Source organism: Bradyrhizobium sp. Arg237L (assembly GCF_029990105.1).
In the GTDB taxonomy this organism is placed as follows: Bacteria; Pseudomonadota; Alphaproteobacteria; order Rhizobiales; family Xanthobacteraceae; genus Bradyrhizobium.
In genome coordinates, this window is the sequence record NZ_JAQMIL010000023.1 from 1 (window position 1) to 56,081 (window position 56,081).

At 64.1% G+C, this 56,081-nt stretch carries 57 protein-coding genes (1 of these 57 running past the window's edge); 29 read left to right on the forward strand and 28 right to left on the reverse strand.

Translation table 11 applies throughout. The annotated features are described in order from the left end of the window. Positions 1–296: 296 nt before the first annotated feature. On the reverse strand, positions 297–1,487 hold the full coding sequence (locus OZ411_RS16040; RefSeq protein WP_282528755.1) for a YbfB/YjiJ family MFS transporter: 1,191 nt from the start codon (positions 1,485–1,487) through the stop codon (positions 297–299). A 140-nt stretch (positions 1,488–1,627) separates the two neighbouring features. On the opposite strand from OZ411_RS16040, the gene leuB reads away from it, so the two are divergent. Further along, positions 1,628–2,737: a 3-isopropylmalate dehydrogenase gene (leuB, locus tag OZ411_RS16045; protein WP_282528756.1), complete on the forward strand. Its 1,110-nt coding sequence runs from the start codon at positions 1,628–1,630 to the stop codon at positions 2,735–2,737. 103 nt (positions 2,738–2,840) lie between these two features. Here leuB and OZ411_RS16050 read toward each other — a convergent pair whose 3' ends face one another. Further along, positions 2,841–3,236, reverse strand: coding sequence for a hypothetical protein (locus tag OZ411_RS16050; protein WP_282528757.1), 396 nt, complete (start codon positions 3,234–3,236; stop codon positions 2,841–2,843). A gap of 366 nt (positions 3,237–3,602) precedes the next feature. Here OZ411_RS16050 and OZ411_RS16055 point away from each other — a divergent pair, with 366 nt between their 5' ends. Both OZ411_RS16055 and OZ411_RS16060 read left to right on the forward strand, forming a co-directional pair. Next, positions 3,603–4,637, forward strand: coding sequence for an aspartate-semialdehyde dehydrogenase (locus OZ411_RS16055; RefSeq protein WP_282528758.1), 1,035 nt, complete (start codon positions 3,603–3,605; stop codon positions 4,635–4,637). 37 nt (positions 4,638–4,674) lie between these two features. Continuing rightward, positions 4,675–5,226, forward strand: a complete 552-nt coding sequence (locus OZ411_RS16060) for a TIGR00645 family protein (protein WP_282528759.1) — start codon at positions 4,675–4,677, stop codon at positions 5,224–5,226. 39 nt (positions 5,227–5,265) lie between these two features. On the opposite strand, the gene OZ411_RS16065 is transcribed toward OZ411_RS16060, so the two are convergent. Further along, on the reverse strand, positions 5,266–5,916 hold the full coding sequence (locus OZ411_RS16065) for a carbonic anhydrase (RefSeq protein WP_282528760.1): 651 nt from the start codon (positions 5,914–5,916) through the stop codon (positions 5,266–5,268). 95 nt (positions 5,917–6,011) lie between these two features. On the opposite strand from OZ411_RS16065, the gene OZ411_RS16070 reads away from it, so the two are divergent. Then, complete coding sequence (locus OZ411_RS16070) at positions 6,012–6,890, forward strand: CoA ester lyase (RefSeq protein WP_282528761.1); 879 nt, start codon at positions 6,012–6,014, stop codon at positions 6,888–6,890. Positions 6,891–6,892: 2 nt separating this feature from the next. Here OZ411_RS16070 and OZ411_RS16075 read toward each other — a convergent pair whose 3' ends face one another. The 3 genes from OZ411_RS16075 to OZ411_RS16085 all read right to left on the reverse strand — a co-directional run bounded on the left by OZ411_RS16075 (position 6,893) and on the right by OZ411_RS16085 (position 8,886). After that, entirely contained in the window at positions 6,893–7,678 is a 786-nt protein-coding gene (locus OZ411_RS16075; protein WP_282528762.1) for a hypothetical protein, read from the reverse strand. A 37-nt stretch (positions 7,679–7,715) separates the two neighbouring features. After that, positions 7,716–8,321, reverse strand: a complete 606-nt coding sequence (leuD, locus tag OZ411_RS16080; RefSeq protein ID WP_028165134.1) for a 3-isopropylmalate dehydratase small subunit — start codon at positions 8,319–8,321, stop codon at positions 7,716–7,718. A gap of 166 nt (positions 8,322–8,487) precedes the next feature. After that, a complete protein-coding gene (locus OZ411_RS16085) occupies positions 8,488–8,886 on the reverse strand; it encodes a metallopeptidase family protein (protein ID WP_130581212.1) in 399 nt (132 codons plus the stop codon). Between the two features lie 118 nt (positions 8,887–9,004). On the opposite strand from OZ411_RS16085, the gene OZ411_RS16090 reads away from it, so the two are divergent. From OZ411_RS16090 to OZ411_RS16105, 4 genes are all read left to right on the forward strand, one after another. Then, entirely contained in the window at positions 9,005–9,316 is a 312-nt protein-coding gene (locus OZ411_RS16090) for a hypothetical protein (protein ID WP_282528763.1), read from the forward strand. Between the two features lie 303 nt (positions 9,317–9,619). Next, positions 9,620–9,841 (forward strand): hypothetical protein, encoded by a 222-nt coding sequence (locus OZ411_RS16095; protein WP_282528764.1) that lies wholly within the window; start codon positions 9,620–9,622, stop codon positions 9,839–9,841. 147 nt (positions 9,842–9,988) lie between these two features. Next, a complete protein-coding gene (locus OZ411_RS16100; protein ID WP_130581209.1) occupies positions 9,989–10,300 on the forward strand; it encodes a hypothetical protein in 312 nt (103 codons plus the stop codon). 182 nt (positions 10,301–10,482) lie between these two features. After that, positions 10,483–11,016 carry a hypothetical protein gene (locus tag OZ411_RS16105; RefSeq protein ID WP_282528765.1) on the forward strand — a complete coding sequence of 178 codons (534 nt, stop codon included), beginning with the start codon at positions 10,483–10,485 and terminating at the stop codon, positions 11,014–11,016. Between the two features lie 117 nt (positions 11,017–11,133). On the opposite strand, the gene OZ411_RS16110 is transcribed toward OZ411_RS16105, so the two are convergent. From OZ411_RS16110 to ffh, 8 genes are all read right to left on the reverse strand, one after another. After that, positions 11,134–11,343, reverse strand: a complete 210-nt coding sequence (locus OZ411_RS16110) for a hypothetical protein (protein WP_130581207.1) — start codon at positions 11,341–11,343, stop codon at positions 11,134–11,136. A 101-nt stretch (positions 11,344–11,444) separates the two neighbouring features. Continuing rightward, the gene (gene leuC, locus OZ411_RS16115) at positions 11,445–12,851 is read right to left on the reverse strand and encodes a 3-isopropylmalate dehydratase large subunit (RefSeq protein ID WP_282528766.1); all 1,407 of its coding nucleotides are present in this window, start codon (positions 12,849–12,851) and stop codon (positions 11,445–11,447) included. A gap of 503 nt (positions 12,852–13,354) precedes the next feature. Beyond that, positions 13,355–13,744: a 50S ribosomal protein L19 gene (gene rplS, locus OZ411_RS16120; RefSeq protein ID WP_027580760.1), complete on the reverse strand. Its 390-nt coding sequence runs from the start codon at positions 13,742–13,744 to the stop codon at positions 13,355–13,357. Between the two features lie 107 nt (positions 13,745–13,851). Next, positions 13,852–14,574, reverse strand: a complete 723-nt coding sequence (trmD, locus tag OZ411_RS16125; protein WP_282528767.1) for a tRNA (guanosine(37)-N1)-methyltransferase TrmD — start codon at positions 14,572–14,574, stop codon at positions 13,852–13,854. Positions 14,575–14,583: 9 nt separating this feature from the next. Then, a complete protein-coding gene (locus OZ411_RS16130; protein WP_282528768.1) occupies positions 14,584–15,663 on the reverse strand; it encodes a zinc-binding dehydrogenase in 1,080 nt (359 codons plus the stop codon). A 121-nt stretch (positions 15,664–15,784) separates the two neighbouring features. Further along, positions 15,785–16,327, reverse strand: coding sequence for a ribosome maturation factor RimM (gene rimM / locus OZ411_RS16135; protein ID WP_282528769.1), 543 nt, complete (start codon positions 16,325–16,327; stop codon positions 15,785–15,787). A gap of 18 nt (positions 16,328–16,345) precedes the next feature. Then, a complete protein-coding gene (gene rpsP / locus OZ411_RS16140; RefSeq protein ID WP_130229090.1) occupies positions 16,346–16,678 on the reverse strand; it encodes a 30S ribosomal protein S16 in 333 nt (110 codons plus the stop codon). Positions 16,679–16,850: 172 nt separating this feature from the next. Beyond that, on the reverse strand, positions 16,851–18,398 hold the full coding sequence (ffh, locus tag OZ411_RS16145; RefSeq protein WP_130581203.1) for a signal recognition particle protein: 1,548 nt from the start codon (positions 18,396–18,398) through the stop codon (positions 16,851–16,853). A gap of 462 nt (positions 18,399–18,860) precedes the next feature. On the opposite strand from ffh, the gene OZ411_RS16150 reads away from it, so the two are divergent. Next, positions 18,861–19,925, forward strand: a complete 1,065-nt coding sequence (locus tag OZ411_RS16150; protein WP_282528770.1) for an MBL fold metallo-hydrolase — start codon at positions 18,861–18,863, stop codon at positions 19,923–19,925. A 6-nt stretch (positions 19,926–19,931) separates the two neighbouring features. Here the strand turns inward: OZ411_RS16150 and OZ411_RS16155 are convergent, their stop codons facing one another. Next, the gene (locus OZ411_RS16155) at positions 19,932–20,627 is read right to left on the reverse strand and encodes an SIMPL domain-containing protein (RefSeq protein WP_130581202.1); all 696 of its coding nucleotides are present in this window, start codon (positions 20,625–20,627) and stop codon (positions 19,932–19,934) included. Between the two features lie 10 nt (positions 20,628–20,637). Then, on the reverse strand, positions 20,638–21,351 hold the full coding sequence (locus tag OZ411_RS16160) for a GyrI-like domain-containing protein (RefSeq protein ID WP_282528771.1): 714 nt from the start codon (positions 21,349–21,351) through the stop codon (positions 20,638–20,640). 303 nt (positions 21,352–21,654) lie between these two features. On the opposite strand from OZ411_RS16160, the gene dapF reads away from it, so the two are divergent. Further along, positions 21,655–22,533, forward strand: a complete 879-nt coding sequence (dapF, locus tag OZ411_RS16165) for a diaminopimelate epimerase (protein ID WP_282528772.1) — start codon at positions 21,655–21,657, stop codon at positions 22,531–22,533. A gap of 1 nt (position 22,534) precedes the next feature. Then, the gene (gene mtaB / locus OZ411_RS16170; protein WP_282528773.1) at positions 22,535–23,800 is read left to right on the forward strand and encodes a tRNA (N(6)-L-threonylcarbamoyladenosine(37)-C(2))-methylthiotransferase MtaB; all 1,266 of its coding nucleotides are present in this window, start codon (positions 22,535–22,537) and stop codon (positions 23,798–23,800) included. A 127-nt stretch (positions 23,801–23,927) separates the two neighbouring features. Here the strand turns inward: mtaB and OZ411_RS16175 are convergent, their stop codons facing one another. Further along, complete coding sequence (locus tag OZ411_RS16175; protein WP_165421190.1) at positions 23,928–24,629, reverse strand: RNA pseudouridine synthase; 702 nt, start codon at positions 24,627–24,629, stop codon at positions 23,928–23,930. A 48-nt stretch (positions 24,630–24,677) separates the two neighbouring features. Here OZ411_RS16175 and ftsY point away from each other — a divergent pair, with 48 nt between their 5' ends. Together ftsY and OZ411_RS16185 are read left to right on the forward strand one after the other, a co-directional pair. Beyond that, positions 24,678–25,616 carry a signal recognition particle-docking protein FtsY gene (ftsY, locus tag OZ411_RS16180; RefSeq protein WP_130579835.1) on the forward strand — a complete coding sequence of 313 codons (939 nt, stop codon included), beginning with the start codon at positions 24,678–24,680 and terminating at the stop codon, positions 25,614–25,616. Positions 25,617–25,618: 2 nt separating this feature from the next. Next, positions 25,619–26,221, forward strand: a complete 603-nt coding sequence (locus tag OZ411_RS16185) for a septation protein A (RefSeq protein ID WP_130579834.1) — start codon at positions 25,619–25,621, stop codon at positions 26,219–26,221. A 122-nt stretch (positions 26,222–26,343) separates the two neighbouring features. On the opposite strand, the gene OZ411_RS16190 is transcribed toward OZ411_RS16185, so the two are convergent. From OZ411_RS16190 to ccmA, 5 genes are all read right to left on the reverse strand, one after another. Further along, on the reverse strand, positions 26,344–26,937 hold the full coding sequence (locus tag OZ411_RS16190; protein ID WP_130579833.1) for a DsbE family thiol:disulfide interchange protein: 594 nt from the start codon (positions 26,935–26,937) through the stop codon (positions 26,344–26,346). Between the two features lie 98 nt (positions 26,938–27,035). Further along, positions 27,036–27,218 carry a heme exporter protein CcmD gene (gene ccmD, locus OZ411_RS16195; RefSeq protein WP_130579841.1) on the reverse strand — a complete coding sequence of 61 codons (183 nt, stop codon included), beginning with the start codon at positions 27,216–27,218 and terminating at the stop codon, positions 27,036–27,038. After that, positions 27,218–27,949, reverse strand: a complete 732-nt coding sequence (locus OZ411_RS16200) for a heme ABC transporter permease (protein WP_282528774.1) — start codon at positions 27,947–27,949, stop codon at positions 27,218–27,220. Before OZ411_RS16200 ends, ccmD begins: the two co-directional genes overlap by 1 nt. Before the next feature lie 72 nt (positions 27,950–28,021). Beyond that, entirely contained in the window at positions 28,022–28,690 is a 669-nt protein-coding gene (gene ccmB / locus OZ411_RS16205) for a heme exporter protein CcmB (protein ID WP_282528775.1), read from the reverse strand. After that, on the reverse strand, positions 28,687–29,289 hold the full coding sequence (gene ccmA, locus OZ411_RS16210) for a heme ABC exporter ATP-binding protein CcmA (RefSeq protein ID WP_282528776.1): 603 nt from the start codon (positions 29,287–29,289) through the stop codon (positions 28,687–28,689). The genes ccmB and ccmA overlap by 4 nt, the downstream gene beginning before the upstream one ends. Before the next feature lie 311 nt (positions 29,290–29,600). On the opposite strand from ccmA, the gene acnA reads away from it, so the two are divergent. The 3 genes from acnA (at position 29,601) to OZ411_RS16225 (ending at position 34,064) form a co-directional block, all read left to right on the forward strand. Beyond that, positions 29,601–32,321, forward strand: coding sequence for an aconitate hydratase AcnA (gene acnA / locus OZ411_RS16215; protein WP_282528777.1), 2,721 nt, complete (start codon positions 29,601–29,603; stop codon positions 32,319–32,321). A 164-nt stretch (positions 32,322–32,485) separates the two neighbouring features. Then, entirely contained in the window at positions 32,486–33,244 is a 759-nt protein-coding gene (locus OZ411_RS16220) for a DUF1223 domain-containing protein (protein WP_130579829.1), read from the forward strand. Between the two features lie 448 nt (positions 33,245–33,692). Next, positions 33,693–34,064 (forward strand): DUF2794 domain-containing protein, encoded by a 372-nt coding sequence (locus tag OZ411_RS16225; protein ID WP_130579828.1) that lies wholly within the window; start codon positions 33,693–33,695, stop codon positions 34,062–34,064. A gap of 121 nt (positions 34,065–34,185) precedes the next feature. Here the strand turns inward: OZ411_RS16225 and OZ411_RS16230 are convergent, their stop codons facing one another. The 4 genes from OZ411_RS16230 to OZ411_RS16245 all read right to left on the reverse strand — a co-directional run bounded on the left by OZ411_RS16230 (position 34,186) and on the right by OZ411_RS16245 (position 39,247). Beyond that, positions 34,186–34,731, reverse strand: a complete 546-nt coding sequence (locus OZ411_RS16230) for a GNAT family N-acetyltransferase (RefSeq protein ID WP_282528778.1) — start codon at positions 34,729–34,731, stop codon at positions 34,186–34,188. A gap of 198 nt (positions 34,732–34,929) precedes the next feature. Continuing rightward, positions 34,930–35,721 carry a Bax inhibitor-1/YccA family protein gene (locus OZ411_RS16235; protein ID WP_130579827.1) on the reverse strand — a complete coding sequence of 264 codons (792 nt, stop codon included), beginning with the start codon at positions 35,719–35,721 and terminating at the stop codon, positions 34,930–34,932. Positions 35,722–35,960: 239 nt separating this feature from the next. Next, on the reverse strand, positions 35,961–38,531 hold the full coding sequence (locus tag OZ411_RS16240; protein ID WP_282528779.1) for an ABC transporter permease: 2,571 nt from the start codon (positions 38,529–38,531) through the stop codon (positions 35,961–35,963). After that, positions 38,528–39,247 carry an ABC transporter ATP-binding protein gene (locus OZ411_RS16245; protein WP_130579825.1) on the reverse strand — a complete coding sequence of 240 codons (720 nt, stop codon included), beginning with the start codon at positions 39,245–39,247 and terminating at the stop codon, positions 38,528–38,530. Before OZ411_RS16245 ends, OZ411_RS16240 begins: the two co-directional genes overlap by 4 nt. 55 nt (positions 39,248–39,302) lie before the next feature. Between OZ411_RS16245 and OZ411_RS16250 the strand changes: the two genes are divergently transcribed. The 12 genes from OZ411_RS16250 to OZ411_RS16305 all read left to right on the forward strand — a co-directional run bounded on the left by OZ411_RS16250 (position 39,303) and on the right by OZ411_RS16305 (position 53,358). After that, the gene (locus OZ411_RS16250) at positions 39,303–39,950 is read left to right on the forward strand and encodes an arylesterase (RefSeq protein WP_282528821.1); all 648 of its coding nucleotides are present in this window, start codon (positions 39,303–39,305) and stop codon (positions 39,948–39,950) included. A 174-nt stretch (positions 39,951–40,124) separates the two neighbouring features. Beyond that, entirely contained in the window at positions 40,125–40,661 is a 537-nt protein-coding gene (gene thpR / locus OZ411_RS16255) for an RNA 2',3'-cyclic phosphodiesterase (RefSeq protein WP_130579824.1), read from the forward strand. A gap of 147 nt (positions 40,662–40,808) precedes the next feature. Further along, positions 40,809–41,996 (forward strand): cell division protein ZapE, encoded by a 1,188-nt coding sequence (zapE, locus tag OZ411_RS16260; RefSeq protein WP_282528780.1) that lies wholly within the window; start codon positions 40,809–40,811, stop codon positions 41,994–41,996. Positions 41,997–42,246: 250 nt separating this feature from the next. Continuing rightward, a complete protein-coding gene (gene mdh / locus OZ411_RS16265) occupies positions 42,247–43,215 on the forward strand; it encodes a malate dehydrogenase (RefSeq protein WP_282528781.1) in 969 nt (322 codons plus the stop codon). A 128-nt stretch (positions 43,216–43,343) separates the two neighbouring features. Further along, the gene (gene sucC / locus OZ411_RS16270; RefSeq protein WP_130579821.1) at positions 43,344–44,540 is read left to right on the forward strand and encodes an ADP-forming succinate--CoA ligase subunit beta; all 1,197 of its coding nucleotides are present in this window, start codon (positions 43,344–43,346) and stop codon (positions 44,538–44,540) included. Between the two features lie 2 nt (positions 44,541–44,542). After that, a complete protein-coding gene (locus OZ411_RS16275; RefSeq protein WP_130579820.1) occupies positions 44,543–45,022 on the forward strand; it encodes a DUF1579 family protein in 480 nt (159 codons plus the stop codon). A gap of 62 nt (positions 45,023–45,084) precedes the next feature. Then, on the forward strand, positions 45,085–45,969 hold the full coding sequence (sucD, locus tag OZ411_RS16280) for a succinate--CoA ligase subunit alpha (RefSeq protein WP_282528782.1): 885 nt from the start codon (positions 45,085–45,087) through the stop codon (positions 45,967–45,969). A 135-nt stretch (positions 45,970–46,104) separates the two neighbouring features. Then, on the forward strand, positions 46,105–49,062 hold the full coding sequence (locus OZ411_RS16285) for a 2-oxoglutarate dehydrogenase E1 component (RefSeq protein ID WP_282528783.1): 2,958 nt from the start codon (positions 46,105–46,107) through the stop codon (positions 49,060–49,062). Between the two features lie 174 nt (positions 49,063–49,236). Further along, a complete protein-coding gene (gene odhB / locus OZ411_RS16290; protein ID WP_282528784.1) occupies positions 49,237–50,499 on the forward strand; it encodes a 2-oxoglutarate dehydrogenase complex dihydrolipoyllysine-residue succinyltransferase in 1,263 nt (420 codons plus the stop codon). Between the two features lie 71 nt (positions 50,500–50,570). Then, positions 50,571–51,317: an SDR family oxidoreductase gene (locus tag OZ411_RS16295; protein ID WP_282528822.1), complete on the forward strand. Its 747-nt coding sequence runs from the start codon at positions 50,571–50,573 to the stop codon at positions 51,315–51,317. A 35-nt stretch (positions 51,318–51,352) separates the two neighbouring features. Next, a complete protein-coding gene (gene lpdA, locus OZ411_RS16300; protein WP_130579670.1) occupies positions 51,353–52,753 on the forward strand; it encodes a dihydrolipoyl dehydrogenase in 1,401 nt (466 codons plus the stop codon). A 74-nt stretch (positions 52,754–52,827) separates the two neighbouring features. Beyond that, positions 52,828–53,358, forward strand: a complete 531-nt coding sequence (locus OZ411_RS16305) for a hypothetical protein (protein ID WP_130579671.1) — start codon at positions 52,828–52,830, stop codon at positions 53,356–53,358. Positions 53,359–53,451: 93 nt separating this feature from the next. Here the strand turns inward: OZ411_RS16305 and OZ411_RS16310 are convergent, their stop codons facing one another. Both OZ411_RS16310 and OZ411_RS16315 read right to left on the reverse strand, forming a co-directional pair. Next, positions 53,452–54,042, reverse strand: coding sequence for a DUF4337 domain-containing protein (locus tag OZ411_RS16310; protein WP_130579672.1), 591 nt, complete (start codon positions 54,040–54,042; stop codon positions 53,452–53,454). A gap of 144 nt (positions 54,043–54,186) precedes the next feature. Beyond that, a complete protein-coding gene (locus tag OZ411_RS16315; protein WP_282528785.1) occupies positions 54,187–55,158 on the reverse strand; it encodes a tyrosine recombinase XerC in 972 nt (323 codons plus the stop codon). A 160-nt stretch (positions 55,159–55,318) separates the two neighbouring features. Between OZ411_RS16315 and OZ411_RS16320 the strand changes: the two genes are divergently transcribed. Beyond that, positions 55,319–56,081, forward strand: partial view of a primosomal protein N' gene (locus OZ411_RS16320; protein WP_282528786.1) — the 5' portion only. The gene runs 1,445 nt beyond the window's last position; 763 of the gene's 2,208 nt are visible here — the first part of the coding sequence; its start codon is at positions 55,319–55,321; its stop codon lies beyond the right edge, outside the window.

The window sequence follows — 56,081 nt, forward strand, 5'->3', positions numbered from 1 at the left end:
CCTACCCCCGTGCTTTTTGTTGCACGGGACCCATGGGTGCAACCGGCACCCGGCTTTCCCTGCGCCCTCTACATTTTCAGAGGGTAACAGCGACGCAAACCTCGGGCGCAAAAGCGCCGCGAGAACGTGGACTCACATCCTCTCCGCTGTTTGACAACTGAATCAAAATTTGGGCACGCCGTAGGATGGGCAAAGCGAAGCGTGCCCACCATCGCGAGCGCGGTGCTGGATGGTGGGCACGGCGCGAAGCGCGCCTTTGCCCACCCAACGGCCTCTGCTGGAGAAAGCGCGACGCTCTATGTTTTCACTTCCAGCCTCCGCTGGAACGCCGAGAGCACCGCGCCGAGCGCCAGCATCGCTGCCGATATGTTCAGCGCGAACGACAGGCTGCCGGCCGCATCGGTGATCGCGCCGACCACAATCGGTCCGATGGTCTGACCGATCCCGAACGAGATCGTCAGCGCGGCGATCGCGGTTGGCCATGACGATGGCGGATAGTTGAAGCGCACGAAGGCGGTGGTCGATCCCACCACCGCGAAGAAGGCAACGCCGAACACCAGGGCGGAGACCGCGAGCAACAGCGGCGAGTGTCCGAAAATCGGCAGTCCGGCGCCGATCGCGTTGACGCCGAGGATGATCGTGGTGGCAAGCCCGCCGCGGTTGAGACCAAGCACGCCTCGCCACACCCACGGTGTCACGAAAGCGCTCAGCCCGATCAAGCTCCAGAATGCGCTTTGCGCCAGCGCGCCGCCGCCGGCGTCGCGCACATAGGCGATCATGAACGTCATGTAGGCGATATAGCCGGCGCCGAACAGGAAATAGCCGCCGAGATAGATCACAACCGGCGCAATCGCGAACTTCGCCGAGGCCTCCTGCCTGGTCATGGCATCGGACGGGAAGGATGCGAGCCACAGCGGAATGGTCATGATGGCCGCGAGCAGCGTCATCGCCCACCACACGATCCACCATGAGCCCGGGCCGCACCATTGCAGCACGAACGGCGCCACCAGCCCTGACAGCAGGATGCCGCTGCCGGGTCCGGCATAGAACAGGCTGAGCAGGAAATTGGCGCGCTCGGGCCGCGTCTGCGCGATCATCGCCGCAAGCGCGCCGCCGCCGACGAAGCCGGCCGCAGCGCCAAGGCCGGCGAGCAGCCGCGCAAAGCTCAGCACTACGAAGTTCCCGGTGATGGCGCAAAGCGCGAGCGACACCACGCAGGCCAGCGTTCCCCAGCGCACGGAGGCCACCAGCCCGAAGCGCCGGATCAGCCGCGCGGCGAGCAGCGCGCCGATCAGATAGCCGGCAGCGTTGATCGTGTTCATGAAGCCCGCCGCCGAATAGGACCACGCGAGCTGCTCGCGCATATCAGGCAGCACCAGCGAATAGGCGAAACGGCCGATGCCGAGCCCCGCAGTCGGCGCCAGCGACAGGATCAGAATCAGCCGCGCGGGGTGCGCGGAAGATGAGGGAAGGTCGGGGGCTTTCACTGAGAACTCCGGCGAGGCTCCATTGTGGCAGGCCCGGCCGTCCTTGCACAGGCCGCGCTCCGGGAATGGTGTCTTGCCAACCGCGCAACAGCGCTTTAGCACTCCGCGCGGATTTCCTTAGATCTCAAGGCGAAAACCCCATGGCGACCCACAGGCTCCTGCTCCTGCCCGGCGACGGCATCGGCCCCGAAGTGATGGCGGAGGTGAAGCGCCTGATCGGCTGGCTCAAGGCGGAAGGTATCGCTGTTTTCGAGACCGAAGAGGGGCTGGTCGGCGGCGCCGCCTATGACGCGCACAAGGTCTCGATCTCGGAAGCGGACATGGCCAAGGCGAAAGCCGCCGATGCCGTGATCTTCGGCGCGGTCGGCGGGCCGAAATGGGACAGCGTCCCCTATGACGTGCGGCCCGAGGCCGGCCTGTTGCGGCTGCGCAAGGATCTCGGCCTGTTCGCCAATCTGCGGCCCGCCGTGTGCTATCCGGCGCTCGCCGATGCCTCCAGCCTGAAGCGCGAGGCGGTCGAGGGGCTCGATATCATGATCGTGCGCGAGCTTACCGGCGGGGTCTATTTCGGCGAGCCGAAGACTATCACCGATCTCGGCAACGGCCAGAAGCGCGCCATCGACACCCAGGTCTATGACACCTACGAGATCGAACGCATCGCCCGCGTCGCCTTCGACCTTGCGAAGAAGCGCCGCAACAAGGTGACCTCGATGGAGAAGCGCAACGTCATGAAGTCTGGCGTGCTCTGGAACGAGGTCGTCACCCAGGTGCACAAGCGCGAATACCCCGAGGTGACGCTCGAGCATCAGCTCGCCGATTCCGGCGGCATGATGCTGGTGAAATGGCCGAAGCAGTTCGACGTCATCGTCACCGACAATCTGTTCGGCGACATGCTGTCCGACATCGCGGCGATGCTCACCGGCTCGCTCGGCATGCTGCCGTCGGCTTCGCTCGGCGAGACCGATGCGAAGAGCGGCAAGCGCAAGGCGCTGTATGAACCGGTCCACGGCTCGGCGCCGGATATCGCAGGCCAAGGCCTCGCCAACCCGATCGCGATGCTCGCCTCGTTCGGGATGGCGCTGCGCTATTCCTTCGACATGGGCACGCTCGCCGACAAGCTCGATGCCGCCATCGCCGCCGTGCTCGCAAGCGGATTGCGTACTGCAGACATCAAGTCCGAAGGCACGACATCAGCCTCGACCACGCAGATGGGCGAAGCAATCCTGAAAGAATTGCAGAAGCTGCACTGAGCGGGGGATGCGTAGGGTGGGCAAAGCGCAGCGTGCCCACCATCCAAGTTGGGTACAAGAAAGGTGGGCACGCTGCGCTGCGCTCCACCCGGGCTACAGGCTCTCAATACAGCGGGAACCTGGTCGGCTCGCCGCCCAGATCCGACGGCGGGTTGAGCGGCTGGCGGTCGATCGGCCGATTGAGGTTTTCCCGCGCGAAGTCCGGGTACCCGAACGGCGACGGAAAGGCGTAGTCCTGGAACTTGCGGTCGCCTGGCAGCACCTCGGTGCCGGCATCGAGCCACGAGCGCGTGGTCACGAAGACGCGCGTGCGTGGTCCCTGCTGGTAGGAACGGTTGGGCCCTTGGCCGCCGTAGGTGACCCGGCCGTCGCGGTCATACCGGAGCTGGTCCTGACGCCTGCTCTGGGCATCGGCAGGGCTGGCGAGGAGACCGACCACCGCCGCAGCGGTCGCAAAGAATACCGCGAACCTGGTCGCAGCAGGAAATCTGGCAGTCATTTCATCCTCGTCACTGTGCCCCGACCGGATGCCGGCAGGTCGCCCCATCTGATTTGGTCACATTGTAGCCCTGGCGCAACTGCCGCCACTAGGTCAAATGCGCCACACCCGCGCGCAATAATGCCGCGGCGAGCGCAAAAGTTTCATGAAAACCAGTGCCTTGCCGCGATGTCGCCATCATCGGAGGGGCGCCGCGGCCGGTGGCGTGCGGCGCCTGAGTGATTACATCATGTCACCTGAACAGGCGGCCAGACCGGCGAAGCGCTACGACTAACGTTGTCTTAACGGCGTTTCTCGCATAGAAGCGCTGCGCTTCCTTGAGCGGCCGGACGCGGCAGGCGAGCATTTTTCCTCGGAGAGTGAACGATGGGTTACAAAGTCGCGGTGGTGGGTGCGACCGGTAATGTCGGGCGGGAAATGCTCGGCATTCTGGACGAGCGCAAATTCCCGGCTGACGAGGTGGTGGCGCTGGCCTCGCGCCGCAGCGTCGGCGTCGACGTCTCCTATGGCGACCGGACCCTGAAGGTCAAAGCGCTCGAGCATTACGACTTCTCTGATGTCGACATCTGCCTGATGTCGGCGGGCGGCGCGGTGTCCAAGGAATGGTCGCCGAAGATCGGTGCCGCCGGTGTTGTCGTGATCGACAATTCGTCGGCCTGGCGCATGGATCCGGATGTGCCGCTGATCGTGCCGGAGGTGAATGCGGACGCGGCGGCGGGCTTCACTAAGAAGAACATCATCGCCAATCCGAACTGCTCGACCGCGCAGCTCGTGGTGGCGCTGAAGCCCCTGCACGACAAGGCGACGATCAAGCGCGTCGTGGTGTCGACCTATCAATCGGTCTCGGGCGCCGGCAAGGACGCGATGGACGAACTGTTCTCGCAGACCAAGGCCGTCTACACCAATGACGAGCTGGTCAACAAGAAATTCCCCAAGCGCATCGCCTTCAACGTCATCCCCCACATCGACCTCTTCATGGAGGACGGCTACACCAAGGAAGAGTGGAAGATGATGGCGGAGACCAAGAAGATCCTTGATCCCAAGATCAAACTCTCCGCGACCTGCGTGCGCGTGCCGGTCTTCGTCGGCCATTCGGAAGCGGTCAACATCGAGTTCGAGAACCCGATCTCGGCCGATGAGGCGCGCAACATTCTCCGCAACGCGCCAGGCTGTCTCGTCATCGACAAGCAGGAGCCCGGCGGCTACGTCACGCCCTATGAGGCTGCCGGCGAGGACGCCACCTATATCAGCCGCATCCGCGAGGACGCGACAGTGGAGAACGGACTCGTGCTGTGGTGCGTGTCGGACAATCTGCGCAAGGGCGCCGCGCTGAATGCGGTGCAGATCGCCGAATGCCTGATCAACCGCAAGCTGCTCACCGCCAAGAAGAAGGCGGCCTGAGAGTCGCGATTGGTGAATGACCGGGGAGCCGGAATCGATGACCGACGAGCCGGTTCCTTATCGACCTGATCCCAGGCTGAAACGCGTTGAGATCGGCTTCGAAAGCCTGATCTTCAACAGCCGCTGGCTGATGGCGCCGTTCTATTTCGGTCTCGTCGTCAGCCTCGCGGTGCTGCTCTACAAGTTCGTCGCACTGCTGTGGGAGTTCATCCTGCACGTGCCGTACGCCAAGGAATCCGACATCATCCTCGGCGTGCTCTCACTGATCGACGTGTCGCTGACCGGCAATCTGATCCTGATCGTGGTGTTCTCGGGCTATGAGAACTTCGTTTCCCGGATCGATCCCGCCGGCCATCCGGACTGGCCGGAATGGATGACCAAGGTCGATTTCGGCGGCCTGAAGCAGAAGCTGCTGTCCTCGATCGTGGCGATCTCGGCGATCCAGGTGCTGAAAGCCTTCCTGAACATCGATGCGGTCTTCGACGCGCAGAAGCTCGGATGGCTGGTTGGCATCCACCTGGTGTTCGTGATCTCGACCCTGATCCTGGCCTTATCGGACCGCTGGGGCGCCGGCCACGGGGCGGATTGATTGGCGAATAGTGAGTAGCGAATAGCGAGTGGAGTTAGCCTATTTGCTACGCGCAACTCGCGCACTCACGAATTCCTTCGTCGTCCGGTCGAGCATGAACAGCGAGCCTTCGGCGACGCCGAAATAGGCGCCGTGCAGGTTCGTCTCGCCCTTCTCCACCCGTTCGCGCACGAACGGGAACGTCATCAGGTTCTCGAGCGAGCGGAACACCGCGGCTTTCTCGATTCGGATGGTGAAATCCTGCATCGTCTCGTGCTCGCGCTGCTCGACCACCTCGCCGGGCTTGATGAACATCTGCATCCACTTGCCGATGAAATCACCGGGCGACAGCGGCTGGATCTTATCGATAAACGCGCGGATGCCGCCGCATTGGGCATGGCCAAGCACGACGATGTGCTTCACCTTGAGCACGCTGACGGCATATTCCAGCGCCGCCGAGACGCCGTGGGCGCCGCTGTCGGGCTGGTAGACCGGAACCAGGTTGGCGACGTTGCGCACCACGAACAATTCACCCGGCCCGGCGTCGAAGATCACTTCCGGCGAGACGCGGGAATCGCAGCAGCCGATCACCATCACCTCGGGTGACTGGCCGCGCACGGACAATTCGCGGTAGCGGGACTGTTCCGTGGGCAGCCGCTGCGTGGCGAAAGCCCGGTAGCCGTCGAGCAGATGTTGCGGGAAGAGCTCCATGCCCTTGCCTAACCACAAGCCGATGACCGGAACAAGGCTTTCGGACTGATGGCCGAAATGATAGGCGGGATGGAAACGACCGAAAGGAAACGACCATGACCCGTCCGCGCCGCAGCCTGTTGTTCATGCCCGGATCCAATGCGCGGGCGCTGGAGAAAGCGCGCAACCTGCCGGCCGACGGCATCATCCTCGACCTCGAGGATTCGGTGGCGCCGGACGCCAAGGGCCTGGCGCGGGACCAGATCGCGGCTGCCGTAGCGGCCAAGGGCTTCGGCAAGCGCGAGGTGCTGGTCCGGATCAACGGCCTCGACACGCCGTGGTGGGTCGACGACATCGGCATGGTCGGCAAGGCGCAGCCCGACGGCATCCTGGTTCCCAAGGTCTCCAGCGTCGACGACCTCAATGCGATTGCCGACCGCCTGAGCGACATCAGCGCCCCTGCCTCGATCCGGGTCTGGGCCATGATCGAGACCGCGCGCGCGGTGCTGCATGCCGAGGAACTCGCTGCGGCCTCAAAGGATTCAGAGACCCGGCTTGCCGGTTTCGTGTTCGGCCCGAACGACATTTCGCGGGAGACGCGGATCAAGATGCAGCCGGGTCGTGCGATCATGATCCCGATGATCACCCATTGCATCCTGGCGACGCGCGCGCACGGCTTGGAGATCCTCGACGGTCCCTATAGCGATTTCGCCAATGTCGACGGCTTTGCCGCCGAATGCGCACAAGCCCGCGATCTCGGTTTCGACGGCAAGACGCTGATCCATCCGGGCCAGATCGAAGCTTGCAACGCGATCTTTACCCCGCCGGCGGACGAAGTCGCGGAAGCCCGCAAGATCCTCGCCGCGTTCGACAAGCCGGAGAATGCCTCGCGCGGCGCGATCCAGATCGACGGCCGCATGGTGGAGCGGCTCCACGCCGAGATGGCGCGGCGCACGATCGCGATTGCAGATGCGATCGCGGCAGTGAGGAATTGACCTCAGGCGAATTTTTCGGCCGCCCACGCATAAAGACTGCCCGGGATCGGCGCCTCGCGGCCGCGGCCCTTCGGCGAGATGTGCAGGCCGATGACGTCGGGATTGCCGAGCAATTTCGAGTAGTCGCGCGGCTCGAAGAACAATTTCGGTTCGGCATGCACCGCATAGAACGACTGCTTCGGCAGGGCATATTGCAATTCCCCTGCGCGGCGGGCGAGCGCGGTGAGTGCCGGCGGGCCGTAGAGGGAGATCCGGATGTCGGAGAGACGGTTGGAAACGCCGCGCAGGCGCCGCAGCGCGAAGACAACGCGATGACGGAGCGCGAGCCACTCCGGCGTCAGCTCCTCCTGCTTCATCAATCCTTCGAAGGCGCGCACGATCGGATCGTCCGGCGGCAGATAAAGCACGGAGTTGCCGAGCTGGCGCGGCCGCTCCCACGCAAAATAGGGCTTGGCCGGATCGATCTCGATCGGCTTCAGGAGCAGCACATCGGCATCGAGCCAAACGCCCGCGCGTTCGGCCATCAGCCGTATGCGGAAAAAATCGCTGAACTGCAGGATGGTCCAGCCGCGCCAGCTCCCATCCGGTTCCGGCGGCCGCAGCTTCTCGGAGAACGCATGCGGCAGGATCGCTTCGGCCTCGGCATTGCCGATGCCGTCGGGCAGGCCGGGCAGCGGATCGAAACTGTAGACGGTGACCTTGTGGCCGGCGGTGACCTGCGAACGCAGGCAGGTCAGCCGCAGCCGGTCGAGCGGACCATGCCAGAAGGTGACGACGTCCGGACGCATGCGTCGTTCCTCTAGAGCTTGATCCGGAGCGGAAAGATCAGGCCCAGGCGCGCTCGCGGCTGGCCTTGGCCTCGTAGTCGTCGATCGACGACTTCTTCTCCATCGTCAGCCCGATATCGTCGAGGCCGTTGATCAGGCAGTGCTTGCGGAACGGGTCGATCTCGAACTTCACGGCGCCGCCGTCGGGACCGCGGATTTCCTGATTCGCCAGGTCGATCGTCAGCGTCGCATTGGCGCCGCGCTCAGCGTCGTCGAACAGCTTGTCGAGGTCTTCCTGGGCAACGCGGATCGGCAGGATGCCGTTCTTGAAGCAGTTGTTGTAGAAGATGTCGCCGAACGAGGTCGAGATCACGCAGCGGATACCGAAATCGAGCAGTGCCCAGGGCGCGTGCTCGCGGCTCGATCCGCAGCCGAAATTGTCGCCGGCGACCAAGACCTTGGCATTGCGATAGGCCGGCTTGTTGAGCACGAAATCGGGATTCTCGCTGCCATCGTCCTTGTAGCGCTGCTCCGAGAAGAGCCCCTTGCCAAGGCCGGTGCGCTTGATGGTCTTCAGGTACTGCTTGGGGATGATCATGTCGGTGTCGACATTGATGATCTTCAATGGCGCCGCGACGCCTTCCAGCTTGGTGAACTTATCCATCGATCGCACTTCCCGGTTCAAGGTGGGAGAGGGGGTTATCTATCCCGAAAAACCCCCTGGAAAAAGGCTAATTTGCGCATGGGGCCTTTGTCTGACGCGTTTTCTTCACGCGAACCGGGGGCCACCCTCGGATCAAGTCCGAGGACATGCTTCGCTCGAAAACGCTTTAGCCTGCAGCGGCCTCGATCGCCTCCATGTCGGCGTCGGAGAGGCCGAAATGGTGGCCGATCTCATGGACCAGGACGTGGCGGACGATGTGGCCCAGCGTCTCCTCGTGCTCGGCCCAATAGTCGAGGATCGGCCGGCGGTAGAGCCAGATCATGTTGGGCAAGTGCGGGACGTCGCCATGGCTCTGGTGCGGGAGACCTATGCCCTGGAACAGGCCGAGCAGGTCGAATTCGCTTTCGCAGCCCATCTCGTCCATGACTTCGTCGGTCGGGAAATCGTCGACGCGGATGATCACGCCTTCGCAAAGGCTGCGAAAGCGCTTGGGCAGGCGCTCGAAAACGTCATGCGCCATGGCCTCCATTTCGGCGAGCGATGGCGCTTTGGCTGTGGTCCACATGGCGCTTGTTTAGCGCGAGTTTCGCACAGGGCGCCAGCGCTGTTGACCTTGTCGCGGCAATCGGAGACCGTACGGCCCGCGAACTGGATTTTGGGTGGGCGTGATGCGGCGGATCGTGATGGGAATGCTACTGGCGGCTTTGGCGGGAGCCTCGCTGCCGGTTGCTAGCGCGCAGGCGCAAACGGCTCCATCGGCAACGCCGGGCGTGCAGGCGGTTGCGCCCACCATCTCTGAGTCCTCCGCACAGCGCCGGCGGCCGCTGCGGCGGATTCCGATCTACCGCCAGGATCACTGGGAACCGGATGTCATCCCGCGCTACAATCCCGGCCCGAACGCCGTGCGCGATTGCACCGCTACCTATGTGCAGGAATACCGGCCGAGCGGAACCGTGATCACGCCGCGCATGCACTGCTACTGGCGCCCCGGCTAGCTTCCCGCTTGAGCATGATCTCCGCGCAAACGCTTCGCGTTTGTCGCGAGGGAAAACCGGTCTCCACTTTTCCGGATCATGCTCTAGCAGCATCGCCAATCGCCGGTACTGCGCACGGCCAGAATTCCTGACTTTATCAAGGAACTGAAACGCGCAGTCCGGCGTTCACGTCCGCGGCGCGGATTCATTCCCTCCACATTCACGTCGTCCGCTTCTGCTTGCGACCTGCGTCGCGGCAGCCTCACTCGATTCGAATCGAAGGTTGCAGACGTGACATCCGAGGACGTTCGGGAGAACAAAAAAATGAAGATGACAAAACTTCTGGGGCTGGTTGCCGCCAGTTCCCTGCTTGCGCTTGCCGTGCCGGGCGAGCGCGCTCACGCGCTTTCGCTGAACAGCCCCGGCGCCGCTGCGGCGGTTCAGGATGCTCCGAAGCAGATGTCGGAGACGACCGAAGTGCGCTGGCACTCCCGTCGCCATCACCGCCCGCACCGTTGGCATCCTCGCCGCCACTGGCGCCGCTGACAGGCTCGCGGCATTCAACGCAGAGCGCACAGGCCCGTGAGTAACGGGCCTGTTTTTCATTTTCAGCCAAGAAAGTTTCCATTTCAGCCAAGAAACAGGCATGATTGTACCCGTTATCGCCCGCTCGATTGCTGGAGGAGTCATCTCATGAAGGGTTGGATCGGCGCCGCGCTGGTTGCAGGTGTCATGGTATTGGCATCGCCGGCGTCAGTGACGACGGCCGCGGCAGGGCCGCAGCGGACCGTCGCGCAAAAGGCTGATGCAGGAGCCACGGATTTCAGTGCGCGCCGCTACAGGCCCTACTACCGAAACGTTGATCGGTCCTACATCGACTTCTACTACCGGCCCTATCCTCCTTACTCTCGCGCTTACACGCAGCCTTACTACTTCCGACCATATCCATATGACAGGCCGGTCCCGTACGCATTCGGCTTCCGGCATGACCCGTGGTGGTGGTGAGGCGCTGAGCGCTTCCCAAACAGACGGTTGATTGCAATCCTCTTTCGCTCGTGTCGCATTCACGGCGCGTTCACGTCGCTGTCTCTAGCGTCATGATGGGAGCGACCGCACATGCACGCGATGACGACGCACGCCTTCTAGGCGGCGCGATTGCTATTGCGCGCTTCAAGGAGGTTTTCGGAATGAGGAGACGACAATTCGGGCGCGGCATGATCAGTCGCGTCGGCCTTGCGGCTGCCGCGGTGTTCGTCCTTACGACGGCAACGCAGCGCGCCGAGGCGCTCTCACTGGCCAGCCCGGGCGCCGTACCGGCGACGAAGGCGGCGACTGAAGGGCTGGCCACCGAAGTGCAGTTTCGGGGCCATGGCGGCGGTCGTGGCGGCGGTTTCCATGGCGGCGGATTCCGCGGTGGTGGTTTCCATGGTGGCGGCTTCCGTGGCGGTGGTTTCCGGGGTGGTGGTTTCAGAGGTGGGGGTGTCGCGTTCCATCGCGGCGGCGGCTTCCATCGCTACTCCGGCGGCGGCTATCGCTACGCCTACCACCGGCCCTACTTCCACCGGCGTCATTTTCACCGCCGGTTCTACTATGCAAGGCCGTACTATTATCCGCGCTACTATTACCCGCGCCGTTGTCGGATCATCTGGACCTATTACGGCCCGCGCCGGATCTGCCGCCCCTGGTGGTATCGTCACCACTATTGGCGTCCGTATTGGTGAGGCTTCGTAGCCCGGGTGAAGCGTCAGCGTAACCCGGGGCCGGTACGCAATGTTGATGCAAGTGTCCCGGGTTGCGCGTTCCGCTCCACCCGGGCTACGGGCTCGAAATGAGCCGTCTTAATCCCAGTCCCTGAACTTCCAGGACTTCAGCTTCCACGGCGTCAGGTTCTCGACCCGCCATTGCGCCCAGCGGTCCGGCGGCCAGTGGCTGAGGCGCGAGGTTTCTTTCGCCTGAGGCATTGGATCGATCACGCGCGGCATGGTTCGGCGCCGGTTCTGGCGCGTCGCCTCGCTGACCATATCGATATATTCGCGCTTGTCGGCCATGGCTCGGCTCCTTGCGAAAGGATGCATCCGCAAGGAGCAAGTCTGCGCCTCGCTGCTTAACGAGGCGTTTCCGCGATTTATCGAGCTTGAGGGAAAGGTGGTTAACGCCACTCCCTCACGTCGACAAAGTGCCCGGCGATTGCCGCAGCAGCCGCCATTGTTGGCGACACCAGATGGGTGCGGCCCTTGAAGCCCTGGCGTCCTTCGAAGTTGCGGTTCGAGGTGGAGGCGCAGCGCTCTTCCGGCTTCAGCTTGTCGGGGTTCATGGCCAGGCACATCGAGCAGCCCGGCTCGCGCCACTCAAAGCCGGCCTTGATGAAGATCTTGTCGAGACCCTCCGCCTCCGCCTGCTCCTTCACGATGCCGGAGCCTGGCACGATCATCGCATTGACGTGCGCATTCACCGTCTTGCCCTCGGCAATCTTGGCCGCGGCGCGCAAATCCTCGATGCGGCCGTTGGTGCAGGAGCCGATGAAGACGCGGTCGAGCTTGATGTCGGTGATCCTCGTGCCCGCTGTCAGGCCCATATATTTCAGCGCGCGATGCTTGGAGAGGCGCTTGGCCTCGTCCGCGATCTTGTCGGGATCCGGCACGAACCCGGTGACCGAGATGACATCCTCGGGCGAGGTGCCCCAGGTCACGATCGGCGGCAGCTTTGCTGCGTCCAGCCGGAGTTCGTGGTCGAAATGCGCGCCGTCGTCGGAACGCAGCGTCTCCCAGTAGCGCATCGCCGCATCCCAGGCCTCGGCCTTCGGCGCCTTGGGACGGCCGCGGAGGAAGTCGAACGCCTTCTCGTCGGGCGCGACCAGGCCAGCGCGCGCGCCGCCTTCGATCGACATGTTGCAGACGGTCATGCGGCCTTCCATCGACAGCGCGCGGATCGCCTCGCCGGCATATTCCAGCACGTAGCCGGTGCCGCCGGCGGTGCCGATCTCGCCGATGATGGCGAGGATGATGTCCTTGCCGGTCACGCCTTCGGGCAATTTGCCGTCGACGGTGACGCGCATGTTCTTGGCTTTCTTCTGGATCAGCGTCTGTGTCGCCAGCACATGCTCGACCTCGGAAGTGCCGATGCCGTGCGCGAGCGCGCCGAACGCGCCATGCGTCGAGGTATGGCTGTCACCGCAGACGATGGTCGTGCCGGGCAGCGTGAAACCCTGCTCGGGGCCGATGACGTGGACGATGCCCTGGCGCTTGTCGAACTCGTTGTAATATTCGATGCCGAATTCCTTGGCGTTCTCGGCGAGCGCCTTGATCTGCTCGATGCTCTCAGGATCGGGGTTGGGTTTGGTGCGATCGGTGGTCGGCACGTTGTGGTCGACGACGGCCAGCGTCTTTTGCGGCGCGTGCACCTTGCGGCCAGTGGCGCGCAGGCCTTCGAAAGCCTGCGGCGAGGTGACTTCGTGCACCAGATGGCGGTCGATATAGAGCAGGCAGGTGCCGTCTTCGGCTTCGTGCACCAGATGGTCGTTCCAGATCTTGTCATACAGGGTGGTCGGTTTGGACATGAGCATCAGCTCCAGCGATGTTGTGGTAGCGGATCGGCGCGGTTAGGTGCCGGGGCAAACGAAAGGCCGGCGCAGCATCAAGCTGCGCGCGTAAGCTCCGACGTCGCCGAGGTCGCAAAGCGCCCGAAGAACCGGCCAGGCAGCCGCGAGCGATCGTCGATCACGACGCGCTTGATGGGCTCGATGCTGGTCTGATCTGGAACCATTCTACAAATATATAGCAGGCCAATCCGGAAGCGCGAGTGCTTTCAATGCGCGTCACGGCTTCAAAGCCGCGTGCGCGTGAATTCACCCTGAGGAGTGCGCCATCGGCGCGCGTCTCGAAGGGCGAGGCCACCGGCGGGGCCTCCATCCTTCTCCCGGCGATGCATAGCATCGTCCGGAGACGCGCGTTCCGCGCTCCTCAGGATGAGGGATTGACACCGGTGTCACCGCACGAAGCAACAAAAAAGCGCGGGGACCGGCCCCGCGCTTTCAGTCACATCCGTGTTGGTCGGATGAGTTTACTCGTTGACCGCGGCGGCGCGATCCTGCTTGTCCTGCTTCTCAACGATGCGCGCCGACTTGCCGCGGAGATTGCGCAAGTAATAGAGCTTGGCGCGACGGACCTTGCCGCGGCGCACCACCTTGATCGAGTCGATCATCGGCGACATCACCGGGAAGACGCGCTCCACGCCCTCGCCATAGGAGATCTTGCGCACCGTGAAGCTCTCGTTGAGGCCGGAGCCCGAACGGCCGATGCAGACGCCTTCATAGGCCTGCACGCGGGTGCGATCGCCTTCGACCACCTTGACGTTGACGATCACGGTGTCGCCGGGCGCGAATTCCGGGATCTGCTTGGTCGCAGCGAGCTTGTCGTACTGCTCTTTTTCGAGCTGCTGGATGAGGTTCATTGAAATCTCCATCGGCGGCGCGCCCAGCACCGACGCGGGCTGCGCAAGAATTCGGTCTATCCTGATTGCGGATTTGGGCGCTCCTATAAGGCAAAGCGGAGGCTTTGTCACCCGTCTGTCGTGTTTTTTGTGCCGTGCCGCGCGATCCACAAATCCGGCCGCCTGGCCCGGGTCAGAGCCTCGGATTGGGCCCGTCGCCAAGCTGCAACCTTGGCATGATCGCCCGAAGTGAGGATTTCCGGAATCGGCCGGCCCTCGAATTCCTGCGGGCGGGTATATTGAGGGTATTCCAGTAGTCCCTCGGAGAAGGTCTCGTCCTCCCCGGAGGCCTGCTTGCCCATCACCCCCGGCAACAGCCGTACGCAGGCGTCGATCAGCACCATGGCGGCGATTTCCCCGCCCGACAGCACGTAGTCTCCGATCGAGACCTCCTGAAGACCGCGCGCCTCGATCACCCGCTCATCGACCCCCTCGAATCGGCCGCAGACGATGAGCGGACCCGGGCCGGACGCGAGTTCCGCGACGATGGGCTGGGTCAGTGGCCGACCCCGCGGGCTCATCAGCAGCCGTGGCCGGTCCGGCGCGATATCGGTCGCATCGATGGCGGCAGCCAGGATGTCGGCACGGAGCACCATGCCGGGTCCGCCGCCCGCGGGGGTATCGTCGACGCTGCGGTGCCTGTCGGTCGCGGAATCCCTGATGTCCCGCGGTTCCAGCGTCCACAGGCCGGAGGCGAGCGCCCGGCCCGCCAGGCTGACGCCAAGCGGTCCCGGAAACATCTCCGGGAACAGGGTCAGCACGGTGGCGCGCCATATGGTCTGAGCGGTCATCGGGTTCCGTTACGGCACCACGGCCGTGAGGTCGAGACCCTGCATCAGCGCGGCGGCTTCCACCGCGCGCTTGATGTCGGCAAGCGAAAACGCCGTGACGTTGATCTGGCGGAGATCGAGCAGGTTCTCGGCGGCCAGCGCCGCCAATTGGCCGGGCGCCGTCCGGTCGTACATGAATTGCCCGACCACCTCCCAGTCGTTCGCCAGCATTTCGCGGAACGAGAGCTCAAGCGGCGCCTCCGCGCTGCCCATCAGCACCAGCCGCCCGCCACGCCTCAGCGCGCGCAGGCAAGACAGCGTGGTCGAGGTGCTGCCGGCGTTGCCGAGCAGGTCGAGCGCGACCTCGGCCCCGCCGGCCGCGGCGCGGCGGATGATCGGAAGGTCCTCAGCTGCGTTGCCGCTGACGACGGCCGGAATGACGCGCGGACCGAAGGTCTCGCGCAGCAGTTCCAGTGCCGCCTGCTTGCGCCCGACGGCGACTACGCGTCCTGCGCCCATCGCGACGGCCAGCATCACCGCGCCCGAGCCGAAATAGCCCGACGCGCCATTAATGATGATGGTCTGTCCGCCACGCAGACCCGAACGCTGCAATCCGCCGAACGGCACGATCAGTTTTGCGAGCCCGATCAATTCGGTCGCGGGCCTGTCCTCGAGCCCCGAAAGCGGCGTCACGCAGGCTGCCGGCCAATGCGCGACCTCGGCAAACACGCCGTCGCGCCAGCGTGTCTGCAGGGCCAGCGCTTCCGGCGTGGTTGTCATGGCCGTAAGCCCGATCAGGATCTGCGGCGGCTCGCGGTCGGGCACATCGGCGCGCAGATGCGGGCTCAGGAAGACGCGGTCGCCAGGTTCGACATGATTGACATTGTCGCCGACCGCGACCAGACGCGCGATGGCGTTGGTCCCGGGCACGAATGGCATCGGCGGCAGGCTGTAGGGCACCGCGCCTGACAGCACCTTGCCTGTGTAGGAAAGCACCATGCCGGCTTCGATGCGTACCACGACGCCGTCGGGTGCGGGCGCTGGTGTCTCCACTTCATCGAGGCGAAGATCGTTATGCGCGTGCAGGCGCCAGGCTTTGTGGCTTGCCATCGTCGTTGCTCCGCTATCGCTATTCCCTACGTAGCCCGGATGGAGCGAAGCGCAATCCGGGGAAAGCCCGTGGGCGGCGAGCGGTCCCGGATTGCGCTTCGCTCCATCCGGGCTACGGATACTACTCCGTGTTCTCGCGGGGACGACCCTGAGAGGGTTCCTCGCCCTCAATCTCTTCAGGCAATTCGACGACGACCCGCCCGCCGGCGAGGTCGACGGTCGGCACCACCGCGTTGGTGAACGGCAGCATCATCGTTGCGCCTTGCGGCGGCGCGATCTCGATGATGTCGCCGGCGCCGAAATTATGGATCGCGAGGACCTTGCCGAGCGGTTGGTCGCCGGTCGTGACAGCGGCGAGGCCGATCAGATCGGCGTGGTAGTATTCGTCATCGTCGGTTTCGGGCAATCGTTCGCGCGGAACGTAGAGCTCGATGCCGTTCAAACGCTCGGCCTCTTCGCGCGTGGATACGCCCTTGAACGTCGCGACCAGATGGTCCTTGGCCTCGCGGACATGCGCGACCTCGAACTGGCGCGCGCCGTCCTTGGTGAACAGCGGGCCGTAATCCTTCACGGCCAGCGGGTCTTCGGTGAAGGTCCAAAGCTTAACGGCGCCGCGCACGCCATGCGCAGCGCCGATCCGAGCGACGCAAACCGGTGCGGGCACCGTCATGCGCCTGAAAGCTTACGCCTTCGCGGCGGCTTCGGCCTGGGCCTTGCGCTCCTTGCGCGGCACCGCCTTTTCCGGGTTGTTGCGCGGCGCGCGCTTCACGACGCCGGCCGCATCGAGGAAGCGGGTCACGCGGTCCGACGGCTGCGCGCCCTTGGCGAGCCAGGCCTTCACCTTGTCCATGTCGAGCTTCAGCCGCGCCTCGCTGTCCTTCGGCAGCAGCGGATTGAAATGGCCGAGCCGCTCGATGAAGCGGCCGTCGCGCGGAAAGCGCGAGTCGGCGACGACGACGTGATAGACCGGACGCTTCTTGGTGCCGGCGCGCGCAAGACGGATAACGACTGACATTTGGTTCTCCTGATAAGTGGTTTGATTTGGATGTTGATGAATTAGCCCGTTATTCCGGGGCGCGAAGCGAGCCCGGAATCCATCCGGCCACGGATGCAAGCGGTGAAATGGATTCCGGGCTCGCCGCTGCGCGGCGCCCCGGAATGACGAATGGAGAGAGGAGCGAGCTTCCTCATTTCTTCTTCCCCGGCGGGCCGCCGAGGCCCGGCAGTGTCGGCTTGCCGCTGAGGCCGGTGAGCCCCGGCAGATTGGGCAGGCCCTGGCGCAGGCCGACGGGAAGGTCTTTCGGCAGGTTTGGCAGGCCGCCACCGGGCGCGCCCTGCATCTTCTCGGCCAACGCCTTCATCTCTTCCGGCGAAGGCGGCTTCATGCCGCCGCCAAAGCCCATCGCCTGCGCGATGCCGGCGAGCGGGCCGCGCTTGCCCGAACCCATGGCCTTCATCATGTCGGACATGTTCCGATGCATCTTCAAGAGCTTGTTGACCTGCTCGACGTTCTGGCCGGCGCCGGCGGCGATGCGCTTCTTGCGGCTCGCTTTCAGGATGTCCGGGGTCTTGCGCTCCTGCCGCGTCATCGAATCGATGATCGCGACCTGGCGCTTCAGGATCTTGTCGTCGATCCCGGCGGCGGCGATCTGGTTCTTCATCTTGGCGACGCCGGGCATCATGCCCATCAGGCCGCTGATGCCGCCCATGTTCGCCATCTGCGTGAGCTGCTCGCGCATGTCGTTGAGATCGAACTGGCCCTTGCGCATCCGCTCGGCGGTGCGTGCGGCCTTTTCGGCGTCGATATTGGCCGCGGCACGCTCGACTAGCGACACTACGTCGCCCATGCCGAGGATGCGGCCGGCGATGCGGCTCGGATGGAAGTCCTCCAGCGCGTCGGTCTTCTCGCCGGTGCCGATCAGCTTGATCGGCTTGCCGGTGACCGCGCGCATCGACAGCGCGGCGCCGCCGCGGCCGTCACCATCGACGCGGGTCAGCACGATGCCGGTCAGCCCGACACGCTGGTCGAACGAGCGCGCGAGGTTGACCGCGTCCTGGCCGGTCAGGGAGTCCGCGACCAGCAGCACTTCATGCGGATTGGCGACGGCTTTGATCTCGGCCGCTTCCGTCATCATCTCTTCGTCGAGCGTGGTGCGGCCGGCGGTGTCGAGCAGCACGACGTCATAGCCGCCGAGCTTGCCCGCCTCGATCGCGCGCCGCGCGATCTGCGGCGGCTTCTGGCCGGCGACGATCGGCAGCGTCGGGATGTCGAGATCGCGGCCGAGCACGGCCAATTGCTCCATCGCCGCCGGACGATAGACGTCGAGCGAAGCCATCAGCACCTTGCGCTTGTCGCGCTGGACCATGCGGCGGGCGAGTTTCGCGGTGGTCGTGGTCTTACCGGAACCCTGCAGGCCGACCATCATGATCGGAACCGGCGGCACCGAGTTGAGGTCGATGGTCTGGCCGTCGGAGCCGAGGGTCGCGACCAGTTCGTCGTGGACGATCTTGACCACCATCTGGCCTGGGGTGACCGACTTGACGACGGTGGCGCCGACCGCCTGCTCGCGCACGCGCTCGATGAAACTCCTGACAACCTCGAGCGCGACGTCGGCCTCGAGCAGCGCGCGGCGCACTTCGCGCATCGCGGCGTCGACATCCTTTTCGGTGAGCGCACCGCGCCCCGTCAGCCGATCAAGGATGCCACCAAGCTTTTCCGACAGATTGTCGAACAATGCCGTTGTCCTTTGTTGCGCCCGCAGGCACCTCAGTCACTTGCCGTCATACCCCGCGAAAGCGGGGTATCCAGTACGCCGGGACATCGCATCAAACAGACGCCGCCGGTTACTGGATCACCCGCTTTCGCGGGTGATGACAACCTGGGTGTCCCGACGCAGAACGCCAAGATGATGTTCCAAAGCCGGTCTTCCAAACACTTTCGCGCCCGAGGGCGCACAGCGCTGTCGGGCGTTGGCCTCCGGTCTCGAGGGCCGGTCGGCGGGTCGAAAAGAACGATCTTTCCGAGAAAGTGGCGGCGTTAAACCCCCGCGGGCGCCGAAAGTCAAGGAAAAGTCGGGTGAGGTGATCCGAATTGAACCCATAACGACATGAAAATACTTATGTTTCGATTATGGGTTCCGATTTGCGCGCTCGGTGCCATATAAATTCCAACGCCCCACTACCCGTGATACAGCCCCGTGCCCATCACCCGCCGCCGCATCTTTGCACTGTTCGCCGGCGCCGCCGCCGTGATCGGCGTGCCGTCGGTTTGGATGACCCGCATGAAGACCTATGACGGCCCCGTCTCCGATCATTTCGATGGTTTGCGCTTCTTCGATCCGGACGGCGCGCCGCCGAAGTCGCTCGGCGAGGTGCTGCGCTGGCAATTTGGCGGCGAACGGAAGCGCGTGGACTGGCCCGACTGGGTGCCCAGTCCCCACGCCGATACGCCGCCGCCGCGGGTCGAGGGCGACAAGGTGCGGCTGTCCTTTGTCGGCCATGCGAGCTGGCTGATCCAGGTCGCTGGCCTCAACATATTGGTCGACCCGGTGTGGTCGATGCGCGCCTCGCCGTTCTCCTGGGCGGGACCGAAGCGGCACAACGATCCCGGCATCGCCTTCGAGGCGTTGCCCGAGATCGATGTCGTGCTGGTGTCGCACGGTCATTACGACCATCTCGACGTCGCGACGCTCTCGAAGCTCGCCGCCAAATTCTCGCCACGCGTGATTACGCCGCTCGGCAACGATGTCGCCATGCGCGAGGCGGATCGCGCGATCAAAGCCGAAGCGTTCGATTGGCAGGATCGTGTCGAACTCGGCAACGGCCTCGCCGTGACGCTGGTGCCGACGCGGCACTGGTCGGCGCGTGGGCTGCTCGACCGCAACAAGGCGCTATGGGCGAGTTTCGTGCTGGAGACGCCGGTCGGCAAACTCTACATCGTCTGCGATTCCGGCTATGGCGACGGCGGGCATTTTCGTCGTGTCGCCGAAGCGCACGGCCCGCTGCGGCTCGCGATCCTGCCGATCGGCGCCTATGAGCCGCGCTGGTTCATGCGCGACCAGCACATGAACCCGGCCGATGCGGTAAAGGCGCTGGCCGATTGCGGCGCCGCGCAGGCGCTGGCGCATCACCACGGCACGTTCCAGCTCACCGATGAAGGCATCGATGCACCGGCGATCGCGCTCGGTGAGGCGCTGGACCAGGCGGAAGTGCCCCGGAACAAATTCGCGGTGCTGAAGCCGGGGCAGGTGTTTGAGATCTGACGACGGCTACTGCTTCGGCTTGATCGCCCAGGACACGTTCACCGAGACCGCCAGCGTCTCCTCGCCCGGCGCAACGGGAGCTGCTGCCGCCATTGGCGCGGCCATCTTGCCGCGGAAGAGGGGCGTCGGCGGCCCGCCTTCCGAAATGCTGAGCGCATCGCCGAGCGTTACGCCGGCCGCCTTGGCGTAGATTTCCGCCTTGCGGCGCGCGTCGGCGATGGCCTTTTCGCGTGCGTCGTCGAGCAGTTTTGAGGCCTGCGAAACCAGGAATCCGATCCCGCCGATCTCATTGGCGCCGGCGCCGACCAGGACATCGATCAGGCCCGCGATCTTGGCGATGTCGCGCACCTTGATGATCACACGATTGGTGGCGCGATAGCCGGAAATCGTTGCCGGCCCCGGTCGGCTTTGAGCCGACGGATATTGCGGCTGCAGCGACAATCGCGAGGTCTGGTAGTCCTTCTCATCGATGCCGGCGCCTTTCAGCGCCAGCAGCACCTTGCCCATTGCGGCGTTGTTGATGTCGGACGCCTCGCGCGCGGTCTTGGCTTCCGAGGTCACGCCGGCGTCGATCTCGGCCTGGTCGGGCGCGGCCGAGATCGTGGCTTCGCCGTTGACGGAAATGGCAGGGGGCGGGACCGTCTGCGCCAGGGCAGGCGATGCCGCCAGCGCCAGCGCCGCGAGGGCAACGAGCTGTTTCATTCGCTTCACTTCACTTCAGGGGTACGTAGACGTTGATCACCAGCTTGTCTTCCGCCGTCTTCAGCGGATCGGTGGTGTATTCTTCTATAAAGGTGTCTTTTGCCTCCAGTTTCTTGTCGTCGAGGTGGTTGGTGATCGCCTCGTAGGTGTTGTCCATGTTGTCGTAGGAGCCGCGGTGGACGAACTTCAGGGCCTTGCCGTCGGGCGAGTTGCCCATGCTCATGTTCTTGCCGAGGTTCTTCACCTCCTGGTCGACAGGGATTTCCGCGACGAAGGTGAAGCCGGTGTCATCGGTCGAGGTATAGACGATCATCGAATTGCCCGTCGGCTTGATGTTCTGCTTGTCAAGCTCCGCCGTCAGCGCCTTCAGCGAGTCGATCAGGGCGTCGAAGGCCGAATCCCAGTTGGCGTTGCCCTTCATCATGACAACCTTCTTCGGCTCCAGCGTGAACTCCTCACCGAAGGGGTCGGCGGTCTGCACCGGCGCGGAGGCGGGCGGCGTCGGGCTCTGGGCGGCTGACGGAGTGTCGGCCGGTGATTTGGTCTCGGCCGGCGGCGGCGCGGGAGAGGGGGTTGGTGCCGGCGGCACCGGCGAGGCCGAAGGCGCCGGCGAAGGCGAGGCGGCTGGAGCCGGCGCTTGCGCCAGCGCCGCGCTGCCCCAGGCAATGGCGACTACCGGGACCAGCGCGACCAAGGTGCCGCGGAAACCATTGAATCGAATCATCTTGATCTTCTCCATCCCATCCCGAGCGGACGCCTTTTCGTCCCGGCTGACGTCCGCATGGCGCGATAGTCCTAACACGCAAGTTCCGCTTTCGTCCCATGACACTTGTGCCATGGGCGGCCGCGGGTGCGGAATGAATAGCGTCGTTTCGCGACATCATTCCGCTGCATCTTTCTGTCCGAGCGGGATCTTTTTCGGAAAATCGCTGTCGCTTTGCGCGAGCGCCGCCTCCCGGGTCTGGATCATGCTCTGGCCAATTCGGCTTCATTCGCCATATAAGGCAGGCATAAATTGGGAAATTCCATGAGCGCGCTCGCCAACCACGCATTCGCCAAGATGAACGGCATCGGCAACGAGATCGTCGTGGTCGACATGCGCGATTCGAAGGCGGCGGTGGCGCCGGACGACGCCCGCGCGGTGGCAGCCCCAGCCGGCGTGCCCTACGACCAGCTCATGGTGCTGCAGCCGCCGCGGCTGCAGGGGACGGAAGCCTTTATCAGGATCTACAACAATGACGGCTCGGAAGCCGGCGCCTGCGGCAACGGCATGCGCTGCGTGGTGCGCCGTGTGTTCGAGAAGACCGGGCAGACGGCAGCTACCTTCGAGACCCGGGCCGGGCTGCTCAATTGCTGGCAGGGCCCTGCGCCCGATCTCTACACCGTGGACATGGGCCCGCCGAAATTCGGCTGGCAGGATATTCCGCTGGCCGAGGAGTTTCGCGACACCCGCTATATCGAATTGCAGATCGGCCCGATCGATGCGCCGATCCTGCATTCGCCCTCGGTCGTCAGCATGGGCAATCCGCACGCGATCTTCTGGGTCGAAGACGTCAACGCCTATGACCTTTCCCGCTTCGGGCCGCTTCTGGAAAACCATCCAATCTTCCCGGAGCGTGCCAACATCACGCTCGCCCATATCGTCGATCCCGATCACATCACGATCCGGACCTGGGAGCGCGGGGCGGGCCTGACCAAGGCCTGCGGCTCGGCGGCCTGTGCGACCGCGGTGGCAGCGGCGCGGCTGAAGCGCGCCAATCGCGCCGTCGAGATCACGCTGCCCGGCGGCAAGCTCATGATCGAATGGCGCGAGCGCGACGACCACGTGCTGATGACGGGGACGGCGAGCTTCGAATATGAGGGCCGCTTCGATCCGGCGCTGTTCGCCAGCGCCAGCGTCACCTGAGATGACCATCGACGTCGTCACCTTCGGCTGCCGCCTGAATGCGTTCGAATCGGAGCTGATCCGGCACGAGGCGGAGAACGCCGGCCTGGCCGACACGATCGTCATCAATAGCTGCGCGGTCACCAACGAGGCGGTGGCGCAGGCGCGGCAGTCGATCCGCCGGTTGAAGCGTGAGCACCCCGAAGCGCGCATCGTCGTCACCGGCTGCGCAGCGCAGACCCAAGCGCAGATGTTCGCCGAGATGGCCGAGGTCGATCGCGTCATCGGCAATGATGAGAAGACGCGAACCACAGCTTGGCGCGATGCGCGCGCCGCATTCGCCGCAGGCCTTGGCGTCGCGGCGAGCGAGAAGATGGCGGTCGCCGACATCATGGCGGTCAAGGAGATGGCGCCGCATCTGCTAGAAGGTTTTCAGAAGGGCCTGCCGCGGGTGTTCGTGCAGGTGCAGAACGGCTGCGATCATCGCTGCACCTTCTGCATCATCCCGTTCGGCCGCGGCAATTCGCGTTCGGTGCCGATGGGCGCGGTGGTCGATCAGGTCCGCGCGCTGGTCGAACGCGGCCATGTCGAGATCGTGCTGACCGGCGTTGACCTCACCAGCTATGGCGCCGACCTGCCGGGCATGCCCAAGCTTGGCACATTGACCCGGCAGATCCTGAAGCACGTGCCGGAGTTGAAGCGGCTCCGCATTTCCTCAATCGATTCCATCGAGGCTGACCGCGACCTGCTCGATGTGATCGCGGATGATGCCCGGCTGATGCCGCATCTGCATCTGTCACTGCAGTCCGGCGACGATCTGATCCTGAAGCGGATGAAGCGGCGGCATTCGCGGCGGGACGCGATCGAGTTCTGCGCGCAGGTGCGGCGACTACGGCCAGACATGGCGTTCGGCGCCGACATCATCGCGGGCTTCCCGACCGAGACCGAAGAGATGTTTGCACGCTCGCTAGCTTTGGTCGAGGAGTGCGATCTGACCTTTTTACACGTGTTTCCCTATTCCAAGCGTCCGGGCACGCCGGCGGCGCGGATGCCGCAGGTGGCTGGTGGTGAGATCAAGGAGCGTGCGCGACGACTGCGCGCCGTGGGGGACGCGGCGTTACGCAAGCGGCTCGCGGCCGAAATCGGCACGACGCGTCAGGTCCTGATCGAAAGCGACAAACAGGGCCGCACGGAGCACTTCCTGCCGGTCGCGATCAGCGGCGAAACACCGGGCGCGGTGCAGACGCTTGCGATCGCCGGTGATGATGGGGCCCGGCTGCTGGTTTAACCCCCGCTGTCATCGCCCGGCTCGACCGGGCGATCCAGTATGCGCCGGCCTCTCGGTGCTAGCGCGACCGTCTCTGGAATACTGGATCATCCGCCTTCGCGGATGATGACGGTGGCGTGTGCGGTGGCTACTCCCCATTCCACCCGCACGCCCGTAGCCGCTCATGCATGTGCTCGGGCGCCGGCGCCGTCACGCGCACCGGGTCCTTGTTCTTCGAGATCGGAATCATGAGTTCGCGCGAGTGCAGATGCAGGCGCGGTTCGCCGAAGCGCGGGCCGTTGCCGTAGATGTTGTCGCCGACGATCGGCCAGCCCATGGCGGACGCGTGCACGCGCAATTGATGGGTGCGGCCGGTGACCGGTTCCATCGCAACCCAGGCGAGACCGTTGCCGCGGCCGAGTATTTTCCAGTTCGTCACGGCCTTTTGACCTTCCGGGTCCGGCTTCTGCCACCAGCCGCGTTCGGCGTTCTTGCGGCCGAGCGGCAGATCGATCGTGCCTTGCTCTTCGGCAGGCCCGCCTTCGACCACGGCCCAATATGTCTTTGATATCTTGCCGTGCTTGAACAGTAGGCCGAGCGAGGCGGTCGCCTTGCGGTGCCGCCCAAGGACGAGGCAGCCCGAGGTGTCCCGGTCCAGCCGATGGGCGAGCACCGGCGGTCGCGGCAGGCCGAAACGCAGCGCGTCGAACGAGGCTTCCAGATTGGGGCCGCCTTTTGGGCCGCGATGCACCGGAATCCCCGCCGGTTTGTCGATCACCAGCATCAGGCCGTCGCGATGGAGCACGCGGGCCTCGATTTCCGCCGGCGTCAATTGTGGAACATCGTTCACGCGTCGAGACTTTCGTTTGCGGGGCGAAACGGCTAACACACCCTTGCCATGAACGATACCACTGCACCCAAACTGAGCTGGTGGAAGCGGCTCTCCAACGGGCTGAAGCGGACCTCGAGTTCGATCGGCGCTGCCGTTGCCGGCCTCGTCACCAAGCGCAAGCTCGACCGCGCCATGCTCGATGATATCGAGGATGTGCTGCTGCGCGCCGATCTCGGGACCGACGTCGCGGTGCGCATCACGGAAGCCGTCGGCACCGGTCGCTACGACAAGGAGATCTCGGCCGACGAGGTCAAGGCCGTGGTCGCGACTGAGGTCGAGAAGGTGCTGGCGCCGGTTGCCCAGCCGCTCGAGATCGATGCGGCGAAAAAGCCGTTCGTCATCCTCGTGGTCGGGGTCAATGGCTCCGGCAAGACCACAACCATCGGCAAGCTCGCGGCCAAGCTTTCAGCGGAAGGCCGCAAGGTGATGCTGGCCGCCGGCGACACCTTCCGTGCCGCCGCGATCGAGCAGCTCAAGATCTGGGGCGAACGGACGAAATCGCCCGTCGTCGCGGGCGCGCAGGGCTCGGATTCCGCAAGCCTCGCCTTCAATGCGTTGAGCGCGGCCAAGGAGCAGAAGCTCGACGTGCTGCTGATCGATACCGCCGGCCGGCTGCAGAACAAATCCGAATTGATGAACGAGCTCGAAAAGGTCGTGCGCGTGATCCGGAAGGTCGATGCCACGGCGCCGCATGCGGTGCTCCTGGTGCTTGACGCCACGGTGGGACAAAATGCGCTGTCGCAGGTCGAGGCCTTTCACCGTACTGCTGGCGTCACCGGCCTCGTGATGACGAAGCTCGATGGCACCGCACGAGGCGGCATTCTGGTGGCGCTGTCGGAGAAGCACAAATTGCCGGTGCATTTCATCGGCGTCGGCGAAGGCGTCGATGATCTTGCCCCCTTCACCGCGCGCGATTTCGCCAGGGCGATCGCAGGGATCGAGTAGTAATGGACAAGAAAGCACCGCATCCTCTGTTCAAGCTCGCGACCGAGCTTGGTCCGCTGCTCATCTTCTTCTTTGTCAATGCCAAGTCGAACCTGTTCGTGGCCACCGGCGTATTCATGGTGGCCGTGGTGGTCGCGATCATTGCGGCCTACGTGGTGACGCGGCACCTGCCGCTGATGGCGATCGTCACGGCCGTGGTGGTCCTCGTGTTCGGCACGCTGACGCTGATCCTGCACGACGAGACCTTCATCAAGATGAAGCCGACCATCGTCTACACGCTGTTCGCCGCGATCCTCGGCGGCGGCCTGCTGTTCGGCCGTTCCTTCATAGCGATCATGTTCGACCAGATGTTCAACCTCACCCCGCACGGCTGGCGCATCCTCACCTTCCGCTGGGCTTTGTGGTTCCTGGCGATGGCCGTGGTGAACGAGATCGTCTGGCGCACCCAGAGCACCGATTTCTGGGTCACCTTCAAGGTGTTCGGCATGGTGCCGCTGACGATGCTGTTTGCCGTCACCCAGATGCCGCTGATCAAGCGCTATCAGCTCGAGCCGGTCTCGCTGGAGCGGAGCGAGGCGGAGGCAGGGGACGTCAGCAAGGGATAATCTCTCCGCCCGTCATTCCGGGGCACGCGTAGCGTGAGCCCGGAATCCATTTTGTCACTTGCGCTAGCGGGCCAATGGATTCCGGGCTCGTGCTCCGCACGCCCCGGAATGACGGAGGGAAACTACGTCCCGGCCTTGAGCGCCTTCTCGATCTCGACCTTGAGCACGCTGTCGAAATTCTGCGGCGTCACCGGTCCGACCATCTTATAGACGATGGTGCCTTCGCGGCCGACGATGAAGGTCTCGGGCACGCCGTAGACGCCCCATTCGATCGAGGCGCGGCCGTTGGCGTCGACGCCGACGATGCTGAAGGGATTGCCGTAGCGGCCGAGGAAGCGGCGGGCGTTGTCGGGTGCATCTTTGTAGTTGATGCCGACGAGCTGCAGTCGGTTGTCCTTGGCGAGCTCGGTCAGGAGCGGCGCTTCGTCATGACATGGCACGCACCAGGACGCCCAGACGTTGACGAGGCTGACCTTGCCCTTGAAGGCGGCGGGATCGAGCCCGGGCACCTGCGTGCCATCCCTGACCAATCCCTCGAGCGCGGGCAGCGCGGTCTGCGGCGCCGGCCGGCCGATCAGCGCCGATGGAATCCTCGAGGGATCGCCGCCATAGAGCCGGAGCAAGAACAGCGCCGCAAGGGCGGCAAAGACCACCAGCGGCAGCGCCACCAGCCAGCGCCGGCTCCGCGGCGCGGTTTCGGCAAGGGGCTCGCTCATGAGATCATGATCCGATTGGATGGAATCGGATTCATGACCCCATCTCTTTGCTTGAGCATCTGTTCGGAAAACCGGTTTCCACTTTTCCGGATCATGCTCTAGATCTCCGCTGCGCCGCGCCCGGAGCGCCTGACGATGCCGCTGGCCTCGAGTTCGCGCAGCCGCGCCGTCTGCTGGCGATAGTCGAGCGTGATCCAGACGATCAGCAGCACCACCACGGCCGCCACCAGCCCGTAGGATGTCGCGATGAAGGAGGCGTAGGGGCCGAGCGCTGCCATCATCACGCTGCCTTTTGATTGGCCTGCATCATCTGCAGGCTGCGCACCCTGCGGCGCAGGATTTCGTTCCGCATCGCCGCTAAGTGCAGCGTGATGAACAGCAGCGAGAATGCGATCGCCATCACCAGCAGCGGAATCAGGAAGGCATTGTCCAGCGTCGGCCCTCCCATCCGGATCACGGATGCCGGCTGGTGCAGCGTGTTCCACCAGTCGACGGAGAATTTGATGATCGGGATGTTGATCGCGCCGACCAGCGTGAGCACGGCGGCGGCGCGCGCCGCGCGCGAGGGATCCTCCACCGCGCGCCACAGCGCGATCAGGCCGAGATACATCAGGAACAGGATCAGCACGGAGGTAAGCCGCGCGTCCCATTCCCAATAGGTGCCCCACATCGGCCGGCCCCATAGCGAGCCGGTGACGAGGGCGAGGAAGGTGAAGGCGGCGCCGATCGGGGCCGCGGCCTTGGCCGCGACGTCGGCGAGCGGATGTCGCCATACCAGCGTGCCGAGCGAGGCGATGCTCATGATGCCCCAGACGAACATCGACAGCCACGCGTTCGGCACGTGGATGAACATGATCTTGACCGTCGCGCCCTGCTGGTAGTCGTCCGGCGCCATCGCGGACTGGTAGAGCCCGATCAGGAGCAGGATCACGGTTGCGCCGGCAAGCCACGGCAGCACCCGCGCGGTCAGCGCGAGGAATTTCGTGGGGTTGGCGAGGTCGATCAGGCTCATGGCTTTCTCTGATAGTCGCGGCCGGCGTCGCAGGCAATTGGCCCAAAACCTCTCGTGAAGAGTTGATTGACCTCAATCCAGCCCATGCCGCAGGCTGGCGGCTGCGGCAAAAGGCCCGACCACGAAACTCACCAGCGACAGCGCGCACAGGATCGAGAACGGGGTTCCAAACGACAGCGGGCCCGTTATCGCGGCTTGCGAGGCTGCGACACCGAAAATCAGCACGGGAATCGATAATGGCAGCACCAGCACGGCCAAGAGCAGCCCGCCGCGGTGCAACGTGACGGCGAGCGCCGCCCCGATCATGCCGGTAAAGGTGAGCGCGGGGGTTCCCGCCAGCAGCGTCAGCGCCACCGCCAACGTCGCGGTGCCATCGAGATTGAGCAACAGCCCGAGCGCGGGCGTCGCTACGATCAGCGGCAGTCCGGCGGCAAGCCAATGCGCCAGCGCCTTTGCCGCGCAGGCTAGTTCCAGCGGCGTCCGGCTCATGACAATGAGATCGAGCGAGCCGTCCTCGTGGTCGGCCGTGAACAGCCGATCGAGGGTCAAAAGGCTCGCGAGCAGCGCGCCGAGCCAGAGGATCGCGGGCCCCAGCCGCGAAAGCAGCGCCAGGTCCGGCCCGACCGCGAACGGCATCAGCACGGTGACGGTGAGGAAGAACAACACGCCGATCAGCGCGCCACCACCGACGCGCAGCGCAATCCGGATGTCGCGCCGAATCAGTGCCCGGAGCGCGGTCATGACTTGGCCCCCATGCGCAATTCCCTGACGTCGATGCCGAGCGGGGTATGGGTCGCGGCGATCAAGATGCCGCCGCCTGCCAGATGATCGCGCATCAAATTGACGAAGAGGTCCTGGCCTTTGGTGTCGAGCGCGGAGGTCGGTTCGTCCAGCAGCCAGACCGGCCGACGTGCGACCAGTAGCCGCGCGATCGACAGCCGGCGGCGCTGGCCGGCGGAGAGATAGGCGGCGGGCAGATGCGTGGCATGATCGAGGCCGACGGAGGCGAGGCATCGGCCGGCGTCATCAGATTCGCCGCCGAGAAAATCCCGCCAGAAGGAAAGATTTTCGAGCACGCTCAGCGCCGGCTTCAGCGCGTCGCGATGGCCGAGATAGTGGGCCTGCTCGGCCACCGTCAGTTCAGCCTCGCCGCCGTCGAACGTGATCGCGCCGTCCGACGGCATCAAGAGGCCGGCGATCACGCGCAACAGCGAGGTCTTGCCCGAGCCGTTAGGGCCGGTGATGGCGAGTGCTTCGCCCGATGACGCCGCAAAGCCTAATCCCGAAAACACTTCGCGGCCGCCCCGCACGCATCGCAAGTTGTGTCCCGAGAGCCGCATCATCCCCTCGCAGCCCTCTAGATCTGGCCGAGCATAATCTGCGCGCAAACGCTTCGCGTTTGTCGCGGGGAAAACCGGTCCCCACTTTTTCGGATCATGCTCAAAGAAATCTTTCGCTAGCCGTTGAGAATTTTTGGGTGGCGCAAGGCTGTGGCGCGCTCGTCGGTGTGGCGGCGCTTCTAGAAAGATTCTATAAGCCCCGGAACTTGATGCAGCACACCATCGGCCTCCGCAAGCGGGAAGCCGACCTCGCCGCCGCCGGTATAAAAATACCCTTGCCGGGTATAACGGAATAAGTGGGATTTCCTCGCATGACATCGCTCGACAGCTTCAAATGCCGCAAGACCCTGAAGGTCGGTGGCAAGACCTACGTCTATTACAGCCTGCCTACGGCAGAGAAGAACGGTCTGAAGGGCATTTCGAAGCTGCCATACTCGATGAAGGTGCTGCTTGAAAACCTTCTGCGCAACGAGGACGGCCGCACCGTCAAGAAGGAAGACATTGTCGCGGTCAGCAAATGGCTGAGGAAGCGCAAGCTCGAGCATGAAATTGCGTTCCGCCCCGCGCGCGTGCTGATGCAGGATTTCACGGGCGTTCCCGCCGTGGTCGATCTCGCGGCGATGCGCAATGCGATGCAGAATCTCGGCGGCGATGCGGAGAAGATCAACCCGCTGGTGCCGGTCGACCTCGTCATCGACCACTCCGTGATCGTCAACTTCTTCGGCGACAACAAGGCTTTCGCCAAGAACGTGGTCGAGGAATACAAGCAGAATCAGGAGCGCTACGAGTTCCTGAAATGGGGCCAGAAGGCGTTCTCGAACTTCTCGGTGGTGCCGCCCGGCACCGGCATCTGCCACCAGGTCAATCTCGAATATCTGGCCCAGACGGTCTGGACCAAGAAGGAGAAGATGACGGTCGGCAAGAAGACCGGCACCTTCGAAGTCGCCTATCCTGATTCGCTGGTCGGAACTGATTCGCACACCACCATGGTCAACGGCCTTGCCGTGCTCGGCTGGGGCGTCGGCGGCATCGAGGCGGAAGCCTGCATGCTCGGCCAGCCCTTGTCGATGCTGCTGCCCGAAGTGGTCGGCTTCAAGCTCAAGGGCCAGCTCAAGGAGGGTGTCACCGCGACCGACCTGGTGCTGACCGTGACGCAGATGCTGCGCAAGCAAGGCGTGGTCGGCAAGTTCGTCGAGTTCTTTGGGCCCGGCCTCGATTATCTTTCGGTCGCGGACAAGGCGACGATCGGCAACATGGCGCCGGAATATGGCGCGACCTGCGGCTTCTTCCCGGTGGACGCCGCGACCATCGATTATCTGAAGACCTCCGGCCGCAAGGCGGACCGCGTCGCGCTGGTCTCAGCCTACGCCAAGGCGCAGGGACTGTTCCGCACGGCGAAATCGACTGATCCGAAGTTCACGGAAACCTTGACGCTCGATCTCAAGGACGTCGTGCCGTCGATGGCCGGCCCGAAGCGTCCCGAGGGCCGCATCGCCCTGCCGACGGTTGCCTCCGGTTTCGCGACCGCACTCGCCAGCGAATACAAGAAGGCCGATGATGCGGCGAAGCGCTACCCGGTCGAAGATCGCAAATTCGATCTCGGCCATGGCGACGTCGTGATCGCCGCGATCACCTCCTGCACCAACACCTCCAATCCCAGCGTCCTGATCGGCGCCGGCCTGCTGGCGCGCAATGCGGTCGCCAAGGGGCTGAAGGCGAAGCCCTGGGTGAAAACCTCGCTCGCCCCGGGCAGCCAGGTTGTGGCGGAATATCTCGCCAATTCCGGCCTGCAGGCCGATCTCGACAAGGTCGGCTTCAACCTGGTCGGCTTCGGCTGCACCACCTGCATCGGCAATTCCGGCCCGCTGCCGGAAGAGATTTCGAAGTCGATCAACGACAATGGCATCGTTGCTGCTGCCGTGTTGTCGGGCAACCGCAACTTCGAGGGCCGCGTCAGCCCCGACGTGCAGGCGAATTATCTCGCCTCGCCGCCGCTGGTCGTGGCGCACGCGCTGGCTGGCACCGTGACCAAGGATCTCGCGGTCGAGCCGATCGGCGAGGGCAAGGACGGCAAGCCGGTCTACCTGAAGGACATTTGGCCGACCGCGAAGGAAATCAACGCCTTCATGAAGAAGTTCGTCACCGCGTCGATCTTCAAGAAGAAATACGCCGACGTGTTCAAGGGCGACACCAACTGGCGCAAGATCAAGACGGTCGAGAGCGAGACCTATCGCTGGAACATGAGCTCGACCTATGTGCAAAACCCGCCTTATTTCGAGGGCATGAAGAAGGAGCCCGAGCCGATCACCGACATCGTCGAGGCGCGGATCCTCGCCATGTTCGGCGACAAGATCACGACCGACCACATCTCGCCGGCCGGTTCGATCAAGCTGACTTCGCCCGCCGGTAAATTCTTGAGCGAGCATCAGGTGCGGCCCGCCGACTTCAACCAGTACGGCACGCGGCGCGGCAACCATGAGGTCATGATGCGCGGCACCTTTGCCAATATCCGCATCAAGAACTTCATGCTCAAGGGCGCCGACGGCAACATTCCGGAAGGCGGAAATACCAAGCACTGGCCCGACGGCGAGCAGATGTCGATCTACGATGCCGCGATGAAGTACCAGGCGGAAGGCGTGCCGCTCGTTGTGTTCGCCGGCGCCGAGTACGGCAACGGCTCCTCGCGCGACTGGGCTGCCAAGGGCACCCGCCTGCTCGGTGTTCGCGCAGTGATCTGCCAGAGCTTTGAGCGCATCCATCGCTCCAACCTGGTCGGCATGGGTGTGCTGCCACTCACCTTCGAGCCGGGCACGTCGTGGCAGTCGCTGGGCATCAAGGGCGACGAGAAGGTCACGATTCGTGGCTTGCAGGGCGATTTGAAGCCGCGTCAGATGCTGACGGCGGACGTCACCTCCAGCGATGGCTCGGTGCAGCATGTCCCGCTGCTTTGTCGCATCGATACGCTCGATGAGCTCGATTACTATCGCAACGGCGGCATCCTGCACTATGTGCTGCGCAAGCTCGCGGCCTAACGCGGATTTGTGATCGGTGCCTCACTGCTACGTGAATGGCTAGGAAAATGCGGGCGGCCTATGAAAAAGGCCGCTTTCGCACGTCAGGGGCATACACACTCTTCAGGGTCGTCGCTCATGCCCCGTACAAGTACGGATGGAAATCATCACGATCGGTTCTCACCATGACAGCGATGATGGCCTATAATCGTCTTTCGCTTTGGTCCGGTGCGCTCAGTGTTTGCGCCATTATCGCGATCATCCGACCTGCTCACGCCGATCCGCGTGCGGTCGTCGAGCTCTTCACCTCGCAAGGTTGTTCGTCCTGTCCGCCCGCCGACAAGATCATCGGCGAACTCGCCAAGGACCCTGATGTCATCGCGCTCAGCATGCCGATCGACTACTGGGATTATCTAGGGTGGAAGGACACGCTGGCCGATTCGCGCTTCAGTGCGCGCCAGAAAGCCTATTCGCATGTGCGCGGCGACCGCGACGTCTACACGCCGCAAGTTATCGTTAACGGCTCAGCGAAGGTGATCGGCAGCGATCGCGTCGGCATCGAGACTGCGATCAAGGATACCGCGACTGAGGGCGTGATGTCGGTGCCGGTGACGATGTCGCTGTCCGGCAAGCAGATCAATGTCTCGGTAGCGGCGAGCAACGGGCCGCGCGTCAAGCATGGCGAAGTCTGGATCTGCTCGATCTCCAAGGCGGTGCCGATCTCGATCGGGCGCGGCGAGAATCGCGGCCAAGAGATCACCTACCACAACGTGGTGCGCAATCTCCTGAAGGTCGGCGACTGGAATGGCAGCGCGGGAAGCTGGACCGTGCCGATCGAGAACATCACGCGTGAAGGTGTGGATGCCGCCGTTGTCTATGTCCAGGACGGCAATCGCGACAAGCCCGGCCCGATGCTCGGCGCGGCCATGACGCCGCTGCGGTAAGGCCTAGGATCAAACCCCACCACACTTTGTCATTCCGGCGCACGCATCGCGCGAACCCGGAATCTCGCGCATCACTTCCAGATTCCAGGTTCACGCTGGCGCGCGCCCCGGAATGACGTATCGCGAGGGAACCCCAAAAAAGAAAAGGACCAACTCTCGTTGGCCCAGTCAAAAGGGAGTTAACTCCCCTGCGAACAGGCCCGGCTCCGACGGCCCCGGGGGGCTGGGGGCTGAGGAATCCGGAACCGAAAGAACCGGGCCAACGCAGGATTTCCTTGTCGCAGGGTAGCGGGGCGGGCGATGGGCGGAAGTGGGGCAGCAATATGATTCTTTCTAACGATACTGTGACCCCTGGAAAATTTTCCCATATGTCGCGCGGCCGGCTGCGAACCCTTGCGGCGCTGGCCGGTTAGCGCAATCATGTCAGCCGGATGACAGGAGGCGCTTGATGATATTGATATCGGAGGACACCGATCCAAGCGGGCTTCGCGCGGCGGCGCGGCCCGCCGCCACCAGCCCGCTACAGAACCGCGTCACGTTCAATCGCCTCGAACTCAATCGGATCCTCAATCTCTATGGCCGCATGGTCGCCGATGGCGAGTGGCGCGATTACGCCATCGACTTCCTGAAGGAGCGCGCCGTATTCTCGGTGTTCCGCCGCTCCTCCGAAGTCCCGATCTATCGAATCGAGAAGGACCCGCGGCTCGCCCGCAAGCAGGGCATGTACAGCGTGATCTCGGCGACCGGCCTGATCCTGCGCCGCGGCCATGAACTGGAGCGCGTGCTGCTCGTGATCGACCGCAAGCTGGCGGTCGTTTAAGGCCGCCGCGTCCGTCATTCCGGGGCGCGAAGCGAACCCGGAATCTCGTGCGGCAAATTGAGCTCTCACCAACCTCTGGATTCCGGGTTCGCGCTTACGCGCGGCCCGGAATGACGGAGAGCTAACGCTGTCCCGGATCCTCTGAGGGCACCGTGGTCGCGCCGTCGCCGAGCGCGCGCTGCATCATCACCGTGTCGAGCCAGCGGCCGAACTTGAGGCCAACGCCCGGGTGGGTTCCGATCAGCGTGAAGCCGGTCTTGAGGTGAACGCCGATCGAGCCGGCGTTGGCGGAGTCCCCGATCACCGCGATCATCTGCCGGTAGCCGCGCGCCTCGCATTCGCTGATCAGCCGCTGCAGCAGTTGCAGGCCGACGCCGCGGCGGTGGATCGAGGGATCCAGATAGATCGAATTCTCCACCGTGAAGCGATAGGCCGGACGCGGGCGGTAGGCGGCGGCATAGGCATAGCCGACCACGCGTCCGTCAAGGACGGCGATGAAATAGGGAAAGCCGCCATCTGTCAGCGCCCTGAAGCGGCGCGTCATCTCCGAAAGGTCCGGCGGGACCAGCTCGAACGTCGCGGTGCCGAAGCGCACGGCGTGCTCGTAAATCGCAGTGACGGAGGGAAGGTCGGCCTCAGTGGCGGGCCTGATCTCGGCGGCGGACATGGCGGCAAGATAGCAGCAGGTTTCCGGGGAGCAACGCTCTCGTTGTCCGTCATGGCCGGGCCATCCACGCCTTTCTCGCCCATGGTCACAAAGGACGTCGATGCCCGGGGACGAGCCCCGGCATGGCGGACTGAGCGCGCAAACGAAAAGCCCCGGCGGTGAGGCCGGGGCTTCGATCGTTGGTTATGCCGGAGGCGCTTAGTCGCGCTGTCCGAGGAGCTGCAGGAGCAGCGTGAACAGGTTGATGAAGTTCAGGTAGAGCGAGAGTGCGCCGGTGATCGCCGCACGCTCGGCAATCGCGCCACCCTGCGAGGCGTAGCCGTAGATGTAGTCGTTCTTCAGCCGCTGCGTATCCCAGGCGGTGAGGCCCGCGAACACCAGCACGCCGACCACCGAAACGATGAACTGCAGCGCCGAGCTCGCCAGGAACAGGTTGACCAAGCTGGCGATGATGATGCCGATCAGGCCCATGAACAGGAACGAGCCCATACCGCTCATGTCACGCTTGGTGGTGTAGCCGTAGAGGCTGAGCGCACCGAAGGTCGCCGCGGTGATGAAGAACACCCGTACGATCGAGGTGTGCGTATACACCAGGAAGATCGACGACAGCGAGAGGCCCATCAGCGCCGAGAACACCCAAAACAGGAGCTGGGCAGTCGCGGGCTGCAGCCTGTTGATGCCGGCCGAGATCACGAACACCATCACCAGCGGCGCGAGGATGAACAGCCACTTCAGCGGGCTGACGAACATCGCGTAGCCGAACTGCGTCAGGTAGGCGCTGCCGAACTTCGCCACGGCTGCGGACGGATCCGCCGTCACCGCCGCCATATAGACGCCGAGCGCGGCGAGGCCCGTGATCGCGAGGCCGATGGACATGTAGTTGTAGATGCGCAGCATGTAGGCGCGCAGACCGGCGTCGACCGTCGCAGTGTCAATGCGACCGGCGGCCCGGCCGAAGGGAGAAGCATAGTTACGGTCTAGGTCCGACATGGTCGAATTCCCGTGGTTGTTCCGGTCGCAAGGGATTTGCGGCGCCGGCGGTAAATTTATCTCAGATAGCGCGGCCTGCGGACATTAAAATCCGTGTCATCAAACCGTCCATCCGACCCAAGCTGTATGTGGGAAACTAACACAACCGCCGCAAGCTTCCACGCGCGGCTGAATGTCGCTCTGGCCCTTATTTCAAGGCAAAACCGGTATTAACCGAGCTCGTTCCCCGCTTCAAATTGTCACAAATTCCGCAACACAGCGGCTGGCTTCTGGTTCAAGGCCAACAGCGTGCCGGCCAGCCCGAGCCCGACCGTGACGATCAGGGCCGCGACCACCACCGCCGCGGCGCTGCCGGCCTCCCAGACGAAACTCAGCGTCATCAGCCGGGTGACGATCAGCCAGGCGGCGATCGAGCCGGCGAACACGCCGAACAGCGCGGTGGCGAAGCCGATCATCAGATATTCGAGCGCATAGGCGCCCAGCAGGCGGGCGCGGGTGGCGCCGAGCGTCTTCAGGATCACCGCGTCATAGACGCGGTGGCGGTGGCCGGCGGCGAGCGCGCCGCCCAGCACCAGGATGGCCGAGATCAGCGTCACCGCGCTGGCGCCGCGGATCGCCAGCACCAGATTGGTGACGACGCTGCCGATGGTCTCCAGCGCCTCGCGGACCCGGACGCTCGTCACCATCGGGAAAGCGTCGGCGACCCGCTTGATGATACGGGCGTCGTCGGAGGGGGACGGATGCGCCTCCGTCAAGGTCGCGACATGGCTGTGCGGGGCGCCCTTGAAGGCGTTCGGCGAAAACACCAGCACGAAATTGATGCCGAGCCCCTGCCAGTCGATGTTGCGGAGATTGGCGATCTTCGCCGAAATGTCGCGGCCGAGCACGTTGACGACGATCTCGTCGCCGATCTTGAGCCTCAGCCCGTCTGCGATCTTCTTCTCCATCGAGACCAGCGGCGGGCCGTGATAGTCGGCGCCCCACCATTCGCCCTCGACGATCTTCGAGCCTTTGGGAACCTCCCCGGTGTAGGTCAGGCCGCGGTCGCTCTGCAGCACCCATTCGGCGTCGACCGATGGCTTCAGCTCGTCCGCCTTGACGCCGCGGGCGGCAACGATGCGCCCGCGCAGCATCGGCACATCCTCGACCGTACCGTCCGGCGTGGTCTGCTTCAGAAAAGCGCTGAACCGGTCGGCCTCGGTGGAGGGAATGTCAATGAAAAAGAACGAGGGGGCGCGGTCGGGCAGGGCGGCGAGGAACTGGCGGCGCAGATTACCGTCGATCTGGGTGATGGTGACGAGCACGGCGAGCCCGAGGCCGAGCGAAAGCACCACCGATGGCGTCAGCGCGCCGGGCCGGTGGATGTTGGCGACCGCCAGCCGCACCATGGTGATGCGGCTACGCGGCAGCCGCCGCGCCAGCGCCATCAGGCCGGCCGCGATCAGACGCAGCAGCACGAAGACTGCGATGGAGGAGGCGACGAACACGGCGGCGATGCGCTTGTCGTAGGAAAGTCCGACCGCAACCGCGATCAATAGCGCGATCACCGCGGCCATCAGCGCCAGATAGCTCCAGCGCGGCCGGTGCCATTCGCTCGCGACCGTATCGCGGAACAGCGCCGCCACCGGCACGTCGTGCACCCGGCCGAGCGGCCACAGCCCGAACGCCAGCGCGGTCAGGAGGCCGTAGACGAACGACAATGCGAGTTCATCGGGATGCAGCGCCGGGATCACCGGCAGCGGCAGCAGCTTCCCGAACACGCCGACGATGACGAAGGGCAGGGCTGCGCCAAGCGCAAGCCCGATCACCGAGCCGATGGTGGCGAGCACGATCACCTGCGTCAGATAGATCGTGAAGACGTCGCGGCCCGTGGCGCCGAGCGCCTTGAAGGACGCGATGACGTCGCGCCGGCGATCAATATGACTTTTGACCGCGTTGGCGACGCCGACGCCGCCGACCAGCAGCGCGGCGAGGCCGACCAGGGTCAGGAACTGGGTGAAGCGATGGATGTTGCGTTCGAGCTGCGGCGAGGCGTTGTCGCGGCTGCGGATCTCCCAACCGGCTTCGGGCAGCGCATTGCGCGCGCTATCGATGAATGTGCCGGTCGCGCGCTCGTCATTGGCATTGGCCGGCAGCTTCACGCGGTAGACCCAACGCACCAGGCTGCCGGGCTGCAGCAACCCGGTTGCACGCAGTCCCGCCTCGCTGACGAGGAAGCGGGGCCCAAGGCCCACGCCGCCGACGAGCTTGTCCGGCTCGGCCTCGATCACGCTGCGGATCTGGAACGTCGCGCCACCGATGGTGACGTCGTCACCGAGCTTCAGGTCAAGCCGCGCCAGCAAGGTCGAATCGACGCCGGCGCCGAACACGCCATTGCGTTCGGCGAAGAGGTCGGGGACCGGCATCTTCGGATTGAGCGTCAGTTCGCCGAGCAGCGGATAGGATCCGTCGACGGCCTTGAGCTCGACCAGCGCCAGCGTGCCCGCCGGATTGCGCGCCATTGCGCGCAGCGTTGCCCCGACTGAGAGGTCGCCATGTGTGCGCAGGAACGCGATTTCGGCCGGCTTGGCCTCGCGCTGCATCAGGGAAAAGCTGACGTCGCCGCCAAGCAGCGTCCGGCCCTCGCGCGTAAGCCCTTCGCTCAGGCTTGCCGCCACTGAGCCGACGCCGGCGATGGCCATCACGCCGAGCGCGATGCAGGCGATGAAGACATAGAAGCCGCGCAGGCCGCCGCGCAACTCGCGCAGCGCATAGCGGAGCGCAAGCGACGGTGCGCGGCTCGTCGTGGCAGCCTCGACAGCAATGCTCATGTTGCGGACTGTCCGTCGATCCGTCCCGAGCGCAGCCGCACCACGCGGTCGCAGCGTTGCGCCAGCGAAGAGTCATGGGTGACGAGCACCAGCGTCATGCCGCGCTCGGCATGTTTGGTGAACAGGAGGTCGACAATCTGCTTGCCCGTTGCCTCATCGAGATTGCCGGTCGGCTCGTCCGCGACCAGGATCGCGGGATCGGGCGCCAGCGCACGCGCGAGCGCGACGCGCTGCTGCTCGCCGCCGGAGAGCTGCGTCGGATAGTGGTGCAGCCGGTGGCCGAGGCCGACCGATGTCAGTTCCGCGGCGGCGCGTTCGGCGGCGTCGGGATTGCCGGCAAGTTCGAGCGGCACCGCGACATTTTCCAGCGCCGTCATGGTGGGGATCAGGTGGAATGACTGAAAGACGATGCCGACCTGGCGCCCGCGGAAACGCGCCAGCGCGTCCTCGTCCAGCGTATTGAACGGCGTGCCGCTGACCACTACCTCGCCGCTGTCAGGACGTTCCAATCCCGCCATCACCATCAACAGCGTCGACTTGCCCGAGCCTGACGGCCCGATCAGTCCGATCGCTTCACCCGATGCCACACGAAGGCTGATATCTTTCAGGATATGAACCCGGGCCGCACCGGTGCCGAGCGAGAGGTTGACGTTCGAAATGGAAATGGTGTCCGGCGCGACGCCGGAGAGCGAAGAGGATTCTATGAGACTGTCCATGGCTCGGTCATATGGCACTTTCGCCGCGCGGGTCGAGGGCCGGATTGCGACCCTCGTGCACATACTTGTGTTGATTGTGACCTTGATGACGGCGGCTACGGCAACTGCACAGGGACAATCGGCCGGGGCGGCCAAGCCAGTCAAGATGGTGGTGCTGGGCGATTCCTTGAGCGCCGGCCTCGGTCTTCCCGCCAATGCCGCGTTCCCCGCGAAGCTGCAAAAAGCCTTGGAAGCCAAGGGGATAAAGGTTGATATGACCAACGCCGGGGTGTCCGGCGACACCGCCTCCGGCGGCCGCGAGCGGCTCGACTGGTCGGTGCCCGAGGGAACCGACGCCGTCATCCTCGAACTCGGCGCCAACGACGGGCTGCGCGGCACCGAACCCGCGGTGACCCGTGCCGCTCTCTCCGACATTCTGGCGCGGCTGAAGGCGCGCGGAGTAGCGGTGCTCATCTGCGGCATGGTTGCGCCGCCCAACTACGGAAGCGACTATGCGGCGCGCTTCAATGCGATCTATCCGGAGCTTTCGAAATCCTTCGGCGTTCCGCTTTACCCGTTCTTTCTTGAGGGTGTCGCGGCCGACGCCAAGCTCAACCAGGCTGACGGCATGCATCCGACGGCCGACGGCATCGACATCATCGTAAGAAATATGCTGCCCACGGTGGAGGCATTTGTTGGCACGATCTCTGGGCAGCGGAGTTGAAAAGCAGGCAGTGGACAAGCCTGGCTTGCGGTTTTTCCGTAGGTTTACGAGCTGTTAATGTCGCATGCTTCGCAGAGTCATATAAGTCGGCTAGAAATAATCACCGGTGATTCGCTGCCGGGCTATTCTCAGCGAGGGCTCTTCGAGCTCACGCTCTGCATCGAGGATCTTGCGATGCCGCGTCTGTTCACTGGACTGGAAATCCCGGCCGAGATTGGCCAGACCCTTTCCGGCTTGCGTGGCGGCCTTCCCGGCGCACGCTGGATCGATCCCGAAAATTACCATGTCACCTTGCGCTTCATCGGCGATATCGACGGCGTCTCCGCCAACGAGATCGCCTCGATGCTGCTGCGGATCAACCGCAAGCCGTTCGAGGTCAAGCTCAAGGGGCTATCGAGCTTCGGCGGACGCAAGCCGCGCGCGGTCGTTGCCTCCGTCGAGCCGAGCAAGCCGCTGATCGACCTGCAGGCCGAGCTTGAGCGGTTGATGCAGCGGATCGGGCTCGATCCGGAAGGGCGGAAATTCACGCCGCATGTCACGCTGGCGCGGCTGCATGACGCTTCGAGCCAGGACGTCGCCGACTATCTCTCGGTGCGCGGCTACTTCCCGAGCCGCACCTTCCTGGCTTCGCGCTTCGTGCTGTTCTCCTCGCGCGCCTCCACCGGCGGCGGACCCTATGTGGTCGAGGATTCCTACGCGCTGAGCGCGTGAACGCCTCCCGCTGAGGTCGGGGCGGCAATGGCGACGTGGGAATGCCCCGGGGGCCAATCACCGGGGCATGACCGCCGTTAGAATTTGTCATAGCCCCGGCCCCATTTGCGGCTTGCAATTTTTCGTCCCATAGGGCCGAAAGGAGGCATGCTCTCCACCTCGCCGAGTTCCTTCCGCGCGCATTATCAGGCTCTCATTGACTCCGGGGCGATCGAAGCCGATCCGGAGCAGGCTCGCGTCGCCGACGCCTTCGGTGCGCTCGAGGACCGCTTGGCAAGCTACAAGCCCTCGCGCAAGCAGGGCCTGTTCGGCCGGCTGTTCGGCGGCGACAAGAACGAGCCGCCGCGCGGGCTGTACGTCCATGGCGAGGTCGGCCGCGGCAAGACCATGCTGATGGACCTGTTCTTCCAGCAGTGTCCGATCGAGCACAAGCGCCGCGCCCATTTTCACGAATTCATGGCGGAAGCGCATGAGCGGATCTACGGCTATCGGCAGCAGATCGCGCGCGGCGAGATCGCCGATGCCGACGTGATCGCGCTCACCGCGCAGGCGATCTTCGATGAAGCCTGGCTGCTCTGCTTCGACGAATTCCACGTCACCGACATCGCGGATGCGATGATCCTGGGGCGGCTGTTCGCGAAACTGTTCGAGCTCGGCACCGTCGTGGTCGCGACCTCCAACGTTGCGCCGGAAGATCTCTACAAAGGCGGCCTCAACCGCGCGCTGTTCCTGCCCTTCATCGCGCAGATCTCCGAGCATATGGACGTGCTGCGGCTCGATGCGCGCACCGATTTCCGTTTGGAAAAACTTGCCGGCGGGAAGATGTGGCTGGTGCCGGCCGATGAGGAGGCGGAGGCCGCGCTGAATACGGCTTGGGCCAGGATGACCGGCAATGCGCCCTGCAAGCCGCGCGATATTCCGATCAAGGGGCGCATCCTGCAGGTGCCCTGCTCGTCGCATGGCGTGGCGCGTTTCAGTTTTGCCGAGATTTGCCAAAAGCCGCTGGCGGCCTCCGACTATCTGAGGCTCGCGCACGATTATCACACCATTCTGATCGACCGGATCCCGGTGATGGATCTGACCGATCGGAATGCCGCCAAGCGCTTCATCTCGCTGATTGATACGCTCTATGACAATGCCGTGAAACTGATGGCCTCTGCCCAGGCGAACCCGGTGTCGCTTTACCTCGCGACCGAAGGTGTTGAGGCCAACGAATTCAAGCGCACGTCCTCGCGCCTGATCGAAATGAGCTCGGCCTCCTATCTGGCGCTTCCGCACGGGAAGCGAAAGGATTCCACGGCCAGCGGCTCGAGCACGGGGCTGGTGGAGACTTAAGTGCCACACGCAGTCATTCCGGGGCGCGCGCCAGCGCGAACCCGGAATCTGGAGATCGTGGTGCGAGATTCCGGGTTCATCGCTGCGCGATGCCCCGGAATGACGGACGTGCTGGTATGCCTCTGATCAGGATGTGCAGCCGGCCCGACAATTGGGCATGGCCGCGACTTGAATGGATCATTCGAAAGGGATAACCAGCGATCCAGTCTGCTATCCATCCTCCTCTTTGTGCTCAAAGGACAGATTTCCCATGGCGCGCGACAAGATTGCTTTGATTGGCTCCGGCCAGATCGGCGGAACGCTGGCTCACATGATCGGCCTGAAAGAGCTTGGCGACGTCGTGCTGTTCGACATCGCCGAGGGCGTGCCGCAGGGCAAGGCGCTTGATATCGCGCAGTCCTCGCCGGTCGACGGCTTCGATTCCAATCTGGTCGGCGCCAATTCCTACGAGGCGCTCGATGGCGCCAAGGTCTGCATCGTCACCGCCGGCGTGCCGCGCAAGCCTGGCATGAGCCGCGATGATCTCCTGAGCATCAATCTGAAAGTGATGGAGCAGGTCGGCGCGGGCATCAAGAAGTATGCCCCCGATGCCTTCGTCATCTGCATCACCAACCCGCTCGACGCCATGGTCTGGGCGCTGCAGAAGGCCTCGGGCATGCCGAGCAAGAAGGTTGTCGGCATGGCCGGCGTGCTCGACTCCGCACGCTTCCGCTATTTCCTCGCGGACGAATTCAACGTCTCGGTCGAGGACGTCACCGCCTTCGTGCTTGGCGGCCATGGCGACACCATGGTGCCGCTGGTGCGCTATTCCACCGTCGCGGGCATCCCGCTGCCCGATCTGGTCAAGATGGGCTGGACCTCGCAGGCGCGCATCGACGAGATCGTCGACCGCACCCGCAATGGCGGCGCCGAGATCGTCAACCTCCTGAAGACCGGCTCGGCCTTCTACGCGCCGGCGGCGTCCGCGATCGCGATGGCCGAGAGCTATCTGAAGGACAAGAAGCGTGTGATGCCCTGCGCCGCCTATCTCAACGGGGAATACGGCGTGAAGGACATGTATGTCGGCGTGCCCGTGGTGATCGGCTCCAAGGGCGTCGAGCGCGTGGTCGAGATCGAGCTGGCCGGCAAGGATCGCGAGGCGTTCGACAAGTCGGTCGGCGCGGTGCAGGGTCTGGTCGACGCCTGCAAGAAGATCGCGCCCGATCTACTCGGTCATTGATTTCGTTCAGTTTTCGGCCCCGATCGGGGCCGAAAGCGTTTCTGGGTTGCAGTTCTTTTGGTATGTGGTATGCCAACTACCAAGGTGAACTGTAGAACTCGCCGTAGAGGGTTTTGGGGAGCGTCCCGATGAATATCCATGAATATCAGGCCAAGGCATTGCTGCACGACTTCGGCGTGCCGATCTCGCGCGGCGTACCCGTGCTGAAGCCTGAGGATGCCGAGGTGGCGGCCAAGACGCTTCCCGGCCCGATCTGGGTGGTGAAGAGCCAGATCCACGCCGGCGGCCGCGGCAAAGGCAAGTTCAAGGAGGCCTCCGCCGGCGACAAGGGTGGCGTTCGCATCGCCAAGTCGGTGGCCGAGGTTGCCGCGTTCGCCAAGCAGATGCTCGGCGCGACGCTTGTGACGGTGCAGACCGGGGCGCATGGCAAGCAGGTCAATCGCCTCTACATCGAGGAAGGCTCCGAGATCGACAAGGAGTTCTATCTCTCGATCCTGGTCAACCGCGAGACCTCTGAGGTCTCGTTCGTGGTCTCGACCGAAGGCGGCGTCAACATCGAGGACGTCGCGCACTCGACCCCGGAGAAGATCATCACCTTCTCGGTCGATCCGGCCACCGGCATCATGCCGCATCACGGCCGCACCGTCGCGAAGGCGCTGAACCTTTCCGGCGATCTCGCCAAGCAGGCGGAAAAGCTCGTGAGTCAGCTTTATGCCGCGTTCACCGCCAAGGACATGGCGATGCTGGAGATCAATCCGCTCGTCGTCACCAAGCAGGGACAACTGCGCGTGCTCGATGCCAAGGTGGCGTTCGACGACAACGCCATGTTCCGCCATCCCGAGGTCGCGGCCCTGCGCGACGAGACCGAGGAGGACGCCAAGGAGATCGAGGCCTCGAAATACGACCTCAATTATGTGGCGCTCGACGGCACCATCGGCTGCATGGTCAACGGCGCCGGGCTTGCCATGGCGACCATGGACATCATCAAGCTCTATGGCATGGAGCCCGCGAACTTCCTCGACGTCGGCGGCGGTGCTAGTGTCGACAAGGTGGCCGCGGCGTTCAAGATCATCACCGCGGATCCCAACGTGAAGGGTATCCTGGTCAACATCTTCGGCGGCATCATGAAGTGCGACGTGATCGCCGAGGGTGTCGTCGCTGCGGTCAAGCAGGTTGGCCTGAAGGTGCCGCTGGTGGTGCGGCTCGAAGGCACCAATGTCGAGCAGGGCAAGAAGATCATCAACAATAGCGGTCTCAATGTCCTGCCCGCTGATAATCTCGATGACGCCGCGCAGAAAATCGTGAATGCCGTCAAGGGAGGCTAGCAATGGCTCAGGACCATCTCGCCGCACCGTCACCGCTTCCGGAGCACAAGAAGCTCGGGGTATTTGCGGGTGAATGGGCCGGCGAGGAGGTGGTCTATCCGTCGCGCTGGAACGCGGGCGGTCCCGCCACCTCGCATGTGGTCGCACGCATCGATCTCAACGGCTTTTATCTGATCCAGGACACGCGCCAGACGCGCGACGGCCTGGAGATATTCGCCACCCACGCCCTGTTCACCTATGACCGCGACGACCGGCTCTACAAATTGTTCTGGCACGATTCGCTCGGCTACTACCCGCCGTCGCCGGCGTCCGGGAGCTGGGTCGGCAAGACGCTGACCCTCGTGCGCGGCTCGCTGCGCGGCAACGCGCGTCACCTCTACGAGGTCGTCGACGACAACAGCTACACCATGAAGATCCAGTTCTCGCCCGACGCGGAAGGATGGGCCGACGTGCTCACCGGCGTGTATCGGCGTGTCCACTAAGCCTGATCCGGCTCAAATCAAGTTAAACCTGTCACCGGCGTTTCGCGAAAGCATCTGAAGACATGTCCATCCTGATCGACAACAACACCAAGGTCATCTGCCAGGGTTTCACCGGCAAGAACGGCACCTTCCATTCGGAAGCGGCGATCGCTTACGGGACCAAGATGGTCGGCGGCACTTCGCCCGGCAAAGGCGGCTCGACCCATCTCGGCCTGCCGGTGTTCGACACGGTGCGCGAGGCGCGCGAGAAGACCGGCGCCGATGCGTCGGTGATCTATGTGCCGCCGCCGGGCGCGGCGGACGCGATCTGCGAGGCGATCGATGCGGAGATCCCGCTGATCGTCTGCATCACCGAAGGCATCCCGGTGCTCGACATGGTGCGCGTCAAGCGCTCGCTGTCAGGCTCGAAGTCGCGATTGATCGGGCCGAACTGCCCGGGCGTCATGACCGCCGGCGAATGCAAGATCGGTATCATGCCGGCCAACATCTTCCGGCCCGGCAGCGTCGGGATCGTTTCCCGCTCGGGCACGTTGACCTACGAGGCCGTGTTCCAGACCTCGCAGGAGGGGCTCGGCCAGACCACGGCCGTCGGCATCGGCGGCGACCCGGTCAAGGGCACCGAGTTCATCGATGTACTGGAAATGTTCCTGAAGGACGAGGCTACCAAGTCGATCATCATGATCGGCGAGATCGGCGGCTCGGCCGAGGAGGACGCCGCCCAGTTCATCAAGGACGAAGCCAAGCGCGGCCGCAAGAAGCCGATGGTCGGCTTCATCGCCGGCGTCACCGCCCCTCCCGGCCGCCGCATGGGTCATGCGGGCGCGATCATCTCCGGTGGCAAGGGCGACGCCGGTTCCAAGACCGCGGCCATGGAAGCGGCCGGAATCACCGTTTCTCCGTCGCCCGCACGGCTCGGACATACCCTTGCCGAGAAATTGAAGTCCTGATTCAGTCCTTGGTTCTTTTCGGCGCGAAGTTTAGGATTAAATAGGGTAAACCATCCTATCTCAGCCAGCCGGCCTTCCAGGCCGGCTGCTTGCGCCGTCACTTGCGCGCGAACCGAAAATCACCAGGACGCTATCATGTCTCGCCAGGACGCGAACGCCGCTTTTGCCCTTTCCTCCTTTTTGCAGGGTACCAACGCCACCTACATCGACGATCTCTACGCCCGCTACGAGCAGGACCCGGCATCGGTCGATACGGACTGGCAGGATTTCTTCAAGAGCCTGAAGGACACCCCCGCGGACGTCCAGAAGAACGCGGAAGGCCCGTCCTGGAGCCGTCCCAACTGGCCGGCGACGCCGCGCGACGACCTGACCTCGGCGCTGGACGGCAACTGGGCACAGGTCGAGAAGGCCGTCGGCAATAAGATCGCCGCCAAGGCGCAGGCCAAGGGCGCCGAGCTCTCGGCCGCCGACGTCAACCAGGCGACGCGCGATTCGGTGCGGGCATTGATGCTGATCCGCGCCTACCGCATGCGCGGCCATTTCCACGCCAAGCTCGATCCGCTCGGCATCGAGGCGCCGCGCGACCGCGAAGAGCTCGATCCGCGCACCTACGGGTTCACGGAAGCCGATTTCGACCGCAAGATCTTCCTCGATCACGTGCTCGGGCTCGAATACGGCAACTTGCGCGAGATCGTCGCGATCTGCGAGCGCACCTACTGCCAGACGCTCGGCGTCGAGTTCATGCATATCTCCAATGCTGCGCAGAAGGCATGGATCCAGGAGCGCATCGAGGGTCCGGACAAGGAGATCAGCTTCACCCCTGAGGGGCGCCGTGCGATCCTGAACAAGCTGATCGAGACCGAAGGCTTCGAGAAGTTCTGCGATGTCAAATTCACCGGCACCAAGCGCTTCGGCCTCGATGGCGGCGAGTCGCTGATCCCGGCGCTGGAGCAGATCATCAAGCGCGGCGGCAATCTCGGGGTGAAGGAGATTGTCGTGGGCATGCCGCATCGCGGCCGCCTCAACGTGCTGACCCAGGTGATGGGCAAGCCGCACCGCGCGCTGTTCCACGAATTCAAAGGCGGTTCGGCCAATCCGGACGCGGTCGAAGGCTCCGGTGACGTCAAGTATCATCTGGGCGCATCGTCCGACCGCGAGTTCGACGGCAACAGCATCCATCTGTCGCTGACCGCAAACCCCTCGCATCTCGAGATCGTCGACCCCGTGGTGCTCGGCAAGGTACGCGCCAAGCAGGACCAGCATGGCGATCCGCCGGACATGCGCATTTCGGTGCTGCCGCTCTTGATGCATGGCGACGCGGCGTTCGCCGGACAGGGCGTGGTGGCGGAATGCTTCAGCCTGTCCGACCTGAAGGGTTATCGCACCGGCGGCTCGCTGCACTTCATCGTCAATAACCAGATCGGCTTCACCACCTATCCGCGCTACTCGCGCTCCTCGCCCTATCCGTCCGACGTGGCGAAGATGATCGATGCGCCGATCTTCCATGTGAACGGCGACGATCCGGAAGCGGTGGTGTTCGCGGCCAAGGTCGCGATCGAGTTCCGCCAGAAGTTCCACAAGCCTGTGGTCATCGACATGTTCTGCTACCGCAGGCATGGCCACAACGAGGGCGACGAGCCGGCTTTCACCCAGCCGGTGATGTACAAGAAGATCGCTTCGCATCCGTCTACGCTGGAAATCTATGCCAAGCGGCTGATCGCCGAAGGAGTCGTCACCGAGGGCGAGGTCGAGAAGGCCAAGGCCGACTGGCGCGCCCGGCTCGATGCCGAGTTCGAGGCCGGTGCCAGCTATAAGCCGAACAAGGCCGACTGGCTCGACGGCAAATGGGCCGGCTTCAAGATCGCGGACCAGGAAGAGGATGCGCGCCGCGGCGTCACCGGCGTCGACGTCGCCGTGCTCAAGGACATCGGCCGCAAGATCACCAAGGTGCCGGATGGTTTCCGCGTCCACCGGACCATCCAGCGCTTCCTCGATAACCGTGCGAAAGCAATCGACAGCGGTGTCGGCATCGACTGGGCGACCGGCGAGGCGCTGGCGTTCTGCTCGCTGCTGGAGGAAGGCCATCACGTTCGCCTGTCCGGCCAGGATTCGGAGCGCGGCACCTTCTCGCAGCGCCACTCGGTCTTGATCGACCAGGAGGATGAGAGCCGCTACACGCCGTTCAACCATCTCGGCGTCGACCAGGGCCACTACGAGGTCATCAACTCGCTGTTGTCGGAAGAAGCGGTGCTCGGCTTCGAATACGGCTATTCGCTCGCCGAGCCGAATGCGCTGGCGGTCTGGGAAGCGCAGTTCGGCGATTTCGCCAACGGCGCCCAGGTGGTGTTCGACCAGTTCATCTCGTCGGGTGAGCGCAAATGGCTGCGCATGTCCGGCCTCGTCTGTATGCTGCCGCATGGTTATGAAGGCCAGGGACCGGAACATTCCTCGGCCCGTCTCGAGCGCTATCTGCAGATGTGCGCCGAGGACAACATGCAGGTGGTCTACCCGACCACGCCGGCCAACCATTTCCATGTGCTGCGGCGGCAGTTGCACCGCGAGATCCGCAAGCCGCTGATCATGATGACGCCTAAGTCGCTGCTGCGGCACAAGCGCGCCGTCTCGCGGCTCGAGGAGCTGGCCAAGGGTACGACCTTCCACCGCATCCTCTACGACGACGCCCAGATGCAGGCTGACGAGAAGATCAAGCTGCAGCCGGATGCCAAGATCCGCCGCGTCATCCTGTGCTCGGGCAAGGTCTATTACGACCTCTACGAAGAGCGCGAGAAGCGTGGCATCGACGACATCTATCTGCTGCGGATCGAGCAGCTCTATCCGGTGCCGCTGAAGGCGCTGGTGCAGGAGCTTGGCCGCTTCAAGGGCGCCGAGGTGGTGTGGTGCCAGGAAGAGCCGCGCAACATGGGTGCCTGGCACTTCATCGAGCCTTATCTCGAGTGGGTGCTGAACCAGATCCACGCGCCGAACAGGCGTCCGCGCTACGCCGGCCGCGCGGCCGCCGCGGCGACCGCCACGGGCTTGATGTCGAAGCATCTTGCGCAGCTCAAGGCGTTCCTGGACGAGGCGTTGAACTAACATTCAATCCGTCGTGCCCCGCGAAAGCGGGGCATCCAGTAGTCGGCGCCGCCGCTGCTTGATTGCAGCCGCCGCGGGCTACCGGCTCCTCCGCCCCGGTGCGCCATGGCGCACAAGGCGGAGGATGACAGCTAGAGTTTATGACCGCACAGGTTGTTTTAAGGAAACGAGACCATGACTGAAATCCGCGTTCCGACGCTAGGCGAATCCGTGACCGAGGCCACCATCGGCCGCTGGTTCAAGAAGGCCGGCGATGCCGTTGCCGTCGATGAACCCTTGGTCGAGCTCGAGACCGACAAGGTCACGATCGAGGTGCCGGCGCCTTCCGCCGGCACGCTCGGCGAGATCATCGCCAAGGACGGCGAGACCGTCGCGGTCGGCGCGCTGCTCGGCCAGATCAATGATGGCGCCGCAGGTGCTGTCGCCAAGCCGGCCGCTGCACCGGCGCCGGCCAAGCCAGCGGCTGCACCGCCGCCTCCCCCGGCTGCCGCCGCACCTGCTCCTGCGCCATCAGCACCGAAGGCACTGCCCGCCGATACGCCGCTGGCGCCGTCGGTGCGCAAGCTCTCGGTTGAAAGCGGGATCGATGCCTCCACCGTGCCGGGCTCCGGCAAGGATGGCCGCGTGACCAAGGGCGACATGCTGGCGGCGATCGAGCGGGCGGCTTCCGCGCCGACGCCGGTCTTTCAGCCGGCGGCTTCCGTGCAGGTGCGTGCGCCGTCACCGGCGGATGATGCCGCGCGCGAAGAGCGCGTGAAGATGACGCGGCTGCGCCAGACCATCGCGCGGCGGCTGAAGGATGTGCAGAACACGGCGGCGATGCTGACGACCTTCAACGAGGTCGACATGAGCCACGTCATGGCAATGCGCGCTCAGTATAAGGACGCGTTCGAGAAGAAGCACGGCGTCAAGCTTGGTTTCATGGGCTTCTTCACCAAAGCCTGCGTCCAGGGCTTGAAGGAGATCCCGGCGGCGAACGCCGAGATCGATGGCACCGACCTGATCTACAAGAACTACTACCACGTCGGCATCGCCGTCGGCACCGACAAGGGCCTGGTCGTGCCCGTGGTGCGTGACTGCGACACGAAGTCGATCGCGGAGATCGAGAAATCGATCGCCGATTACGGCCGCAGGGCCCGCGATGGTCAGCTCAAGATCGAGGAGATGCAGGGCGGCACCTTCACCATCACTAATGGCGGCATCTATGGCTCGCTGATGTCGACACCGATCCTGAATGCGCCGCAGTCCGGCATCCTCGGCATGCACAAGATCCAGGAGCGCCCGGTGGTGGTCGGCGGCAAGATCGAGATCCGCCCGATGATGTATCTGGCGCTGTCCTACGATCACCGCGTCATCGACGGCAAGGAAGCGGTGACCTTTCTGGTGCGCGTCAAGGAAAGCCTGGAAGACCCGGCGCGGCTGGTGCTGGATCTCTGATCTTGCTTTCGCACGGCGGCTGAACTCGTTCGGCCGCCGAGACGGTGTTGCGTGAACGTTTAGGGGCGAATGTGACGGATAATGTCGTTGTCATCACCGGCGGCAGCCGCGGCATCGGCCGGGCCGCCGCCATCGCCGCGGCGGCCCGAGGCTTTCGTGTGGTTGTGGGCTATGCCAGCAACCAAGCGTCTGCCAACGAAGTCGTCTCCGCGATCGAGGCCAGCAACGGCAAGGCGATCGCGGTGAAATGCGATGTCGGCAGCGAAGCGGACATCCTCGCGCTGTTCAAGGCGGCCGATGAATTCGGCACGGTGGGCGCGCTGGTCAACAATGCCGGCATCGTCGGGCCGTCGATGCGGGTCGAGGATATGTCAGCCGAGCGCATCCAGCGCATGATGGCAGTCAACGTCACCGGCAGCATTCTGTGCGCCCGCGAGGCGGTGAAGCGGATGTCGACGCGCAACGGCGGCAAGGGCGGCGTCATCGTCAACCTGTCGTCGGTCGCGGCCAAGCTCGGCTCGCCCAACACCTATGTCGACTATGCCGCGTCGAAAGGCGCGGTGGATTCCTTCACCATCGGCCTAGGCTATGAAGTCGCGGCCGAGGGCATTCGCGTCGCCGCGATCAGGCCGGGGCTGATCGATACCGATATCCACGCCTCCGGCGGTGAACCCGATCGCGCCCATCGCCTCGCCCACATGGTGCCGATGAAGCGCGTCGGCACCGCAGAGGAAATCGCCAACGCCATCGTCTGGCTGATGTCGGACGAGGCTTCATATGTGACAAGCGCCATCCTTGATGTCTCAGGCGGCCGCTAATACCTGTCACGAACTTCAGCAGCAGGATCTTTGATATGGCCTCTTATGATCTCGTCGTCATCGGCACCGGCCCCGGTGGATATGTCTGCGCGGTGCGCGCGGCGCAACTTGGCATGAAGGTCGCAGTCGTCGAGAAGAACGCGACGCTCGGTGGCACCTGTCTCAATGTCGGCTGCATGCCGTCGAAAGCGCTGTTGCACGCGTCCGAGATGTTCGAGGAAGCCGCGCATTCCTTCGCCAAGATGGGCGTCAGCGTAGCGGCGCCGAAACTCGACCTGCCCTCGATGATGAACTTCAAGCAGCAGGGCATCGATGGCAATGTCAGGGGCGTCGACTTCCTGATGAAGAAGAACAAGATCGACGTGCTGAAGGGGAGCGGGAAAATCCTTGGCGCGGGCAAGGTCGAGGTTTCCGCTGATGGCAAGGCGCAGACGGTCGAGACCAAGAACATCGTCATTGCCACCGGTTCCGATATCGCGCGGCTGAAGGGCATCGAGATCGACGAGAAGCGCATCGTGTCGTCGACCGGTGCGCTGTCGCTGGAGAAAGTGCCGGAGCGGCTCTTGATCATCGGCGCCGGCGTGATCGGGCTCGAACTCGGCTCGGTGTGGAAGCGCCTCGGCGCGGAGGTAATGGTGGTCGAATTCCTCGACCGCATCCTGCCCGGTATGGATGGCGAGATCGCCAAGCAGTTCCAGCGCATCCTCGAGAAGCAGGGCTTTGCGTTCAAGCTCGGCACCAAGGTGACCGCCGTGGATACCTCAGGCAAGACGCTGTTGGCCAAGGTCGAGCCCGCCGCGGGCGGGCCTTCGGAAACGATCGAAGCCGACGTGGTGCTGGTCTCGATCGGCCGCGTGCCTTACACCGAAGGTCTCGGCCTGAAGGAAGCGGGCGTTGCGCTCGACAATCGCGGGCGCGTCCAGATCGACCCGCATTTCGCGACCACCGTGAAAGGCATCTATGCGATCGGCGACGTCGTTGCCGGGCCGATGCTGGCCCACAAGGCGGAAGATGAAGGCGTGGCGGTTGCCGAGATCATCGCGGGCCAGGCCGGCCATGTGAATTACGACGTTATCCCAGCCGTCGTGTATACCACGCCGGAAGTCTCTTCGGTCGGCAAGGCCGAGGAAGAGCTCAAGCAGGCCGGCATTGCCTATACCGTCGGCAAATTCCCGTTCACCGCCAACGGCCGCTCCAAGGTCAACCAGACCACGGAGGGATTCGTCAAGATTCTCGCAGATGCGAAGACCGATCGGGTGCTTGGCGTGCACATCATCGGCCGCGAAGCCGGCGAAATGATCCATGAAGCCGCGGTTCTCATGGAATTCGGCGGCTCCGCCGAGGATCTGGCGCGCACCTGCCACGCCCATCCGACCCGCTCCGAGGCGATCAAGGAAGCCGCGCTTGCGGTCGGCAAGCGGGCCATCCATATGTGATCGACGCCGGGCCTGGGCAGGATCCGTATAGGATTATGCTCAAAGGTAAAATCTGGCCGGGGTCGAGACAACAGATGCTGCGCCGCCTGCTTCAGCCTTTCTGGGTCCTGCTCGCGATCATCTTCCTGATCGAGGCGTGGCTTTGGGACCATCTCGAGCCGATCGTCGCGCGCGTGGTGGCGATGATCCCGCTGCGCGCGTTCAAGCAGTGGCTTGCCGATCGGGTCGATTCGCTGTCGCCGGCGATGACGCTGATCGTGTTCATCGTGCCGGTGATCCCGCTGTTTCCGCTGAAGCTGGTCGGCCTTTGGCTGCTCGCCCATGAGCACTGGATGAGCGCGATCGGCACCATCCTGTTCGCAAAGTTTCTCGGCGTTGGCGTCACCGCTTTCATCTTCGACGTGACCCGGCCGAAGCTTCTGGAGATGCCCTGGTTCGAGGCGCTCTATGATTTCGTGCTGAGGATGCGGGCGAAAGCGGCCGCGCTGGTCGATCCGATCAAGCAGCGTATCCTTGAGATCCTGCGCGGCGACGGCAACGGCTGGTCGGCGCGAACGTTCCGGCTGATCGCGCGCTTTCGCAGGAGCGTGCACCAAGCGCGGTGATTCTCTCTGCCGTCATCGCCGCGGCTTACTGGATGCCCCGCTTTCGCGGGGCATGACAATCCTATGGACCCGCGTATCGACGCATTGATCGACTCAATGCAGATGCAGCAGATGCGGCGAATACAGGCCCAGCGCGGTGATGACGATGCCCGCGAGCGTCAGTAGGCCTGAAATCCAGGCCAGCGCGAGGATGCCGGTGATGATGGTCGCCGATGCCAGCACGATCGCGATCTGGAAGGCGGCGGAGGCGATCTCGAAGTGGTGGTATTTTGCCGTCGCCTCGTCGCGCTGATGCTCGGCATGTTTGGCGCGTTCGGCGAGCTGCTCGGTGCCTTCGCCAGTCTCGGGCTCCGAGCGATAGCGGGCCGCCGTCTTCTGCCAGTCCTCGATCTGCTTCTGAATGGTCGCCCTGACGGCATCGTCTGTTGTGGTGGCAAGGGTGAGCTTGGCCTGCTCGGCGGCCGCCTGCACTGCGGTGCGGCGGATGCTCTTGGCCTGGAAGAACGCCCACAGGTTCGACGCCTCGACGTTCTTGCTGATCGATTCGGTCTGCGCCCCCTTGCCCAGCGTCTCCGAGAGCGCCAGGAACAGCGCGATCACGGCAATCAACAGCGCGATCTTCTTGTTCTCGCCGGAAGCATGCTCGGCGTGCTCGGCATGCTCCATACTCTCATGTGCGCTCATGATTCCCCTCTCCGATATGACCCGCCGTCACGATTGCCGAAACGACATCGCTTACGCAAGTGCCAAGCGGATGTGACGCGAGCGTGTCAGATGAACACGGCATCGCCCCTCGCATGAGGAAAACGCGTCAAGACAGAAGCGGAATTAGCCCCGCGGATGCGCGGAGCGATAGACCTCGAGCAGCCGCTCCGAATCGATGCCGGTATAGATTTGCGTCGTCGAGAGCGAGGCGTGGCCGAGCAATTCCTGGATCGCCCGCAAATCGCCGCCGCGGCTGAGCAGGTGGGTCGCGAACGAATGCCGTAGCGCGTGCGGAGTGGCGCTGTCGGGCAGGCCGAGCGCGCCGCGCAGCCGCTCCATGGCGAGCTGGATGATGCGCGGGCTCAAGGGGCCGCCGCGGGCGCCGACGAACATCGGGCCGGTGGGCGGCAGCGGATGCGGGCAGATCGCCGCGTAGTCGGCAATGAGCTGCAACACGTTTTGCAGCACCGGCACCATGCGGGTCTTGTTGCCCTTGCCGGTCACGACCAGCACGTCGCCTTCGCCGGGCTTCGGCACGTCGCGACGTTTCAAGCCGAGCGCCTCGGAGATGCGCAGGCCCGAGCCATAGAGCAGCGCCATCACGGCGGCGTCGCGCACCAGCACCCAGGTCTCCCGGGCCTCGCCGGCGCGCTCGTCGGCATCGGCAAAGCGTTTTGCCGCTGCCACGTGGATGGGCTTCGGCAGGCTCTTTGCAACCTTGGGCGCGCGAATCGCGGAGAGGGCGCCGACCTTGCCTTTGCCTTCGCGCTCGAGGAACCGGCCGAACGAGCGCAGGCCCGCCAAGGCGCGCATCAGCGAACGCCCGGCGATATCGTCGGCGCGGCGCATCGCCATGAACGCCCTGATGTCGGTGGCTTCCAGCGCCGCAAAACCCTGCAGCGTCACCTGCGTGCCCCAGTGCTGGGCGAGAAAGGCGAGGCATTGGCGGACATCGCGAGCATAGGCCTCCAGTGTTTTCGGCGACAATCGCCGTTCGGCACGCAGATGCGATAGCCAGTGCGCCATCTCTTGCGTGACGGTTTCGTCGGCGCAGTCGAGTTCGATCAAGGGAACGGCGGGAAGCGCTTTGGCCATGGACCTGTCTTATGGACCTGTCTTGACGGACCTGTCTTGGAGGCGATGGTTTAAGCCATTATATCGCATCGCTTTCGTTTACCGTTCGCTAACTTGCGCCGGCCGCTCTAACCTCCAAGTCTACCTCCAAGTCGAGCAATCGGAACTCTTGATTCCCTGAATGGATACTGCGCGCAGCCACGCTTCCTCTATCACGCCGACCTCCATGGTCGATGTGCTGGTCCCGGTCGCGCTGGACCAGACCTATTCCTATCGCGTGCCGCGCGGCATGGATCTGAAGGCCGGCGATGTCGTCGCCGTGCCGCTCGGTGCGCGCGAGGTGATGGCGGTAGTGTGGGCGGAAAATGCAAAGCCCGATCCGCGGCTGCACAACCGGCTAAAGGATGTCAGCGAGAAGCTCGACCTGCCGCCGCTGAAACCGGAGCTGCGCGCGCTCGTCGATTGGGTTGCCAATTACACGCTGTCCGCGCGCGGCATGGTGCTGCGGATGACGCTGCGCATGGGCGAAAATCTCGGCCCTGAGCGGATGCGTCTGGGCGTGCGGCTGGTCGGAGAGCCGCCGCGGCGAATGACGCCGGCACGGCGGCGGGTGATCGACGTGCTCGCGGACCGCCTGCTGCATGGCAAGTCGGAGGCGGCGAGGGAAGCCGGCGTGAGCAGTGGCGTCATCGATGGCCTCGTCGATGAGGGCACCTTGACGGTCGAGCCGATGCCGCCCCCACCAGCGCCGCCCATGCCCGATCCGGATTACGCGCAGCCGGACTTCTCACACCAGCAACGCGCCGCCGCCGACGCGATGCGGACGCTGGCGGCGAGCGGCAGTTTTCATGTGGCCCTGCTCGATGGCGTCACTGGATCGGGCAAGACCGAGGTCTATTTCGAGGCGATCGCCGAAAATATCCGCCGTAACAGGCAGTCGCTGA

Coding starts and splice junctions, on each gene's coding strand:
- dapF (WP_282528772.1), top strand. CDS start 21,655: ATGAGCGCGCTCGCCAACCACGCATTCGCCAAGATGAACGGCATCGGC.
- odhB (WP_282528784.1), top strand. CDS start 49,237: ATGACTGAAATCCGCGTTCCGACGCTAGGCGAATCCGTGACCGAGGCC.
- OZ411_RS16200 (WP_282528774.1), bottom strand. CDS start 27,949: ATGAGCCTGATCGACCTCGCCAACCCCACGAAATTCCTCGCGCTGACC.
- acnA (WP_282528777.1), top strand. CDS start 29,601: ATGACATCGCTCGACAGCTTCAAATGCCGCAAGACCCTGAAGGTCGGT.
- OZ411_RS16155 (WP_130581202.1), bottom strand. CDS start 20,627: ATGAAACAGCTCGTTGCCCTCGCGGCGCTGGCGCTGGCGGCATCGCCT.
- rplS (WP_027580760.1), bottom strand. CDS start 13,744: ATGAACCTCATCCAGCAGCTCGAAAAAGAGCAGTACGACAAGCTCGCT.
- sucC (WP_130579821.1), top strand. CDS start 43,344: ATGAATATCCATGAATATCAGGCCAAGGCATTGCTGCACGACTTCGGC.
- OZ411_RS16070 (WP_282528761.1), top strand. CDS start 6,012: ATGACCCGTCCGCGCCGCAGCCTGTTGTTCATGCCCGGATCCAATGCG.
- OZ411_RS16085 (WP_130581212.1), bottom strand. CDS start 8,886: ATGTGGACCACAGCCAAAGCGCCATCGCTCGCCGAAATGGAGGCCATG.
- leuC (WP_282528766.1), bottom strand. CDS start 12,851: ATGTCCAAACCGACCACCCTGTATGACAAGATCTGGAACGACCATCTG.
- OZ411_RS16090 (WP_282528763.1), top strand. CDS start 9,005: ATGGGAATGCTACTGGCGGCTTTGGCGGGAGCCTCGCTGCCGGTTGCT.
- OZ411_RS16060 (WP_282528759.1), top strand. CDS start 4,675: ATGACCGACGAGCCGGTTCCTTATCGACCTGATCCCAGGCTGAAACGC.
- leuB (WP_282528756.1), top strand. CDS start 1,628: ATGGCGACCCACAGGCTCCTGCTCCTGCCCGGCGACGGCATCGGCCCC.
- OZ411_RS16220 (WP_130579829.1), top strand. CDS start 32,486: ATGACAGCGATGATGGCCTATAATCGTCTTTCGCTTTGGTCCGGTGCG.
- OZ411_RS16185 (WP_130579834.1), top strand. CDS start 25,619: ATGGACAAGAAAGCACCGCATCCTCTGTTCAAGCTCGCGACCGAGCTT.
- OZ411_RS16055 (WP_282528758.1), top strand. CDS start 3,603: ATGGGTTACAAAGTCGCGGTGGTGGGTGCGACCGGTAATGTCGGGCGG.
- OZ411_RS16130 (WP_282528768.1), bottom strand. CDS start 15,663: ATGGCAAGCCACAAAGCCTGGCGCCTGCACGCGCATAACGATCTTCGC.
- OZ411_RS16310 (WP_130579672.1), bottom strand. CDS start 54,042: ATGAGCGCACATGAGAGTATGGAGCATGCCGAGCACGCCGAGCATGCT.
- OZ411_RS16105 (WP_282528765.1), top strand. CDS start 10,483: ATGAGGAGACGACAATTCGGGCGCGGCATGATCAGTCGCGTCGGCCTT.
- mtaB (WP_282528773.1), top strand. CDS start 22,535: ATGACCATCGACGTCGTCACCTTCGGCTGCCGCCTGAATGCGTTCGAA.
- OZ411_RS16235 (WP_130579827.1), bottom strand. CDS start 35,721: ATGTCGGACCTAGACCGTAACTATGCTTCTCCCTTCGGCCGGGCCGCC.
- zapE (WP_282528780.1), top strand. CDS start 40,809: ATGCTCTCCACCTCGCCGAGTTCCTTCCGCGCGCATTATCAGGCTCTC.
- ftsY (WP_130579835.1), top strand. CDS start 24,678: ATGAACGATACCACTGCACCCAAACTGAGCTGGTGGAAGCGGCTCTCC.
- OZ411_RS16100 (WP_130581209.1), top strand. CDS start 9,989: ATGAAGGGTTGGATCGGCGCCGCGCTGGTTGCAGGTGTCATGGTATTG.
- OZ411_RS16160 (WP_282528771.1), bottom strand. CDS start 21,351: ATGATTCGATTCAATGGTTTCCGCGGCACCTTGGTCGCGCTGGTCCCG.
- rpsP (WP_130229090.1), bottom strand. CDS start 16,678: ATGTCAGTCGTTATCCGTCTTGCGCGCGCCGGCACCAAGAAGCGTCCG.
- sucD (WP_282528782.1), top strand. CDS start 45,085: ATGTCCATCCTGATCGACAACAACACCAAGGTCATCTGCCAGGGTTTC.
- OZ411_RS16065 (WP_282528760.1), bottom strand. CDS start 5,916: ATGGAGCTCTTCCCGCAACATCTGCTCGACGGCTACCGGGCTTTCGCC.
- OZ411_RS16050 (WP_282528757.1), bottom strand. CDS start 3,236: ATGACTGCCAGATTTCCTGCTGCGACCAGGTTCGCGGTATTCTTTGCG.
- mdh (WP_282528781.1), top strand. CDS start 42,247: ATGGCGCGCGACAAGATTGCTTTGATTGGCTCCGGCCAGATCGGCGGA.
- OZ411_RS16075 (WP_282528762.1), bottom strand. CDS start 7,678: ATGCGTCCGGACGTCGTCACCTTCTGGCATGGTCCGCTCGACCGGCTG.
- OZ411_RS16110 (WP_130581207.1), bottom strand. CDS start 11,343: ATGGCCGACAAGCGCGAATATATCGATATGGTCAGCGAGGCGACGCGC.
- OZ411_RS16225 (WP_130579828.1), top strand. CDS start 33,693: ATGATATTGATATCGGAGGACACCGATCCAAGCGGGCTTCGCGCGGCG.
- thpR (WP_130579824.1), top strand. CDS start 40,125: ATGCCGCGTCTGTTCACTGGACTGGAAATCCCGGCCGAGATTGGCCAG.
- OZ411_RS16305 (WP_130579671.1), top strand. CDS start 52,828: ATGCTGCGCCGCCTGCTTCAGCCTTTCTGGGTCCTGCTCGCGATCATC.
- ccmA (WP_282528776.1), bottom strand. CDS start 29,289: ATGCGGCTCTCGGGACACAACTTGCGATGCGTGCGGGGCGGCCGCGAA.
- OZ411_RS16095 (WP_282528764.1), top strand. CDS start 9,620: ATGAAGATGACAAAACTTCTGGGGCTGGTTGCCGCCAGTTCCCTGCTT.
- OZ411_RS16245 (WP_130579825.1), bottom strand. CDS start 39,247: ATGGACAGTCTCATAGAATCCTCTTCGCTCTCCGGCGTCGCGCCGGAC.
- leuD (WP_028165134.1), bottom strand. CDS start 8,321: ATGGATAAGTTCACCAAGCTGGAAGGCGTCGCGGCGCCATTGAAGATC.
- OZ411_RS16190 (WP_130579833.1), bottom strand. CDS start 26,937: ATGAGCGAGCCCCTTGCCGAAACCGCGCCGCGGAGCCGGCGCTGGCTG.
- trmD (WP_282528767.1), bottom strand. CDS start 14,574: ATGACCGCTCAGACCATATGGCGCGCCACCGTGCTGACCCTGTTCCCG.
- OZ411_RS16240 (WP_282528779.1), bottom strand. CDS start 38,531: ATGAGCATTGCTGTCGAGGCTGCCACGACGAGCCGCGCACCGTCGCTT.
- OZ411_RS16230 (WP_282528778.1), bottom strand. CDS start 34,731: ATGTCCGCCGCCGAGATCAGGCCCGCCACTGAGGCCGACCTTCCCTCC.
- ccmD (WP_130579841.1), bottom strand. CDS start 27,218: ATGATGGCAGCGCTCGGCCCCTACGCCTCCTTCATCGCGACATCCTAC.
- lpdA (WP_130579670.1), top strand. CDS start 51,353: ATGGCCTCTTATGATCTCGTCGTCATCGGCACCGGCCCCGGTGGATAT.
- OZ411_RS16275 (WP_130579820.1), top strand. CDS start 44,543: ATGGCTCAGGACCATCTCGCCGCACCGTCACCGCTTCCGGAGCACAAG.
- OZ411_RS16285 (WP_282528783.1), top strand. CDS start 46,105: ATGTCTCGCCAGGACGCGAACGCCGCTTTTGCCCTTTCCTCCTTTTTG.
- ccmB (WP_282528775.1), bottom strand. CDS start 28,690: ATGACCGCGCTCCGGGCACTGATTCGGCGCGACATCCGGATTGCGCTG.
- OZ411_RS16315 (WP_282528785.1), bottom strand. CDS start 55,158: ATGGCCAAAGCGCTTCCCGCCGTTCCCTTGATCGAACTCGACTGCGCC.